This window comes from Paenibacillus phytorum (genome assembly GCF_013141715.1).
GTDB lineage: Bacteria > Bacillota > Bacilli > Paenibacillales > NBRC-103111 > Paenibacillus_E > Paenibacillus_E phytorum.
In genome coordinates, this window is record NZ_WHOA01000009.1 from 57,672 (window position 1) to 110,811 (window position 53,140).

Consider the following 53,140-nt stretch of genomic DNA (forward strand, 5'->3'; position numbering starts at 1 on the left):
TGAATAATGCGCGAGTCATGCAGCGAGCATTGACCTCTCTGTAATTCGAAATGAACAGCTGTTGATGTATCCATGTTTTTAATTTGCGTATTAAACAGATTCTGGGACCCATCTACACTTTCATACTCAGAGAAACCGTTGTTATGTGTACCGGGAATAACTTGCATGCAGCCATTTTCCTTCGAACTATTATCGATGGCCAGCCAAACCGTAATGATTTTATCAAATGAACTAACCCGGCCATTCCAATAAGCCGAATCCTCATGCCATGGCGTTGCCCTGCCAATAAAGGGGTCTTTGCAAATAAAATGGCTTGACCATAGACCGATGTTCGGTCCGATAATAGGCTCCACGAGATCCAGAACTTCATCAGACAGGAGGAATTTGAGCAGGCGTTCTTCACGGAAATGAGGTGTGTCCAGCTCGTCGGACAGTTTACTTCCTTTTTGCTTCAGTTGATCTTCAAATATATCCGTCAATTCAGCTAACTTCTCTGGTGAAAACAGCTGTTTTTCATAAAGTAAGTACCCGTTCTTCTTATAAAATTCGACTTCTTCATTTGTTAATTTACTCAACCAAAGCCCTCCTAAATGTGTGTTCTTATCGACAAGTTAACTATAACGCACATGTAGGATAGCAGGCTTATCGTTTACTCAGAAAAAGTTAGCGTATCTTAAGGTAATGCAAGAAAAACCGGAGCTTCTAATCGATCACAAGAAAAAAAGCCACTCTTGGAAGAGTGACTTTGTATCCTAAATGATAAGTAACAAGATAATGATAACCATCAATTACCTGCGAGCGAGCTTGGTCAAGCGTCCATCCGAAATCCACTCGGCCACGTACACATCCCCACGCGAATCAACACAGATACCATGCGGAGAACTGAATTTGTTTGCGCGATAGTAAGCTTTATCTAGATTAGGCCATCCCTCTTGCGATTTAGCTTGACGATCCTCACCCAAGTGCGCAATTAATCTATCATGTTTATCGAACACCGTTACACGGCTGAATAAGTCTGGAAAATACATTTCATCCTTGTAGAAATAGAAGCTGCATGGCATATCCATATCATGGTCAAAAGCGCGTTTGAATTGCCCATCGAGTGTAAACACTTGGATCCGATGATTGCCTCGATCCGCAACATAAAGTTCCGGTTCTCCGCGTCTCAAATCAACGGAAATGCCATGTGGACAAGCGAATTGCCCAACTTCTGAGCCCTTCCCTCCCCATGAGCGAATATAGTCACCAAGTGCATTATATTGATGTACCCAGCTTTGACCATAACCATCTGAAATATAAATATCGCCATTCGGCGCCACAGCTACATCTGTAGGCACAAATTTGCGTTCAGCATCATAAATCTCAGGAAGATCAGGCGTGCCGATCGTTAACAGATGTTCGCCGGTTAATGTTGTTTTAACCATAATTCCTTTGTCCGTGTCGGTCACATAAAGGAATTCGCCACCTGCTTCTTTGTGCAGATAAAAACCGTGCGCACCTCCTTCGAATTCTTCGCCCCATGCATTCAAATATTGCCCGTTACGGTCAAATACCACAACGGAGGGCTTTCCGGTATGGAACAAATAAAAATGACCCGCTTCATCAACTTCAATTCCATGTGTGTAACCTAGTGTGACATTTCCGGGCACTTTGGCCCAATTGGGAATAACTTCATAGTTATGTGACGTATTACCTGCTTGAAGGGCACTCAGAGATAGCGCTTCCAATATATCCACATCCTTTTCTACTTATTTCCTTTCATAATAACACTTAATTATTGCTATGTACTAGTTCAAATGTTGAAAGCCAGTTACATTCAGGAGTGGATGCATCCATGTCAATCTGGGCAACCTATTGAGTGCCTTTTCAGCAGAGGAGCGATTCAAACTTAGGATCAACGTTTACATAGTGGTAGGCACTTAAAACAATAAGCGATGGTCTTAATCCATACATGAACACACCAAAGGAGGAACTATCCATGCCAAACAAAATTCATCTTGAAGCCGCAGCACTGAAATTCGCAGAAGATACTGCAAAACCGCCATTTCTCTTCGATCTAGGTCCTGTAAAAGGGCGCGAGACTGTTGACAAGGTGCAATCCGAGCCTGTCCATAAAGAAGCTGTCGACATGCAAGATCTTACAATCTCAGGTGGCCCGAGTGGTGAAGTATCCGTGAGAATTCTGCGACCAAAGAAATCACCTCCGACACTCCCTGTTATCCTGTATATTCACGGTGCTGGATGGGTTTTCGGAAATGCACATACGCATGATCGCTTAGTCCGCGAACTTGCAGTTGGTGCTCAGGCAGCCGTCGTATTCCCCAACTATAGCCTTTCGCCTGAGGCCAAGTATCCAACAGCACTCGAGGAGATCTACGCCGTCCTCCAATGGATAGCCAGCCATGCAAAGGAGTACGGCTTCGATGCAGAGCGTCTCACTATTGCAGGCGATAGTGTTGGCGGCAATATGGCCGCAGCTATTACGTTGGTCGCCAAGGAACGCAAGGGCCCGACCATCCATAAGCAGCTGCTGTTCTACCCTGTAACCGATGCATCCTTCGATATGGATTCCTATGAGCAGTTCGCTACGGGATACTTCCTACGTCGTGATGCGATGCAGTGGTTCTGGGATCAGTACACGTCCGATCCCCGCGAACGAGCGGAGGTGACGGCATCTCCGCTGCGAGCTACGCTCGAGCAGCTCAGCTGCCTCCCGCCCGCGCTGATCATCACGGGCGAGGCCGACGTGCTGCGCGATGAGGGCGAAGCCTACGCGAACAAGCTTCGCGAAGCCGGCGTGCCCGTCACGTCCGTGCGCTTCCAAGGCATCATCCACGACTTCGTGATGCTGAATGCCTTGGCCGACACGGCTGCCGCGCGCGGTGCCATGATGCTCGCCAAAGCTTGGCTGCGAGAATCATAACTATAGCCTGCGGTGCAAGCAGGCCAACGCGAAGAAACAGAGGCACAATCCACCTGTGGATGTGTCTCTGTTTCTTTTTCATAGAGGAGTATCGTTTTGCATAGATCCTCGAAACCATTTTTCCTCATATATATTGGTATAATTAATGTTCTACATCCCCCATTTGTTGGTACATGCATTGTTTTTGCTCCACCATATGTTGGTAAAAGCAATATTTACTACCACATATGTTGGTACAAGCTATGTTTTACTCCTACACATGTTGCTACAAGCAATGTTTTACTCCCTCACATGGGTTCGCAAAGCAATGTTGTATTCTGTACAACATTAAGCAAGCTAATTCACGATATCACTACGATTGTTGTAGAGAATACAACATTTTCTCCCAAAAGCAGCTCAAAAGCTTAAAATACGGTTAGATTGTTGCACAAAATACAACATCCAACAGCTTGGTGAGAAGAAATCACCGAAATTGTTGTACAGCGTACAACTTTCATCCTATTCGCTGCGAAAAACAGACGCACAGGCTTCCCTTAATGCCGGACCTGCTCCATCCATTCCGTAGCTACATCAACCGCTTGTTTAAAGCACTCTCGCCCGCGGCTAATCAGCGCTTGCTTCGCTTTATCGTATTCTCCTTCCAGCATCCATGCTGCATTTTGATCCTTGATCATACTAAAAGCATCCCAAGCAGAGCGCAACGAGGAGAAGTATTTTCGATCACTCGCCTCTTTCAACTTACTTTCTAGCTCTTTCATACATGTTTGTAAAAGTACTTCTTGTGCCACTTTTTTCTGGTACCAATCGTTTATTTTTTCTGGATCCCTAGCTTCAATCAACGAAACCATGATCGCTCTCATGCCCGTCGCACATTCCATCCATACATCCAAATCTTTCTGCAAGACATGAGAGTGCTGGATTGAAGGCAATTTAAATTGTGAAACTACCGAGCGCAAGGAAAGGCTGCTCATTGTCGCTTCTTGAATACTTTCATTCATTCCCAAGATATTCTGAAGCTGAACATCAGCAGCAGCCAAAACTTCTTCGCTCCCAGCCGCTACTTGTTGAATCATTGCTGACGTTTGATTAATCGAGTTAGCTATAGACAATGTATTGCTGGTAACACCTTCTAAGCGACTATCTACTCCCTGCATGTCCCCCAAAAGTTGACCAAGAAATGACTCCATCACTTCATACTTACTAACCGCTCCTTGCAAAGTGTGCGCTCCTGTACCAACCGTGTCCTGCATCTGGTGAATCGAACCTCGCAATCCATCTGCACTAGAAGTAACCATTTGGATTAGTTCCTGTATGTTAACCGTTTCCTGCTTTGTCTGAATGGCCATTTTCGATATCTCTTGAGCAACGACTGCAAATCCCTTTCCCTGTTCTCCTGCACGCGCCGCTTCAATATTCGCATTTAGCGCTAACAATTGAGTTTGTTTAGAGATATGTTCGATTAGAATGGTCATGTCTGCGATTTTCTCAAGTGCTTTATTCAATTCATCCATTTTTACATAGATTTGCGTACTATCCTTGGAGATTAACTGCATTTGTTCCATCGCAACACTCATTTCCACTCTACCGGAGCTCACTTCTCCCAAAAACTGAGTCGATGATTGGACGATGGCACTGTTGCTATCTTTAACTCCCTCGAGAAAGGTGTGAATAGGATGGATTTGATCTGATATGAACTGGGCATGTTCCGAGGCATCCTGCATACCTTCAGCCATTTCCCGCATCGTAGTCGTTATTTCTTCTACCTGCACAGTAATCAGAGTTGACCTCGCGCTCGTATCCTCCATCTTATGATAGAGCCCACTGGACGATTTATCTACGATTCGGATGAGAGATTTCAAACTGCGAATTGTTTTTTTCAACGTACTGATTAATGATTTCTCACCAACAACTGGAGCACAGCTCATACTGAAATCACCCGTAGCCATTTTTAATAAATCCCCATGAACCTTTTCATACGATGATGAATGAAATAGTTTGAACAAAGTGATCCCCCCTTTTTTCACATAAAAAAGCCTATCCCATTACAGAAACTGTAACGGATAGGCTTCGTTGCCGACTAGAACAATAAAGAAAACAATGTTAGATTTTCTACATGATCACATCTTTGTGATGGTTCGATTATATAAAAAATGTTGTTTCGCGTCAATATATGTAACACTACTATTACATCTACTGAAATGCTAATTAAAGCACAGGCTCTAGAGTCACTGATATAACCTGCTGTCTTGCCGTATCCACACTCGTCAGATCAATCAGATACACGGTTTCAGAATGCCCAGAATGATCCAAGTGTTCAACAGTCTGAATCGCTGCATTCAACTGCCGGGCTTCATACACAAGGCGAAGCTTCTTACCTTCACTCGCGCTTAAAATGATTCCCCCCTCCTTACCAACTTCTGGCGGATACAGGGTAATGAAACGCTCAGTAATCGACGTAGGCGGTTCCGTGAATTCATAACTGTCCGTTATCGTTAATTTGCCCTGATGCTTATCCAAATCGAACAATCGCTCCAATTTGTGCAAATGCGGTAGGTGATAAGCTCGCCGCAGATCCAATAGGAATCGATCTCTTCCTTCTTGAATACCCACTTCCACTACCTGCGAACGATACTGCTCTCCTTCACTTTGAAAGCAGCCATTAATGATGGGAACACTATGCCCCGCTGAGCTGTTGCAAAGAATCGAATAACGTTCGTCTCCAAAATATTGTCTTGTATATAAACCAGCACCAAGATCCTCGAACCACCTAACGCCGTCCACTACCCAAACAAAATGTCCGATATCATTATGATTATGAGGCTCATTATTATGTCCGCCCTTCGCTGCAAAGCTAATTAGTTTACCGCCCACCTGACACCGGCTAACCATCCATTCGGCTTCTTGAAGGAACTCTGAACGAAGCGGCAGCCCTTCCCTTTTTTCCAACAGCGCATAGTCCGTCCAAGCAAGATCACGCAGTGCCGTTGCGAAGCGGCCGCAGTGATCATTTGAATTCGAGCGATACGTCAGCGACGGGATGTGGAGTTGTTCAATCCTTTGGCATAGACGGCTAAATAAGCCAGTCTGAATACCGCTCGTACGCACGCAATCGGAGAAATTAGCCACATGATTCTCCTGTAAAAAGCAGAATTGCGGGAACTCCGCAATGCGCCGGGCTTTCTTTTCATCCAGAAGCAGATCGACCCGTCCACCTGTACGCTGCTTCAGCAGCTCCGCAAAATATACGTAATAACCGAAACCGTAGTACCAGTAACCGAGACCTTCGAGACACGCCCCCTCTTCAGTGAACCCTTCAAGGAAGCACTCCATCGCTTCAAAAACGCGATTTAACACAGGCATCAGGATTCTCGAATCCTGAATCATATAAATAGCAGCCATTCCGATGCTTCCTGCACATACAGCCGACCAGTTGTTCGTTGCTGTCTCCCACCCAAACACTCTCTTGAGCTGCATATACGGATTCAGTACTCTTCGCATAACCTCGTGGCGTGCGCGATTAACAATAAGTGGATCGAGTCGATCCTTGAACAGATGACAAATCTCACTCAATGCATGGGCCGTCTCGGAAGCGAACAAATCAACATGCCTTGCCGCCTCATCTTCCGCCACGGGATCATGAACGTTCAGGTGTGCAGGCAAGCACCAGGTATATTCATCACATATGGCCCAGATGATGTCCTCGAGTGCAGGAATGAATGCAGCATTATCTTCTATTAATGCAGCGATTGCCAAAGATGCAAGCCGACGTCGACGATCGAAGTAGTGCTTCTCGAACTCTCTTCTCGAACCATTTACTTGAAATAATCGAAATGCGCTGAAGGGCAGCGCCTCGATGGGCTGCTTGAGGAATTGGTCAGCCAACTGCCGGATTTCTATCCGGTGGGCAGACAGCAGCGGATTGTCCATACCTGAGCGAATATCCACGGATCGCGTTCTGACTTCTTCAAAAAGGGAAGCATGATCCGTCTCCGCAGCTTGCAGCGCTTCCAACAATAATCGACTATTCAAGTGAACACCTCTTTTGGGTTAGTTATCTTTAAACCCACTATAATGAATAAGGTGTTCATCGTCTAGTTCATGAATTTACTTTTTCGGGTAAAATATTAACCTTTTTCGGGCTCCAAACCGAACTAGGAAGCTCTCGACGCAGGACAGGCGCTACTTCAGTCGCAAATCGTTCAACTTGTTCACGCTGTTCGGCTTCAGTTAGCCCATCCACACTGATACTAACGACTTGATGCCCAAAGGCCTCATGGTAATTTAGAATTTTCTCAATGACCGTTTCAGGGCTCCCTATGAGCGCAGAACCATTCTTGATATTGTCCTCCAAATTCTTGAATGGAGATTGGTTATGCTGCGCTGAGGCTGTTGCATGCAGAGCATCATAATAAGGACGATAACGCTTGATCGCTTCTTCAGGCGTATTCGCCAGATACAAACTGCCGAAACCTGATCCAACAACGGCCTTATTGGGATCATGACCATAATAGTCTAGCCGTTCGCGGTAGTGGTCGATCAGCGCCTTGTATTTAGCTTGGGGATGAAAGGTATTTGATGAAAAGATCGGCTCTCCATGTTTCGCAGCCAACTCCGTGGATCGTGTACTTGATGCACTGCCGTGCCACACTGGGATTGGCTTCTGGAAAGGTCTTGGTTCGGTAGTGACATTATGAAGTGCTGGTCTATACCGCCCTTCCCAAGTAACATTTTCCTCATGCCATAAGCGCTTCAGGAGCTCATATCGCTCAGCAAGAGATTCCCATTGTTCATCCTCCGTTATTCCAAATAGCGGATAGTGGCGAGGATCATTCCCTTTTCCAATGATCATTTCCAAACGCCCGCCAGAGAGATGATCAAGTGTGGCATAGTCTTCGGCCACACGAACAGGATCTAACACACTTAGAACCGTTACCGTGGTTAATAAACGTATACGTGAAGTTCGAGCTGCAATGGCTGCTAAAACGACAGGTGGTGAAGAAGACTGGAACGGCGCGCCATGCCGCTCACCGACCCCATAAGCCTCAAAGCCAAGCTCTTCTGCCAGTAATGCCTGCTTAATCACATTCTGAAATTTCTGCTGAACCGTTAATGTTTCTCCAGTCACAGCGTTAGGAAGATTCATCATCAGACTAAATAAAGCGAATTTCATCTTACTTCCCCCTCTTTTAATCTGATAATACACATATTATTAATCGGATTTATAATATGGATAAATTTTAACATCTCACGATTTCAGCGTCTAATAGGTTCTTTCTATTCAAACTTTCAATCATTCTATACAAAGACGATCTGTTAATTGAAGAAATTTGCAATTTCTCACAATTTCGTATATATTCTTATATTGCTGACTAAAAAATATTATATATTTCGGATGATTTTACAAAATTAGTATTATCTGAATATTGAAATGAAGAGGTGCACGACAATGACAATTAAAAAAACTGCAGCAGGACTCATTTTACTAACCGTGATGTTGACAGGAGCAGCTTGTTCCTCCAATCAACCGAAATCATCGCCAAGTCCCGCAGCTACAACGACCACGACGGCTGCTCCGCAAGCAACTGCCGAAAGCCAAGATGCCGTTAATATGAAAGGCTATATAGCTGCTAGAATCGCTCAAGAGAAAGTGGAATTCCTCTTTGCGGAAGCTAAATCCGCTGATGGCGCGTTTATCCTCAACCCTAAAGCTGCAGACGGCAAAGAAAAAGCTGTGAAATTTCTTTCCAGCTACTTCGATACTGCAATGGTAGATAAACTAACTACGCATTACCTAACCGATCAAAAAGCGGATAATGCTATCGTAACAAACCAGAAATCTTTCTTCACTTCAAACCTTCTTGCAACGAAAAAAGAAGATATTACGTTTGACGCGTCGAATACGAAGGATCAAGTTAAGTTCACTACCAAAGACGGTGTAACGTATACGACGAAAAAAGTGAACGACAAGTTCGTTGTCGCAGCGGTTCAATAAGAATAACATAGCTGACCCAGGCTCATGATTAGGTGAGCACCAAAAAGTACCTTCAGGGAAGTTTCGAACCCTGACGGTACTTTTTTGGTTCCACGCTATGTCTACCCATCTCGATATCCGGGCTAGCTGTGAATACATGCTTAACCGGGCCATCGATTTGAATCCACACCATGATACCTTCTACAGGCGACGGCTGTAATTTACCTTCATTCCAATAATCCTCTGAATTATTCGTGAGATTAATGAAGCTGATGAGCTTATGTGACTCATTAATGAGGAACCGAACCCAGTCAACGAACAAGATATTGTCAGCCGCGTCAAAGCCTATATCTACGCCCATTACTCCGAGCCTCTGAGCTTAGCCCTATTAGCTGAGAAACTAGGCATTTCTTCCGGATATTTAAGCCAAATCTTCCATAAAACCGTGCAGGAATCCTATATCAAATTTCTGACACGTGTTCGAATGGAGCAAGCTGCCAAGCTGCTGAAAGCCGTTCCTCTGGAAAAAGTATACGATGTTTCTGACAAAGTCGGCTACGTCAGCGTCAAGCATTTCTCGCATGTATTTAAACAGCACTATAACATGCCGCCCGGTGAATTTCAGGAAAAATACATGAGTGCTCAACGAGGGAATTGAACGCCGCTCGTTATTGCATCAATTTCTTCCAACTCATCCAAGCTAAGCTTTTCACCGATGACAGGCAGCGCTTCCGTAATATGCTGCGGCTTGGAAACCCCCAAAATCGCAGATGTGATTCCTTGTTTACTCAGAACCCAATTCAGTGCAAGCTGAGCGAGTGTCCAGCCTCTGCGCTCTGCAACTGGCATTAACTGCTCCACGATGTGGAAATTACGTTCCTGTTCTAACAGTGTCTGGAGCCGCTTCTCCGGCTGCGCCGCGTGTTCCAGCTGGCGGCTGTCCGCCATAACTATACTTTCCTGTCAGAAGCCCGCGTCCCAATGGGCTGTATACAATAACGCCTACCCCTTCGGACACTGCAAACGGAACTAACTCCTGTTCGATACCACGAGCGATAATGCTGTATTCAGGCTGTACGCTCTCGAAGCGTTCAAGTCGGAGCTGTGCAGAGATGCCATGAGCCTTGGCAATTTGCCAAGCAGCGTAATTTGATGCTCCGATGTATCGCACTTTCCCCTGCCGAACGAGATCGTCTAACGCGCGGAGCGTTTCTTCTAGCGGTGTCTCTTCATCGAATCGATGCACTTGATATAAATCAATATAGTCAGTTTGCAACCGTTTCAGACTGTTTTCCACCGCGCGCTGAATGTGATATCTGCTTTGACCCGCATCATTAGGTCCAAGTCCGACTCGTCCATGTACTTTGGTCGCGAGCACGATTTGGTGTCTGCGCGCGCCAAGTAAATTGCCAAGAATCGTCTCTGATTCACCGGTTTCAAGCGGGTTTCCTTTATCCATGCCCGAGCCGTAAACATCAGCTGTATCGATCAGCGTAATACCTGATTCAAGCGCTGTATCCAGCACATCAGCAGACGCTTTTTGATCTATCCATCGACCGAAAGCCATCGTGCCCAGACTCACTTCCGATACTTTCAAACCCGTTCTTCCTAACCTTCTTTGTCCAATACTCATATCAACATCTCCTTTTTCCTACATCGATTACAAAGACAAAAAAGACTCCCTACTCGTTTCAAATGAATGAGGTGGAAGTCTCCTGTTGTCCGGTTGACTTGAATATATGGGGATCATATCACTTGATCTTCAAATTGGTCAACTTGATATTCCAATCGCAAACACAGATAGCTCACTTCACCCACTTGTATAATCGGATTAAACCTGCTAACATGACTGCAACAGTTCATAAAGCCTATTGGTCCACCAAAGGCTCCCTTGCCGCCAGCGTTAATCACCTGGCATGCATGTGGAGTCTTCTTTTATTTCCATATTTAGTAAGGGGTGTACAGGATGAAAAAGAATACACGTCAAATTCACTTAAACCTATTCCTTGCCAGCATGGGACATCATGAAGCCGCTTGGCGGCATCCAGATTCTAACCTGAACGGCGTCTATGACTTCGCTCACTACCTGGAACATGCACGTAAAGCCGAGGCCGCGAAGCTAGATTCCCTATTCCTTGCTGACCGCTATGCAACCTCTCCAACAGCGGTCCAATATGGTGCATTAGGCGGATTAGAGCCGCATACACTGCTTTCCGCGCTTGCCGTTGTGACGAAACAAATCGGATTAATTGCCACTGTATCCACAAGTTTTAACGAACCCTATAACGTGGCTCGCCGCTTTGCATCACTGGATCACCTAAGCAAAGGCCGAGCAGGATGGAACATCATCACATCTGGTACGGATAGTGAAGCACAGAACTTTAATCGGGATCGCATAGCCCAACACCAAGAACGCTATGAACGTGCCAAGGAATTTGTGGAAGTCACGACAAAGCTTTGGGACAGTTGGGAGGATGATGCGTTAATTCAAGATCAGAAGACTGGCATTTATGCCGACAAAGACAAAGTCCATGAGTTGAATCATAAAGGAAAGTACTTCTCGGTTCGCGGCCCTCTGAATACAGCACGATCACCGCAAGGCCGTCCAATTCTTGTGCAAGCAGGATCCTCCGAAGACGGCAGGGATTTTGCTGCAGAGTGGGCTGAGGCTATCTTTACGGCACAACAAACACTAGAGGATGCACAGGCATTCTATTCTGATGTTAAGAAGCGTGTCCTTCTGTACGGACGAGATCCAGCGTACGTGAAGATTTTGCCCGGCATCTGCCCCATTATCGGTAAAACTGAAAGCGAGGCCAAGGAGAAAGAAGCCGAACTCCACGAACTGACGAATCCAACGTACAGCCTTCTCCAACTGTCGAATCGCATCGGGTTCGACCTTACTGCCTATCCTCTGGACGGACCTCTACCGGATCTTCCCGATTCTAGCGAAATTGCCGGTCACCAAAGCCGTACTCATTTGATCAAAGAGCTGGCTGACAGAGAGAAGTTGACGATCAGACAGCTGCTGCTCAGACTAGCGGGAGGACGCGGGCATAAGAAGATTGCAGGTACACCGATGCAAATTGCTGACGAACTGGAAGCATGGTTTGTAGGTCATGCAGCCGATGGCTTCAATATCATGCCGCAGCTAATGAACGGCGGGTTGGATGATTTTCTCGAGCAAGTCGTACCAGAGCTGCAGCGGAGAGGATTGTTCCGTACTGCCTATACAGGTACTACGCTTCGTGATCATTATGACCTGCCTGTGCCAGTTAATTCATTTGCAAAAGCGAAACTATACCAATAAAGACACCTATTTGTAGACGATGGCCGTCACCATCCTGAATGATTTTATTGAGATTTCACGGCGATCTTCCGAATTTGCTTGGTGATCTCTTCGCCTCTTTTCAAGGCTAATTCAAGTGGCAAAGCTTCCTTTTTACTAGGATTGGTATGACCTACGTGTTCTTTCCATGCCGAGCCTAATAACTGTTGACGCTGCAGGATCAATTGAAATAATTGCGAATTATCGGGTTGTTCTACGAAATCTGGCATCTGTTCCAAAGCAATATGAAATAAATGACTTAAAAGCGTTTTAGCCATCACCCAATGACCCTCTGAGTTGGGATGAATACCGTCACCGGAACGATAGCCAGGGTTGATTTCGCGTTCTTGTTCTCTATGGTGAAGTAGTGGGTCGTAGATATTCACGACTTCATCAGCAGTTGAATCCAGCGTAAGCAGCCAATTCGCATAGTATCTAATGACATCATTGTAACGTGCATATGGCTCCTTGTAGCTGTAGTCTTTCTGGCCAACGGGCAAAATTATATTAGCGTTCATAGATTCAGGATCAAAGGGCGGAGGCGTCATGACGATGGCTTTTGCCCCGCTTTGATGGATCATCCGAATGGCTGTAAGTATGCCATTTTGATATGCTTGAAACCGTTCTGTAGAAAATGGCGCATAGATGCCATCATTCATGCCATATCCCACAACAACCCAATCCGGTTTGCTTTCTTGTAGTGCCCTTGCTAATCGATCATGGATACAGGGACGTGGAAATGGATGATCGGTCTCGGTTAATCCAGAAGCAGTCTCACTGCTTATGCCAAGGTTAATGAGTGTGAGAGGAATGTCTGGCCTAAACTGTTCAAAATAAGCATCCACATAAGCAATAAACGTCCCTTCATCTGTAATACTGTCCCCAAGAAAAACAATTCTTTTACCACCAGTCAACAGTGATTCCTTTCCTGCGATTGGAGTCATCTCAACTCTCCTTTTCATCATATATCATGCATGATAATTGTCGAAGAGGATTTCCACAATACCTCTTTTTCAGTATCCTAAAGACATACATACTGCAATCAAACGTTAAAGCAATCCCCGTGATAAAATTCGACTAGTTACTACCTGCTTTCATAAAGTGATCATTCGTCCTTTTGCGGGAATTACTAATATGCTTGGACATGGCATCGGAAGCGCCTTTGGGATCTCGCTGCTTTAATTTCTGTAAGATAGCATTATGTTCCGACCATTCCTCATTCGTGGTATTTATATCTAAATTTAATTGGATGTAGGTTAAATATCTTTGAATCTGTTCAATATAACCCCTGACTAAATTCTGCAAATTGGTATTCTCACAATAGGCAAGAATAGTACCATGTAAAGACATATTCATTTCCTTAATTGTCCCCAAACCATTAGTAGATCTCGGTGATTGCTGAGTTTGAAGAGCATCCATGGTTTCTTGCAACTGCTCCAGTATATCTTCTGGTATAAGAAGCGCGGACTTTTCAACGGCAAGTGGTTCAAGCTGCAGTCTGATTTCAAATAATTCGTCCAACTCTTTGACACTCATCATGTTAACAAACATGCCTTTAAAAGGAATAACATTCAGATACCCTTCCGATTGCAATCTGGATAGGGCCTCACGAATCGGAATGTTGCTTACTTCTAAAGCGCGCGCTAATTGATCGATGTTAATCTTTTCCCCGGACTTCAATTTATGAGTTAAAATATCTTCTTTGACAATCCGATAAATTTCTTCGGTTAAATTAACCCGATTAATTTTACTCCCCATATGATACCCTCACCTTTTTTACACTTAACATATCATGTATGATCGAGGGTTATCAAATAATAAATATCGAGCCCTCTCTAGACAACAAGAAGGGCTCGATATCTCAGATACCTATGGAGTAACTCTTAGAATCTGCTCACCATCATCTTGATCATCCTGGTCATCATCTTCATGATCATTTTGATTCTCGGATTTCTTACTTGTTTTAAATGTAACTTCAACCCCATAGCTCGTTCCCGCTGAGTTGGTCGCGTAAGCTCTGGCGTAATACGTCGTATTTGGTTTCAATTTCTTTATTTTCTCACTAAACTCGCCTAATCCAGAGCCCATGGTAACTTTGGTTGATCCGGAACCGGTTATTGTAGGCGTTGGTGCTGTTGAATACACAATTCCTCGCGATGTGACAGTTGTACCTCCATCAGCCGTTACTTTTCCGGCAATTGTTGCACTTGTATTCTTGACCTTAGTGACCCCAGTCGTTGTTACGGCAGCAGTTGACGGTGCCTTTGCAACCGTAAAGCTTAATTTATCCAGCAGCATATAGCTGCCTGATTTTTTCACGACTTTGATCGTGTGCACGCTGTTTGAAAGACCAGAAATACTGTACACCGTTTGTTGGACTAACCGCGTCGCATTATACGTGTTCACAGTTTGTTTGAAAACATCATCCACGTAAACGTCGATTTCACCCTGTGAAGCATCTTTTTCCGTAATAACTGCAATTCCGGTTCCTTTAAATGTGTATTTGAATGAATCGTTGTTCGTTTCTGTAAAATGCACGTCATTCTGATAATCGCCACTGAAGACGAATGTCAGATTCGTAGTTCCTACCGGCTGCGCTGCAAGGTATGCCTTCTTAATCGTTAATGTATTGCCTACTAATGTGTAATCGGTGCCTGGCACGAGGGTAGTTCGGCCATTGTCTATTCGATCAAGTACATACTCGCCAAGTGACAACGTTGTACTCACATCCGCTTGTGCAGCTATCTTTTTGTCAAAACTTCCTGTATCAGGACTCATCAGATCGCCTACAAGTATCGTTAATTTATCCAGCAGCATATAGGATCCCGATTTCTTCACAACTTTAAGCGTATGAGACCCATTTGGCAATCCTGCAATGCTGTACACCGTTTGCTGTGCTAATCGACTGGCATGATAAGTACTCACGGTTTCCTTGAATACATCATCCACATAAATATCGATATCGCCCTGTGAAGTATCCTTCTCGGTGATCAACTCAATGCCCGTTCCCTTGAAGACATATTCAAAATAATCATTGTTATTCTCGGTGTAATGAACATCGTTCTGATAATCCCCGAATACGCGATTATTGCTATATCCCCATGATCCAGAATAATGAATGGCAGCATTCGTATCATTGATGCTAGCCATGGCACCGTGGGATGCTGGAGCTGTTTGTACGGTCATCTCCGACGTTACCGACGGAGTCAACTGGATCGACGTCATAGATGGTACTACTTGAACCGATTGTGCTGACACCTGTCTATACACACTTCCAGTAACTGTACTGCCCGCAGCTGATGGAGTCACGCTCAATTTATCCAACAGCATATAAGACCCTGATTTCTTCACTGCCTTGATGGTATGAGGACCGTCCGGCAGTCCCGTGATACTGTATACGCTTTGTTGGACTAACCGGCTATCATGAAATGTACCCACCGTTTGTTGGAATACGTTATCTACATAAATATCGATATCGCCCTGCGAAACATCCTTCTCCGTAATCAATTCAATGCCCGTTCCAGTGAAGGCATACTCAAAGTAATCGTTGTCGGCCTCGGAGTAATGAACATCATCGTTATAATCTCCAAGTCCCCGATTGTTGCTATACCCCCAAGAGCCTGTGTAAACAATTCCCGGATCGTTATCGTTAACAGAAACCGGCGTAATGGCCGGCGAGCTATCGATGACTGAAATGGCGAGCGTCTGGGTGGCTCCCCCATTGAAGGAGAAGGTCAGATCCGTCCAACCAATGGGTTGAGCCGCAAGGTATTCCTTCTTGATCGTTACGACGCTCCCCGATAACGTGTAGTCAGTGCCCGCAAGCAATGTGGTTCCACCGTTGGTTATGCCGCTGAAGGTATAGCTGCCTGGCGTCAGCGTAATCGTTACATCTGCCTGGGCCGTTATCTTTTTATCAAAGCTTCCCGCAGCAGGATTAATCAGATCAGCGATGAGAACTCGCAATTTATCGATGAGCATGTAAGAACCTGATTTTTTCACAACCTTAATCGTATGAGCACCGTTGGGTAATCCTGCAATCCCATAGACAGGTTGTTGGGCTAAACGACTCGAATGATACGTGCTAATCGTTTGTTTAAATACACCATCCACGTATACATCTATATCGCCTTGAGATGAATCCATTTCTGTAATCACTTCAATGCCCGTTCCGTTAAAAGCATATTCAAAGTATTCGTTATTCCTCTCGGTGAAATGTACATCATTCAAATAATCGCCAAGCCCTCGATTCGTACTTCGCTGCCAAGCGGCTGAATACGTAATCCCCGAGTCGTCGTTATTGATGGCAATTGAACCGCCCTGAGAGGTGTTACTTACAACAATGGCAAGCGTTTGCGGATTTCCGGCGCTGAAGGAAATAAGCAGGTTCGTTGTCCCGAGCGGTTGTGTGGCTAGGTACTCCTTCTTGATCGTTAACGTATTGCCAGATACCGTATAGTCGGTGCCTAATTCTAGTGGTGTTCCGCCACTCGTTATAGAGCTCAACTGATTACCGTCTAGTAGCATTGTAGTCGTAACATCCGCCTGCAATGCTACCTTCTTATCATAATTTCTAGTTGACGGAAGGATCGTGCTGTTCTTAGGAGACGTGTCGCTCACTGCAATGTCCAGAATCGGTCTAGCTCCGGCGCTGAAAGTGAAAGTAAGCTGCGTATTTCCGACTGGTTGAGCAGCCAGGTAAGCTTTCTTGATCGTGACCGAGTTGCCTGAAACCGTATAGTCGGTGCCAAGCATCAAGTCTACACCATCATTCGATATACCACTTAGTGTGTTTCCATTCAACGTCATCGTTGTCGTTACATCGGTCTGAGCGGTTAAATTTTTATCAAAGCTTCCGGTAGAAGGGCTGATTATGCTGTTCTGTGCTAATGAATCAATCACCGTGATGGCAAGATTCTGAGTAGCGCCCAATCCCCTGTTGCTATTTCGCTGCCAATCACCTGTGTAAGAAATTCCCGTATCATCATCATTGATGGAGGAAACGCCTCCTTGCGATGTAACCTTCAACAAACGAGAAGCATGTGGAGCTAAATCCCCCGAACTGAAGCTGGAGTTAAACACACCTAGTTCGCTATGACTCCATAAATCACGTACGGAGGCTGCACCGCTTAAACCGATATCGCTCCAATTGACGTTGACTGTCGCGTTCGAGCTTCCCAGGTTAAACAGTCCAACGGTATAGGTTCCATCACCGTTGTTCGCATACCAGACCTGCTGCTCGGATGCGAGGGATACGGGATGTGCCGGCTTACCGGCCTGATTGACGGCGATGGCCTCATCGTTCGTCAACAGCTTAATGCCGAACTCGTCCAGGTTGGTTAAGTCATTGCCTGTATATAGCTGTGCCGACGAGATGGCCCAGAAAGTCATCGCTGTCTGCCTCTCATCCGGTGTAATGCCATCCATCGCGCCGTTACCGATATTCAAGGAATCGAAATTATTCCATCCGCCCGGACCTGCATGACGCCACCACTCTCCAGCTCGCGGAAATAGTCTTGCGATATTAGCCCAATTGGTCAATCCCGCTGTTCCACAATAACATTCAATATCCCAATCAACACGCCATCCGTTCGCGTACTTCTTCCAGGTGTCCGCGTAGTTAATATCCAGCGCCCACGATAGCTCGAACCAAATGTTGTGCGGGGCAAGTGCCTGGGACCAGGCTTTGACATCACCGCGAGCATCAATGGACGTGTCATTATGTCCGGAGCCCGGCGTTACGCTATCGAACTTAACAAAATCAACACCCCAGGAAGCAATCTGATCGGCAATGGAGTTGATATAGCTCTGCGCACAAGGCTTCGAGAAGTCAATTTTATAACCTATATTCCAATAATCCGATGTCGTTAATGGAAGTACCACGATGTCTTGTGCATGACAGGAGGTACCATAGATTGGCAAGTTAGCATCATAGGCTGCCGGTGACATCCCCGGTATAAAATAGAGGCCAAACTTTTGCCCATTGTTATGTACATGATTGATAACCTCACTAAGACCATTCGGATACAAAGTGGTGCTTGGTTGTGGGCGTCCGTATTCATCCATACTCCCATTCCAGGCTGCATCCACGTTGATATAATTGTAGCCATGGGGCTGCAGAATCGCATGCATAGCATCAGATTGAGCCATAATCTGTGCGGCTGTAATCCAATTTCCGCTGTGATACACTTGCATACTGTAGCTGCTCCAGCCCATGTATGGTTTTTGCGCTAATCCATTATCGGCTGCTTGTACGGGTTGCCCTTTCGGAATAAAGACAGCAAACAAAGTGATAAAGAATATAAAAACCAGAAGCCACAATCTAGTTTTCTTAATCATATATCCCACATCATACATCCCCTTTAGCGTTAAAATTCGTAAAAAAAGCCAGGTGCTTTATTTCTAGAACAAACACCTGGCCTCTTTTTCATCGATCGTTATTTTTTTATTGCTGCAGTATCGTAAGCCTTTTGCAGAATTTCAAGGTATCTGCCCACTTTCAAGTTATCGAGACCTTTCACATAGGCATCCCAATCTTTGGTCAAGTCCTTATTTCCTGTAATAAATTGAAGCGCGCTTTGCTCAATATAGTTCTTGATGTTGGTTTGAAGAATGCTTGCTTCGTCTGTAAGTGCTGGATCAATCCAGATCGCCCACATTGGGAATAGTTCCTTCGGTTCATGTCCTTGATACAAAAGCGTCGCATCGTACAGTCTGCGTTCGTAATTCGCTGAGTCGTAAACATCCGTTCCTTGTACGAAGCTATCTCTATATTCCTTTGGTTGGTAAAAGTGTCCCATACCACTCCATCCAGCATTACGAGGAGGCTGACCATCCACAGATGGAATCGTTGCTATTTGAGGTGTAACTCCCTTGCCAAGAGCCACTTCGCCATCTTTCGGTTTTCTCCAGTCGATGCCTTCCATACCCGATGCTGCGTTCGTTTGTCCTTCTGTCGTATACATATAATCAACCATTTTGATCAATGCGATTTGTGATTCTTTGCTGGCCTTATTCGTAAGAACGAATTTCGCACCTGGAATTAAGCCGCCTCCATCATGCGTTGCGAATGAACCATGCGGTCCTGTGAGCGGTGGCACAGGGTTATAATCAGCTGAATTTTTGTTTCCTTTATCAATGTTAATGAAGATGGCTGGATGCATGCCTGCGCCTGCACCTAGAATTTGTCCGCCAGCGTTCTCGCCAATTTTCTTAAAGGCTTCGGCATTTTGCGTAAAAGCACCTGGATCGATCAAGCCCTCGTCGTACAAGGATTTAATATAAGCAAGTCCTTCTTTCCATTCCGGCTTATTGGCCGCAGTATCCACTTTACCGTTCACTAAGTTCAAGTAATTACGGTCGTCATTATAAATGAAGCCGTTCATCAGGAACGGAATGACACGCACTCCGAAATCCTCAATCGATCCGCTAAGCGGAACTTCGTCTGCTTTACCGTTGCCGTTCGGATCGTTCTTTTTGAAAGCTTGAAGCACTTTCTTGAAATCCTCGGTTGTTTTCGGCATTTCGAGGTTTAATTTCTTCAACCAGCTTGTATTGATCCACATTTTGTTCGGGTAGGAACAGTGGAAACATTGCGTATAGGAGCCAAGTCCGTATATTTTTCCATCTGGCGCTGTGACGAAGCTTTTGAGTGTTGGATCCTTTTCCATCGCCTTTTTAATATTAGGAGCATACTGATCAATCAAATCATTCAATGGAAGCAGAACGCCCTGCTTACCGAACTTGAGAAGATCGGCTTGTGAGAATTGGTCGATATAGGCGGTTAACATATACGCCTCTGGATAATCACCGCTCGCTAAAGAGATTTGCCGTTTTTCCTTTGCCCCATCATAAGGGATGATTTCGAACTTAAACTTCGCATTAAATTTGCTTTCCAAATGCTTCGTGAACAGGTTCGTCTTCAAATCCATGTCGTTAGCCTGTTGAGCAAAGATGCTTATTTCTACGGGCTTAGCCGATTGTGTTGCACTTGGCGATGCTGTTCCAGTTGAAGGTGTTGACGATGCCGAAGTCTCCTCTTTACTCGAACATGCGGCAAGAACCATACTGAACATCAAGATGAAAACCAAGCTACTAACCGATCTTCTTTTCAAATGTATCCGCTCCCTTTTTTGAATTTACTAGTTTACTTATCGTTTATTCCTTAGCGCTTTGTTTTAGTCAATCACCCCTTTCAATTCTTCAATCGGACAGGTTATCCCTCTTTCCACTTACCCTTTTACAGAACCTACCAGCATCCCCTGAACAAAGTAGCGCTGTACAAACGGGTAGATGACGAGTACTGGAAGCGTTGCCACGACAATTAGTGAATATTTCAAAAGCTCTGCCAACTGCTGTCTTTCTACCTGTTTCAAGGCATCTGTGGCATTTGAGCTGTTGTTAAGAATGATAATACTGCGCAAAATGAGCTGAAGCGGAAAAAGATTGGCGGTTTTGAGATAAATAAGAGCATCGAAGTAAGAGTTCCATTGACCCACAGCGTACATTAAGAACAGAACAGCTATGATCGGTTTCGATAACGGAACCACGACACTCCACATGAACCTGAGATCGCTGCATCCATCTATTTCACTCGAATCAATTAATTCATCCGGAATCGAGGATTGGAAGAACGTTCTTGCAATGATCACTTGCCATACCCATATTGCGTTAGGAATCAATAAAGCCCATCTGGTATCGATTAGCCCCATCTGCTTCACAACCAAGTAAGTAGGAATCAATCCACCACTAAATAACAACGTGAATGTAATTAGCATCATAAGCATATTTCTTCCGAATAAAGTTTTACGTGATAATGGATAAGCAATCATGATTGTAAGCATTACACTGATGATCGTTCCGGCAGCCGTATAAAAAAGAGAATTGGCGTAGCCTGTAACAATTTTCGGATTTTCGATGAGAGTTGCATATCCCTTGAGGGAAAATTCTACCGGCCAGAGCCACACACGACCTGAAGTTACCGCTGACGGACTGCTGAAAGAGCTGCTAAAAATATAAATAAGCGGATATAAGACGATAACTAAAAGGAGGCTCAGTATCACGTAGATGCTAATCAAAAATAGTTTATCGCCAACCGATTCTCTGATCGTCGTTTTCATCGTATTCATCGTTTGGTTCCTCCATTGTTTACCAGATACTCGTATTCGATAATCGCTTTGCTACCATATTGACACCAACAAGCAGAATTAAATTGATAACAGAATTAAACAATCCAACCGCAGTAGCAAAACTATAGTTCGCGTTCAATAAACCAATTTGATACACATAGGTGGCAATCACTTCGGAATTTATCTTGTTCAGCGGATTTTGCAGCAGATAGATCTTTTCGAAGCCAAGCGACATGACACTCCCTACATTCAAAATGAAAACAATCGTGATGGTTGGCATGATGCCGGGTAAGTCGATATGACGGATTTTCTGAAACCGTGAAGCGCCATCTACCTTGGCTGCCTCATAAAGCGAAGGATCGACTCCTGCTAGCGCAGCCAAAAAGATAACTGCCGAATAGCCTGCCGTCTGCCAAATATCCGACCACACATAAATCGAGCGAAACATGCCGGGTTCCCCGAGAAAATTGATAGATCCCAGTCCGAAATGATTCATCGCCACATTAACGAAGCCTAGCCGTGGTGCTAGAAAAAGCATGATAATGGATACCATAACGACGGTGGATATAAAATAAGGAGCAAACGAAACCAATTGAACAAACCGCTTAAATTTGCCGTTGCGTATTTCATTAAGTGCCAACGCCAACAAAATTGGAATTGGAAACCCGACGATTAACAAGTATCCGCTAATGAGGAGTGTATTTTTAATTAACGTCCAGAAAATCGGATTATCAAAAAACAACTTAAAATGTTTGAATCCCACCCATGGGCTTCCCCATATCCCTTTAGTGACGTTGTAATCCTTAAAAGCTAGGACGGCATTCAACATCGGATAGTATTTAAAAATAAGGAAAAACAAGGCTGGCGGAATGACGATAAGATACAATTGCCAATGTTTTCTAAAACTCTTTGTCGCTGCTGTGAGGAGGCCTCCACGTTCTATTGATGCCACTCGGCTGCGTTCGATTTCAATTCCTTTTTCCAAAATGCTCCCCCCTAAATTCCTCATGAAGTCGTGATAGCGCTTTCTATATGGCTGATTATAGGGTGCTATTGTGGCCCTCGTATAGGTACAATTGCGTCGTTTTGCGAACAAATAACCCGAATTCAGCGGGCATTTTTCCTATTCGAACGGCCATTTTTCCCGCTACAGCCATATAAGACAGAAAAAATCCTAACCGCCTAAGCGATTAGGATTTTCATTCTTCTGCGGACTGTCTGAACGAGCTTGGCGATACGCCCATAACTCGCTTGAACGCCCTTCGGAAAGAATGTGAACTGTTATAGCCAACATGCGAAGCGATTTCATCCACATTATATTGGTTTCTTTTTAAAAGAATCGCTGCGTGGTCCATTCTCACTTTTTCCAAATGATCGGATAAATTCGTCCCCGTTACCTCTTTAAATAATTGGGAGATGTATTTTTCTGGACGCTCTACAATCTCAGCTATCCGGTATAGGTTTAGATCGGGATCTGAATACTTTTCAGCGATATATTCATTAATTTGCTTCACTGTTTTAATGTGTGCATCGTTCTTTTTACTCGTAATGAGACCGCACATGGCTGAGATAATCTCATTAATTTCACGCGAAATCAGCTCAATGGCTTCAGTGGCCTGGATGCTAATGATCCGATTTTTGATTTTTTCGAACATAGGGGATTCCATGAGAGCCTTCTGGTCAAGTAATTTAAGCAGCGTTCCTTTCACTTCTCCGATGAACTGATGCTTCATCTCCACAGAAAGCTCTCGATTTTCCGTATTTTGCTCGATCATCGACTTGACGATCCGCTCGGCTTCATCCACATCGCCTGCCCTAATCGTACTAATTAATCGCAGCTCCACATCGATTGGATAATAATACGTGTTACTCTCTACTCGTGTATCACTATACCAAACGATTCCTTTTCTATTCATATATACGGCGTATTCTAATGTCTGTCTGGCTTGTTCATAGGAACGGCTGATCTCCATGACAGAGGAAAAGGGATCGCTTAGTGCTGCAGTAATGGTAATTCGATAATCGGTAAAAGCCAGATTGGCGAGATTAGCCACGAGCTGCTCGATATCTTCCTTGCCAACTTCTTCACCTTCATCTTTTTCCCCTGACGTAAATAGGGTTACGATGCGATCTGAACCCAAATCCGTCATATGAACATGCAGGTGGCTGCCTGAATCAATTAAAATCTGTTTCAGAATGAGTCTGGCCGCATTCAGTTCGTTGAGAATTTCGACGCTTTCCATGCCGGAGTATCCATTGATTTGCAGAATACCCGTATAACCGGCATTCATATTTAGCCCAGTGTCAGCCTGCGCGGCAGCAGAGATCAATTCATCCCTCGATTGAAACTCACCCGCAATTAACCTTTTATAAAAGGCATCGCGAATTAATGGCAGCTGCCGATTAAGCTCAGACTCAAGGCGCTTGTTGTTGGTAATGATATTGGATATATTGCCCTGCAAGAAATCATATTCATTGCGCTCTGTCGTTGCTTCCTTGCCAAACTGCTCTTTCATCACACTAAGCAGCCTATTGATCGGGGCTGTATTTCGATAAGACAGCATAAAACCAACAAAAAGCCCGATCAGAAGAGCAACACCGGTCACCGACCAAGTGATGTACTTGATTTTATTCGCATTCTCCATTAAAACGTGCTTTGGAATGCCCGTGCTGTATACCCAACCCGTTGATTTGGATTGAATCCTTATCACGAGATCATCTGCATAGAATTGACTGACTTTCCCTTTATCGAAGCGGCTATCAGCGGATAATTGATCCATTTCCTTTTGACTGATCCCCTGCAAGCTAATGGTATGTCCTTCTGCATCGCTAATATGCGTCCAACCACCGTTCGGATCTCTTAAACCAGACAATACACTGTTGATGGTTTGTTCATCAATAATGGTGACAACCGTTGCCGGTGAAGAATCACTAAAGCTGTCTAATGGGAGCGATTGCATAAAGGTGATGACTGAGGTTTGCGTTCCGTTATTCACAAACGGGCTCAGCGGCATGATTTCGCTTCTATGCGTTTTCTCTAATACTGTTTTTTTCCATTCGTCCAAGGAAAGATTGCTATAATGCGAAGTCTGGTAATAATGCTCAGGGCGAAAATAAGCATTGCCTGGCGTCACAACGACGTTAAAATTAGTCAAATAAATATAGAATTGTTTCAAAAAATCATTCGTTTGGCTGTAGGCCTTAATATCTCTCGTTATTTTCCAGACCCCATACACATTTGCTTTATCGTCCACCAATTTTTCGTTCAAAAGGACACTCAAGTCTTGGTTTAAAGCTAATTGTCTCGTAAAACTTTCAACTTCGGCCATTCTGCGTTCCAAAATCTCTTGGCTCTTTTGAAGCTGTGTCACATTATTCTCAATGGAAATCGATTGCGTGACCGTGATCGAAGTACGATATGACATATAGCCCGCTATGCTGGGGATGATCAAAATAACGATATAAGAGATCAGAAACCTTCGAAATAATCTGGAATACTTGGGCACTGGCAATTCTCCCTTCCATTTTGGAGGTTTCGGAATACGTTCTTTAACAAGTTAGCACGATTCTTCAACAAAAAAAACCCCTAGTCGGGTCTTTTCTGATTTTCGCAGATGACTTATACCCCCTGATTGCAGTCCATGCGAAACAGTACATTATCTATATGATAGCGCTTACTACAAGACTGATTATATAGATAAAGGGCATTATCGCATAGGTACAATTGGGTCGTAGACCATACAAATTTCCTTATTCCTTATGAGTCACGATCAACTGCTTGTCAATTCTATAGACATAATCTGGTGTTAGAACGAGCGGAACGCTTTGTTCACGGTAGCGCAGAAATGTTTGACCCGCTGAGAATGCCTGAATAGTGGCTTCCATCAACTCACCGTTCTCCCAGACGATATCAACTTCTATATTTCCTTTGGCCCGCAGTCCTGAAACTTTACCTGTATGCCATTTCTTTGGCAGGGCGGGAAGTAAATTAATTTCTCCAGCATGACTTTGCAGTAGCATTTCCGCTATCGCCGCTGTCCCTCCAAAATTTCCGTCTACGACAAATATGTGTTTCTCCGCTCCGGCAATCCCCGGTTTGGAAAAAGTTAATAAGTTATCGAAGCTCAATTGACCGATTAAGTGGGTTAAATGCTTATAGGCATGTTCGCCGTCTTCTAATCTGGCGAAGCTCGCTGCAAAAGAGGCAACCGTGAACTCAACATCCTCCAACGCCTCGCGAGACATGCGATTTTCTAATGTGATTCTTGCAGCGGCGCTCAGTTCCGGTGTTCCTCTTAGGGTGATTTGGTTACCTGGATACAAGCTGATTAAATGAGATAGGTGGCGATGATCGGGCTGTGCTTCTTTATAATCTTCCAGCCATTCCTGTAATTGTCCCCGGTTGCCAATACGAAGGGGTGGCAGCTTAGCGATGGCTTGCTTCAGCTTGGTTTGCATATCGAAATCCACTTGCAGCGTATCGGCAGCTTCCAAACAAAAGACGAATAAATCACGAACCAACACTTGATCGAGTGTTGAGCCCATCGACAATTGGTGGACGTTGTCTTCGATATAGAAGCTATTTTCCGGTGAGTTAGAAGGCCCTGTTACAAGCCACCCATATTGTGGATGCAGCGTCATGTAGTCGAGGAAAAAGGCGGCGGCTTCTTTCATCACAGGATAAGCTCGCTGCGCTAAGAACTCCCGATCTAAGCTGAATTCATAGTGTTCTCGCAGTTGGCTTGCAATCCATAATCCGCCTGTAACGTTCAGTCCCCACGAAGTTTCCCAACCTGGAGCCGTAAATCCCCATGCATTTGAGAATACATGAGCCACCCAACCCTGGCATCCATAAAAGTCCTGCGCTGCCGTTCGGCCAGCTTGCGATAACATCTCCAAATAATTCATTAAAGGGATATGACATTCTGTTAAATTGCTAACTTCCGTTGGAAAGTAATTCATTTGAGTGTTGATGTCGAGGTGATAATCGCAGCTCCATTGCATACGGTTGGCTTCGCCATCATTCCAAATGCCTTGTAAATTTAGAGGCAAAGGAGAATCCGCACGTGAACCAGAAATCATCAAATAGCGGCCATATTGATAAAATAAGGCGAATAATTGCGGATCATTATCGTGTCCGTTCTGCAAAAGACGGATTCTTTCGTCTGTAGGTAGGCGGGACGCGTCTGAATGACCCAAGTCAAGATTCACTCGGCCATACAAGCGATGATAATCGGATATGTGATTTTCTTTAAGCTTTGCATAGCCAAGCGCTATGGCTTGTGCTAGTTGGCGCTCAGATTCATTAAGCCATGAGTCATCATTTTTCCCATAATCGGTATTAGCGGTAAAGTAGATGCAGGCTTCATCTGCGTTTCTTACGACGATTTGATTATCCTCTACAACAATGGTTCCGCCCTGTGCCACCACTTTGACCATACCTTGACAGAAAACTCCGCACTTACCGTCACTATGCATCGTTTCCGTCGCTTGCCCTTCAAAAGTAATCGTAGCGTCCTCGGCAAACCGTTGCGTAAAATTGTCAGTCAGACCTTCTATTCCTAATGTGAATGAAATGCTCCCTTTGTGTTCACTCCAAAAGCGCGAAGCCACAATATCATCCGCATGCGAAGCAAATATTTCCCGGGTAAAGTTATTCCCATTTACGCTGTAAGAAGTATGAAAGATAGCGTTTTTAAGGTTTAGTACACGCTGGAGATCATCACCTTGATGCTCCATATTCAAGATTAGATTACACATCTGCAAATTCGTACCGAAATTTTGCTTTTTAGGTTGCAGTGCCTTCTGAGCTAGCTCTTCCCCGCGTTTGTAATCTCCTGCAAAGAAATGCTGCCGCATCTGATCAAGATCAGCTTTGCCCTTTGATTGGCTTTCGATCCTCTCCGTTTTTCCAGACCAATAAGTGACTTCCGTCATACTCCAGGTTTCCTTCTCGATCCCGCCATAGATGACGGAGCCTATTCTCCCGTTGCCTATTGGCAGCCCTTGTGACCACTCCAGCGCAGCGCTGGTATACCATAGCTTCAAATCACTCATGCAGAATTAGCCTCCTCAACTTCATTACACATTATATATCGTGTATGATCTGAATCTTATCATTTACGATATATCGTGTAAAGATATGTTAGCTCCACGTGAAAAAGCAGTCCAGTGTTAAAAAAAACTGGACTGCTCTCTGTTCATTGGATTTATTTTGGCTAGATTACAACTGATTTTCTCCCGTGCTTTGAAAGAATTCAATGATTTCGCCATCAGGCCCTTTGCAGAAGGCTATCCGAATAGGTGTTGCTGGACTTTGACTTACGACCACATCTTTGGGCTCGACCGTGATCTCTGCGCCAGCCGCGCGTGCTGCTTCCACGGCCGCAGCGACATCATCTGTTCTAAACGCCATATGGATAATGGCACCTTCCGGCTTATCTCCTGGTACACCACCGGCAAACACTTCCAGATAATCGCCGTCTCCCGTATCAAGAAGAACAGCTCTCCCGTCCCCTTCTCCCCAACTTAATCTTTCCGTAAAGCCAAATCCTTCTGTGTAAAATTTCACCGTTGCTTCGAAGTTGCTTGCTCGAATGGCAACATGATGAAAACCGCTTCCGCCTAATTTGTTAATTTTCCCCATATAATCTACCACCTTTCATTATTTATTTATACGATACGGACAACGAATGATTTAGTCAAATTGTGGCAATATTAACTTTGCCTAAAAAAACAATAGATCGGAGATGTATGCCATGTCTGACCAACAATCCGAACAACAAAGTGCAGAAATAGAAGCCCATAATGCGGTAGCTGATGCATTAAGTGAACTGAATCAAGCACAATCGATTAGTAATCATCGCAGAAGGGCTGTTCAGCAAGCACACGAACAACTTGACCAAGCACATGCACAATTAGCAGAAGCACGGACAGAACAAACTGGTAGTGCTGATGAAGATAGCCTCACGTAAATAAGGAATATCCTCATCTACAATTTACATGAAAAGGCTGTCCTCAAAAATGATAAATTCATTAGAGGGGCAGCTTCTTCATGGATACATGGATACATGCATCCATCTACCAATGGTAGGCTTCCTTTAATGGGAACGTAGTGACGCTATTTACGTGAAATATGCTCTAAACACGAAAATGAGGAACGTAGAGACGCTATTCCGTTGTTTTTAGCTTCGAATTGCACAAAATTCAACAAATAGCGTTATCTCGTTCCGCAAGTTGGTTATTTTCCTCAAAAATGCCAAAATAGCGTCCCCTCGTTCCCCCCAATTCAATTTTCTGCTCATATCACCAACTTTAGTTGATTGTCGTTCCGTTAAGAACAACCCTGCCCCAAAAGGACCTCCCCTTATTGGCGGAAGTCCTCTCTCCTATCATTTTTTACGATCATAACTTTGCAGCTTTTTGAGAAAGTTATCCGCGGAAATATAGGGCATGCCAACATTCAACCTAGTTATTTCTCTACTATCCCCCGAATTAATCCCTTCTTTTGTCGTGATAAAATAACGGAAACCTACTTCTTTCGCGTCATCCATAACGGTCTGATTATACTCCCCAAAAGGGAAACATAGCATGGAGAGCTTATTGTCTAGCTGCGTTTTTAACATGGCTTCGGCCATCCAAAGATCCTCGTGGACTCTTTTTCTCCATTCCTCCTCCGTCTCCAACCGCTTTTCCTGTTCCAGAAAAAGACGATTCGTCAGAGCAGGTACGGCACTTCCCCCGTCACCCCTCTTTTTCTGGTGAAGGTTATATGAATGAGAATAGAAACTGAATCCATCGTGTTTCATCTCCTGTGTTTGCTTCCAAGTCAAAAAGGGCAGAGATGGATAATCAGAATCCAGATAACTTACAACAACAAAGTTAGTTGCCGGAAACCCTTGCTTTTTCAGTAAAGGGTACGCCATCTCATAAAAAGATCGATAGCCATCATCGAATGTAATCACGACAGCGTTCGGGGGAATTGACTTTCGATGCTCTAGAAAACAGCTATAATCTTCGATCGGGATCACATTATAATGATTTTCTTTTAATATCTGAAGGTGCTGATTAAATTTAGCCGGGGAAATCGTCACAAATGACTCGTTTTCATCCAGATGGTGGTAGGTAAGAAAAATGGCTTGATTGGTATAATGAATAACCTTCGTATCAACTTCCGATCTAATGATTGCGCTTTCATAAATACTGGAGCAAACCTGATTAAGATTGTCATCCTGATTCCCCAGATTCCCCCAAGGTGCTAAAGCTAGCATTAAGTAGAAGATCCATGCATTCATTATCCTTGACTCCTCCCCCTTTTTAATTAGAAAAATAAAGACAACCAGCCCGCACTTTGTCATTAGATAAATAATACATATCATTTTCTGTGCAAACTTATGCTTCCATAAACAAAAATAGCCACCTCAACAGGTGGCTATTCTTACTTTACATTTATTATAAGATACGTGCCGTAAACATCGATCTAGCAACTCTAGTGCCGTTCGTCCTGATTTCCATATCAATCTTGCAAAATCTGCGGCTCATCTCCACGATCGAGGGTACGATTTCGATGACGTCATCGATTTGCAGCGGGATTAGAAAATAGCTGGAAGAACTGTCCAGAATGAGATCACCTTTCTTGTGCTCTTGAACCGTGCGGTAAGCCGCACGAATCATAATCGTTGTCAGTACACCCTCGGAGACTAATCCTTCAAAATTCGTCATTTGCGGTGTAACCGTTCCTTGGAAATACAGCTTGCCTTCCTCATCTCGAAGCTCGTCGATCCCCGAATAGATCTGCACCTCGAACGTTTCTGCGTTCTGAGGCTGTCTTTGCATATGCTGCATCGCTTTCATAACATCCTTACGGCTTATGACACCGATCATCTTGCGATCGGTATCTATGACGGGCAGCAGCTCAATACCTTCCCACACCATCGTATGTCCAGCTGATGCTACCGACGTTTTCAAGTTAATCATCAACGGATTAGGAGTCATCAAGGTGCCAATGAGCTGATTCGGCTTCGCGCCCATGATATCCTTGGTCGTGATCATGCCAATCGGCACTTGATTATCATCGATGACTGGATACCGTGTATGCGTCGTTTCCTCAACCAGCTTTTGCATGTCTTTGACCGTGTTAGCAGCGAACAGCGAATAAATAGGGCTGTCTTTGCGCACGATGTCATCGACGATCATAATCTTCTTCTTAATGAGGCGATCTTCCATGGCACGGTTAATCATCGTAGCAACCGTGAATGTATCGAATGAGCTGCCGATAATAGGCAGCTGCAGTTCATCAGCAAGCTCTTTTACTTCTGGCGTGGTATCAAATCCACCGGTAATCAATACGCCAGCGCCCTGACTTAGTGCACACATGTGTGCTTGTACACGATTGCCCACAATAAGCAAATTGCCTGCTTCAATATACTTCAGCATGGCCTCTAGCTGCATCGCGCCAATCACGAATTTGTTCAGGGACTTATGTATACCCGAAGATCCCCCCAGCACAACGCCTTCCACCACATTCACGATTTCCGCGAACGTTAATTTATCAATGACAGGTTCTTCTTTCTTCTCCATGCGAATCGTGCCGATCCGCCGTTTGGTGCTCACCAGACCGATATTTTCCGCTTCCTTGATGGCACGATAAGCCGTTCCCTCACTCACATCCAGGTCTTGAGCGATTTGCCGAACGGACAGTTTGGTGCCTACAGCCAAAGATTCAATATATTTCGTAATTTGTTCATGCTTCGTATGAAGCTCCGAATGGCCCGTGCTCATGGTTCACACCTCGCTGAACTGTTCTATAACATTGAAATAATTATAGTATATCCAAATAGAAAAAGACAGAAGCCTCCTAAAGGCCCTGTCTCAAATTACTTCAATTACAAATATCGATACCCTTGTTCGGTTAAAAAAGCTTCAAAATCAGGTGAAACCGTCATCTGGGTAAAAAGAACATTTGCTTGGTCAAACTTCATCTGCTGGAATGTCTCATCCCCAAGCTTTTCTTTGATCTTTGCCATCTCTTCAACTTGAATCTGTTGAAATAGTTCTGCCGTTACTTTGCGCCCGTCATCCAAAATTCCGAGTGGGTGATGGATCCACTGCCAAAGCTGCGCACGTGATATTTCCGCAGTGGCCACGTCTTCCATCAAGTTGTTGATCGGTACAGCACCGAAACCACGCAGCCAAGCTTCCAAATACTGAATGCCGACGCTGACGTTCGTCCGTATCCCGTTCTCAGTTATCGGCCCCAGTGGCACTTCTAACAATTGTTCAGCGGTAATTTTGGTATCAGAAAGCTGCTTGTCAATTTGATTAGCTGACGGCATATACGCATCGAATATTGCTTTTGCCACAGGGACTAATCCGGGATGAGCCACCCATGTGCCATCGTGACCATTTCTTACCTCGCGCAGCTTATCTGCTTTTACTTTCGCCATCGCTTCTTCATTCGCCTCCGGATCATTCCTCACCGGAATTTGTGCAGCCATGCCTCCGATGCAAGGCGCATTCCGCTTATGACAAGTTTGGATGGCGAGCAGCGAATAAGCTTTCATGAACGGCGATTCCATCGTAACGAGCGCTCGATCGGGAACGATGACATGCGGCTGCTTCTGCAGCTTTTTAATATAACTGAAGATATAATCCCAACGCCCGCAATTCAGGCCTACGCTGTGCTCGCGAAGTTCATACAATATTTCGTCCATTTCAAAGGCAGCGACGATCGTCTCGATAAGCACCGTGGCTTTAATCGTACCTTGCGGAATGCCAAGCTCCTGCTGAGCAAATAGGAACACTTCATTCCAAAGACGCGCCTCGATATGGCTCTCAAGTTTAGGCAAGTAAAAATAAGGTCCGCTTCCTTGCTGAATCTGTGTCTTTGCATTGTGGAAAAAGAATAGGCCAAAATCAAATAACGAACCTGAAACAGGGTGCCCATCAACCTGCATATGTTTCTCTTCCAAGTGCCAACCGCGAGGACGAACTTTGAGTACTGCCGTCTGAGTTTGAAGATTGTAACTTTTCCCTTCCTGACTGGTGAAAGCGATCGTTCGACGAACAGCATCGTACAAATTCACTTGACCTTCGATCGTATTGTTCCACGTTGGCGAGTTAGCGTCCTCGAAGTCTGCCATGTAGACGTAAGCGCCAGAATTGAACGCGTTAATGACCATCTTACGGTCGCCAGCTGGACCTGTTATCTCAACGCGTCTGTCTTGCAAATCCGCAGGGATCGGCGCAATGGTCCAATCGCTGCTGCGTATCCTTGCAGTTACTGGTAAAAAGCCCGGCAGCTCACCTGCATCAATACGACTCTGCCTCAGGTTGCGCTCCTGCAAAAGCTCTAGGCGTTTTGCTCCAAATGTACGCTCAAGATGTGCTACGAATGCTAATGCTTCCGGCGTGAGAATCTTCTGCCCCTCCGAAGAAGTCGGTTCGATTTCAATTCCCCTTAGCATGGTTTGATCGATCAATATCCTCATCTCCTTGCATTGCTATTAAGAAGCAAATTGTTCCTCTTCTGTGGAGCCGGAAAGCGCAGTAGTGGAAGTAGTACCACCCGTAATAACTTGTGAAACTTCATCGAAATAGCCCGTTCCTACTTCACGCTGATGGCGTGTCGCTTCATAACCGCGAGTTTCGCTAGCGAATTCCGTTTGTTGGAACTGAGAGTAAGCAGCCATGCCACGATCTCTATAATCGTGAGCGAGTTCAAACATGCTGTGATTCAAAGCATGGAAGCCTGCCAATGTCACGAACTGGAACTTATAACCGAGCTTACCTAGCTCTTGTTGAAATTTCGCAATCGTAGGTTCATCTAATTTCTTCTTCCAGTTAAATGAGGGAGAGCAGTTATATGCAAGCAGTTTGCCAGGAAATTTCTCATGAATCGCTTCGGCAAAACGTCTTGCTTCCTCCAAGTTTGGCTCCGAGGTTTCACACCAGACCATATCCGCATAAGGTGCATAAGCCAGACCGCGTGAGATCGCTTGATCCAAGCCTGCATGTACATAAAAGAATCCTTCGGGTGAGCGTTCGCCAGTAAGGAACGGTCGATCATTCTCGTCAATGTCGCTCGTCAGAAGACTTGCTGCATTCGCATCAGTTCGAGCGATTAGCACCGTCTCCACGCCCATCACATCGGCTGCCAGCCTTGCTGCGATAAGATTTTTTACGGCTTGCTGCGTTGGCAGCAGCACTTTGCCGCCCAAATGGCCGCATTTCTTTTCGGAGGAGAGCTGATCCTCGAAATGGACAGCAGCGGCTCCTGCCTCAATCATGCCCTTCATCAGCTCGAACACATTAAGCGGTCCTCCGAAACCAGCTTCCGCGTCTGCCACAATGGGGAGAAAGAAGTCAATGCTTCCCTTGCCTTCCGCATGCTGGATCTGATCGGCACGCTGTTAGCTGGGTAAAGACTTTGATCGGGATACATATGACCGGATAAGTTCGCATCGGCGGCAACTTGCCAACCGCTCAAATAAATCGCTTTAAGTCCTGCTTTCGCTTGCTGCACAGCTTGATTTCCCGTTAGAGCGCCTAGTGCAGGTACAAAGTCTTCTTCGTTAACTCGTTTCCAGAATTTGCGAGCTCCTTGCTCAGCCAGTGTCTGTTCAATAATTACGGAGCCACGAAGGCGAAGCACATCCTCAACCGAATAAGGCCGAGACACCCCTTCGAATCGTTTGGAATTCCAGCTTGCTTGCAGTTGTTCACTTTGACTTTGTTTACTCATGATCCTATGCACTCCTTTATTGGGTTTTGTTTTTTAAAAGGATACGTCTAGAAATCCGCTGCCGCCGCAAATCGGACAAGTGTTGGGCCAGAGTACACGATCCTGACCAAAATGGATGGACGACCCCTCTTTGTGAAAGTGCTCATCTGTGCTTCTCATTTCCTCTAAATCTCCATTACCTTGGCATGTTGGACAATCCATTGTTGTTTCCTCCTCCAATGTATTAATACAGTTTTATTTTTGTTATATAATATATAACATACTGCAGAATAATGTTCAATACAGTTTTATAAAATTAATTATTTATATTAATTTACTATAACAATAAAAAGCCTACCGAAACCTCGGTAGGCTTTCATTTCATTATATAAGTTGCGCAGTCCGCCAATTATCCCACTTCCACATCATTATCAAAGGCATAGTACAGTGTCAAAGACAATGGAGACAATGGGTACAGAGCAGTTTCACCGCATTCATCGTGTTCCTTATGAACTTCTTGTTTTGCAACAGACCGCTGAAAATCATAAGCGCGAAGGTTCGTGAATTTCCTTCTTTCAAACTCCATCGATGATGCCAAACTACTCATAACCATCTCTCCCTTCAACATATGAACCATTGTACCAATACAGATCGTGTTTATATATTATATTGTATAACTAAACAAAACATTTATGCAATAACAATTTTAAAATATTTTAAATGTTATATAACAAAAAGAAACAGAGTGGATGAATCCACTCTGTTTTCCTGACATTACTTACAATAGCAGAAAATATAACCCCAAGATAAACACTTCATGATCACTAACAAAAATCAAATTAGAGGCGTAAATCCAGTAGAAATGAATAGAGGGACATTGAACCAAGACAATTCCATCCAGGTGCGCAACCCCCTCCGAATTTCCATACTATTTACAGTAAATTTTCAACCTTAATCTCACTAATTTCATGGATAATGAAATCCGCTTTTGACAAATCCTGATGGCCCGAGTTCTCATTGACATAGCCAAAACAAGTCATGCCCGCAGCTTTGGCGGCAGTAACACCATGTTTAGCATCCTCAACAACAACACAATTTTTAGGATCAACACCTAGCAAGGAGGCTGCTTCCAAGTATACATCAGGAGCCGGTTTGCCTTGATTGACTTCCTCGCCACTCACCACGCAATCAAAATAACTAGCAAGATCGAACTTTTTCAACACTTCCTCAATAAAAACCCTAGGTGACGAAGATGCGATTCCAATTGGAAGTTGATTGTTTTTTAGAGAAGTAAGCAGCTCTCTAATTCCCTCAATAGGTTCGATTTGAATCCCTTGTAAAAGCGTTATTTTAGAGGAAAGTTGATGTTCGATGATCTCGGCAACCGTCTGCTGGAGCTGATGTTCTTCTTTAATAACCTTCCACATCTCAGGGTTCGTCATCCCCACGAATTTCTCCAACTCTTCCTTCGTGATCGCCTTACCGAAATGTTTCATCGTTTGTACGTCTACATCAAAATGGATCGGTTCGCTATCAATGATAACGCCGTCCATGTCGAAAATGAATGCTTTTAGCATCTGTTGTGTCTCCTTTGTTATTAGATTCCCTCAATTTACATATTAATTGAATCTTTCGTTATAATCGAATGTCATTGCTCAGTTGAGGTTGCAGGATGAATGAATCCCTATTCTCGGTTGAATGATGTTGTAAAAAATGCAACAATTGCTGCTTGAATCTCACCTCAAACACTTCATTGTTGCATCATGTACAACAAAATGGTCCTATTCAGACCATTTTGTAACAAATGAGTTCAAAATGTTGTACAAGCTGCAACTTCAAGTTGCAAAATAGCCTTTTGGCGTGTTAATTGTTGTAGAAAAGGCAATATTGGTATCCACTATAGCCCATCTGCCCTCACGAGAGCTGAATGACTACTCTCTCCCCAAGCTCTCCCGATATGCCTTAGGGCTAAAACCCGTCATTTTCTTGAAAATGCGGCTGAAATGCTCGGGGTTGAGGTATCCGATTTTCTCCGAGATATCAGAAATTTTGATCCCTAGTTCGAGCAGCTGCTTCGCCTCTTCGATACGCAGCTTTGTCAAATAGTGGATGAAATTGCAGCCAACTTCTTTGACGAACTGCTTGCTCAAGTAGCTTTCGCTCACGCCCACCATTTCACTGATGAGCGACTGATTAATTTCCTCACGATAATGCAAATCGAGGAATTTCTTTGCATTAGCAATTGAAGGACTAAAACGCGCTGCGTTCACAAGGCTTTTCCCGTGAATAGCTGAATGAGCACGCTGTAATAGCTGTCTGACATACTGCTGTGTTTCCTCCAGTGTCTCCATCTGTTTGATTTCATCAAATGGATTGTGAGAAGTAGGCTGTATCTCCTCCAAGCGTATGCCTTTAGCATAAAGAACAGCGCCGAGCTCCCATAACATATCGACGAAGAAAGCTCGCACTCTGTCAGGCAACTCCTGCCTCGCATCATACATTCGCTTCTCCAATTGCTCATACTCACGAACCCACTGTCTTTCGTCAGGTTGCTTCAGCGCTTGAAGCAGTGTAAGCCTTCCAGCCTTCAATTCATCCCACAACTCGTGGCCCCCTGTGTCTTTCACACCGGATTCATGGGATGCCGATTCCCGATAAAACAGCTTCCCCAAACCGGCAAAATAACTTTTCGCTGCCAACTGCTTGGCCTGCTGGTATAAGCGAGGCCACTGCCTACAGCCATTTGCCAAATCGCTTATGCCTACCGAAATAGAGGCGTTCACATATTGCAGCAGACGAGTCTGAATCATCGTCAGTGCGCTATGAATGTGGGCACGAATCGCCGATTCGCTTCGATCGTGCGGGAACGCGCACAATAAGACGTATTCGCCTGCTTCCCGTCGAACAATTTCATGCAAAATGGACATTTCATGAAGTACCGTTTGGATCGTTTGTTGGATGAAACTATGCAGCTTAGTCGTGTCGATACCTTGTGCTATTTGAATGATAATCGCCATCTCGTTCGTTTCATTTAACACACCATCCGCTGATAACAGCCATTCTTCGAACGACTCTACGTCTTCCTTTGGATCGAAGTCTAGAAGCTTCTGTAATAACGCATCCTTATCCGATTGTTGGACTAGCTGCTTGTCTGCATGTTCAATCGCCTCTGTCTTCGATACGCCACCTAATCGGACTAACTCCTCTACGGCTTTAGCGATAACCGGAACAATATGCTCCTCATCCATATCCACCTTGACGATGTAGTCAAGAGCGCCGAGAAGGAAAGCTTCCCTTACATAGCTGTAATCGCTATAGGCGCTAAGGATAATTGGAATCGGACGCTTCGTTAATGCTGGATCATTCAATGCCTTTAATAACTCGATGCCGTTCATTCGCGGCATTTGGATATCGACTAGCAGCAAGTCGATGTCGCAACGGGCCTTAAGCAGCGCGAGACCTTCGACACCGTCACCCGCTTCGCACACAATTTCAATATGGAGAGCTTGCCAATCGATCAAATGATGCAAGGCCAAACGAACTAACGGTTCATCATCAACGATCATCATCTTGTACATGATAGTTACCCCTCATATAGAAATTCGTCTGAAGTCTATCGTAATAAAAAGTATATATTACAGAACATTACTGAGCAATTGTCGTTTGTGTTTTAGACCTAACATAGCATAGTACATTTGGAAGCGCATTCACATGATTTATTTTGAATAAAAGATGATATTTTTGGTTGAGTTTAAAAAATGGGGAAAAGAAATTAAGCCAGGAAAAACTTACTCCTGGCTTAGTATCAAAACATTTCAATCAATTAAGGAAGTTGTTGCAGCTGGAACTTCTCGTTATGGTAATTGATTACGATAGGTCTTCCGATTATCCGTAAAAACGGAGGATAGTAAAACTACCATCCTCCTGAAGTATTCGTATTGCAAATGGGTTGCTTTTCTTTTTCTTAATGATTTCCTGACTGATCATGAGGTACTGTGACGGTTACAGAAGTAACCGTTTTGTTGCCCGCTTTGTCGGTTGCCGTGTAGGTTATGGTATAGACGCGTCCTTTTTCTGCACGTAAACTAAATGAAGTGGCCGCAGTACCGATATTAGCCCCAATGTCACCTTGTCCGCTATCCGGTTGATCGACCGTAATGGAGGTTAACACCACTGATGTAACGCCTGATGCAGCATCGTTCGAATTCAGCGTGGCATTAATCGTCACCATTTTATGATTCGCCGGCCATATCGACGTTTTATCTAATTGAACGGTTAATATCGGAGCCGTTTTGTCAATCTTGAACTCGATGGTTTTGATCGGTTCTACATTGCCTGCTAGATCCGTGCTCCGATAACCGATCGTATAGTTCCCTTCACCAAAGGCAGGAATAGAACCGGTATAGGTGATCCAACCTCCGTTATTCACTTGGTACTCTGTTTTCGCCACGCCATATACATTGTCACTTACAGAGAAGCTTACCGTTACATCTGACGTATACCATCCGTTGCTGCCATTAGGCGCAGCCGGGCTTAAAGATGCGACACTTACGGGCGCAATCTTATCGATATTGCTTACAACAATGCTAGTTACATTGGATACGTTACCCACCGCATCCGTTCCTCTTGCATACACGGTTTCATTTACCGAAAGGACGACAGGTCCAGTGTACGCTGCCCATGTGCCGCTTGCGCCCACTTTGTATTCTTTCACCTTAGCGTCAGTTGGATAGCTGATCGTTACTGTGACACTTGTGTTGGTCGGTGCTGTAATATCTGCAGTTAACGTTGCATCTGCTAGTGGTGGAATTACGTTCGTTACCTGAATGCTCGCTGCCGAGGAGGCCGCCTTCGTTTCTATCCCTTTATCATCGGACAGCGTTGCACTAGATACAGAAATCATTCCTGTCGTCGGTTGCAGGACCTCCTTCGCTTTGAAAGTCAGCTCCAGAACCTGCGCGTTGCCTGTAACCGCGTGCCCAGCCCCTTCACTCGCTACGATAAATCGAAGCTTGCCGGCCGTTTTCGAAACAGTCTCAACGAGAATGACGCCAGTGATCAATGACTTAGCCGATATGAACTCCATGATGGTCGGATCGTAGTCAACTTCGATATCTTGTGCATATACGCTTTGGGTTACATTACTTAACCCTAGTTGTACCTTGAATTCCTTACCCGACTGGACACTGCTAACCGTGGATAACGTAGTTGCCGCGTTTTGCAAAACGTCCCCTTGCTGAACTGTAATTTTGCTTACTGCATTAAAGCTGCCGTTGACCGTGGTCACGGTAACGTCCGCTGTTCCGGCCTTCAACCCGGTAACGATTGTCTTGCCGTCCTTGACTTCCACTTTGACAACGGTTCCATCGCTGCTCGACCAGCTTACATCCTTGTTCGTTGCATTAATCGGAAGCACAGTTGCAACCAACTCTGTGGTTTGCCCCTCTTTCAGGGTAGCCTGCGTCTTATCTAATTGAACGCCAGTCACCGCTACCTCAGTCACGCTAGGTACACGAAATACATTGATCTCCGCAGCTGAAGCAAAACTGCCCACAGCCTCAATCGCTTCCAATCTCACATAAGATGCCGTTGTCTTCGCAAATACAATGCTTTTCTCACTGTCGTCACGAATCCAGGTGCCGCTGGCAGTCTGTGTGAAATTGTCCCCGTCGGTGCTTACGTACACGTTATATTTGGTGATCGTACCATTCCCCGCACCCGATCTCGGCGTGTATTTGATTTGATTCACCTCATAGCTGCCGCCAAGATTCAGCGTAATCGACTCCGGTAAATGCGCAGGAGACCATTTCGTATGCCAAATCGTGGAAGAATCTCCATCGAGCGCGTTCACTGGGTCATCGCCCGGCTGGAAGCTCGACGCAGTTGCCGTCATGCTTGACTGCGGAATAAGCACATTAGGTTCAAATACTGTAACCTTGCTGGTTGCGGATAAATGGCTGCCGTCTTTCGTCGTCGCTGTAATGGTGGCCGTACCAGAATTAATTGCGGTTACTCTTCCTGTCTGGTCAACGGAAACGACCTCAGGTTTGTCGGAACTCCACTCCAGCGTCTTATTGAATGCATTGGCTGGTTCCACACGTGCATTGATTTGCGCAGTATTTCCTTTATTTACAGTTACTTCTTGTTCATTCATACTTATTTTGGTTACAAGGACTCCTTCGACAGGCACGATAGGTCCTTTGTCATCGATTCGAATGTTGTCTACGACCAGAGTACCCGTTAATTCGGCCTGATTGTTATCAAAGTTTTTGATAATCGCTAGGTAAGCGTCTTTTGCTCCATCTGTTGGGAACGTTAAATCTAATGTGCCTCTTCCTGCATTTAATTTCTGGGAAGCAAGATCACGCACCGTGCCATTCTCATTGACGCGCACAGCGACCGTGTACATATCTTGCATATCCGCATTATAATCCATCGTCAAATGGAACAGATTATCTTTCTTCAGTTGGAGCGTCTGCGGCAGTGTCCGCAACCATTCACCCGTCCCTTCCTCATTTGTTTTGAGTGAATATTTATCATCCAACACATACGATTTCACTTGATTGCCGTTCGTCTCCACCAGATGCGTCCGGACTGGTCCAAGCTTCGAATAGACAAATGGTCCCCATCCTTCATCGACGTTCTCAAAGTCCTCGAAAAATACGGAGTCTCCCTTCTCTGTCTTGGTCGGATTTTCCCAAACCCTCACATCGTCAAACGATACGGTTGCATTACCTTCTGCCACATTAAGGGCTAGTGTCGCCTTATCGCTTGCCGCATCGAACGATACTTTCAACCTTTGGAAGTTCGTATTGATATACTTGTGCTGCTGCGCCAAAAACTTATGATTCGTTTCTTCCAAACTGTTAACTACCTCTTGATCGCCCTGCTTCACGCCTATTGTCGCTTTGCGTGTTCCGTCTACCTTAACCCAAACGGATGCAGTATACGTTTTACCAGGCGTAAGTCCAGTAATGACTTGCTCAATCTTAGCGTCATTCGGACCTTTCACCTGCATCATATCTTCAGCGTTGCTGTTTTTTGCAAATACGATATGATCTGTATTCGGTGCTGTCGACGACTTTTTCCATACGTTGAACTTCTGGCTGTCAAAGCCTGCGTCCTTGACCGGACTGCCGTCTCCCCAGACCGTCTCAGCTTCCACTGGAGCCTGATCCTTGTAAAGCGCATATCCGATGCCTTTCTCCGCCGTCAATGTCACTTGACCGCCCGTCACCGGTACACTACCTACAAGCTCGCGTCCCAAATCCGTCAGCTTGTATAGTTGCGCAGTCTGCACACTGCTCCATGATACCGGTACCGTCCAAGTCGTTGAGCCGCCCTTCGGGTTCCAGTGATAAATTTTATCTTCCTTAACCGGATCCCATGGAATGAATACCGTGCTGTCGCTAATCTCGCTGCTATCTGTCATGATCGCCATATCATGGCCGTCTTTGGACAAATGAATGTTCCCGTCTTGACCACGCGCCACAGAAACATTACTTTCAAAATCGATGCGATCATTCGTCATTTTCATAATTGGGAAGTATTGCATGTATTTCGTTGGTAAATTGTGATCAAAGAACGCTTCCGTCGTTTTGTTATAGCTGTAAAATAAAGGATTGTTTTGCCAGTATCCAACGCCAACCTGCTTATTGCCTTTCAATAGAGGATTACTCATGAATCCATCCATCACATTGTTGCGAATAAAACGAATAATCGAGCTATTATTACCTTGGTTTGGATAGCCTGGATCCGTACCCCAATGAACCCATGCAGCCTGCTCATGAAGCGGTCCAGCAAACTCGGTCCCCAGCATCCAGCCGTTGCCGTTCACATATTCTGCGAGCTTCTTCGCATTCCAATCGACGCCAGCATATACGTCTACATAAACAAAGTCGAGGTTATTTCCCGTGTCGCTTTTCAGCATATCAAGACGTCGCTTCAATTCTCCTGACTCAACATCTTTCGTCTTATCCACATAATACGCCTGATCGAGCCAACCCCATCCTTTGCTTAGGGGATTCACCATGTTTTCCATTTTCGTTTGGAAAGCGTCAAGCATGTATTCTGTCGCGTTGATATGAACGCCGCCCTTGATGTTGTACTTCTTGCCTTCGCTAAGTATAAAGTTAAAGTCTTCTTTGCCCCCTTGGCGAATACCGATATGGCCTCCATAATCCGGATGGGAATCATCATGTCCTTCGGCTTGATAGCCTTTGTGCAGAACAATCTGTCCGAAGCCGTCGGTCAAATGTGAAATTTTCTTCGCGTTATCAAACGTTCGCAAGAATGGAGATGAGGTTGTGGAACCGATGTTCATCGCTATGTACGAAATGTTATCGCGAATCATTTCGCTGCGGTAAGGAGCCTCAGCATGGTTGCGATACGCGATTGCGCCATCCTGCCAGTCGACCGCGCTGTCATTGTTCGCATCCGGCGTAATAATGATCTTAGCCCATGGCAATGGCTCCGCTGCTATTTCCGGCTTCGTACTTCCGTGATAGGTCCATGCGCCGTTCGACATCGCTGCTTTCCTCGTGCCTGTCGTATCGTTAGCCACTTTCACACGAACCTTATCGTTCCCATTCACGACGTTATTGACAATAGTCGCAGCGAGCATATCTGAGTTGAGGAACGCATACGTACGACTTCCGCTGACATCCGTCGCTCCGCTTTTGAGATCGTTATATTCCTCGTTAATGATGTTCCAACCGCCTGTCACAGATACGGCAGTCTCTTGTGCCTTAGGCTGTGTGGCTAGGACGGACACAAGGTCGTGATTCGGAAACTCGATCGTTTTTACTTTCTCTGCGCCTTTTTCCACGATGTTCGTCACATTGAAGTTCAGCACGTTGTTTTTCAGCTCGAGTTCCATTTCCAGATCTACATTGATTTCTGGAATTTGCAGCGTATAGGCGGCTGTTTCTCCTTTACTTGCTGTTGCTGCCTTCTTGACGTAGGCCGTTGCAGTCGGATAATAGGATTTTCCGTTGATTTTTAATTCATTGATCCCATCTAATTGACCATTCATCTCTGCGCCGGTGCTTTTCCACACATACTTTTTCACGCGTGGGAATTCCTTATCAATTTCAACGGTCATTTGGTCTGATGCGATCGTATCGATGAGCGTAATCGGCTTAGGAACAGGATTATTTACCTTCACCTCTGTCAATTTCACATCGTCGATGAAGAAGGTTTTGTTATCAAACCAGCTGCGAATTCCGATTTGTCCAGCATTTGTCAGCAAACTTGGTAAGGTGGTGTTAAAAACACTGACACCATCGATCCACAGCTGCACGCTGTCATTCTCATAACGAAGCTTAAACGTATACTGTTTATTGGCTTCAAATGTTGAGCCGCTTGAATTGATATTGCCGTATGACTCCACCCCATTTTTCAGAACATCCCAGCCCCAACTGCTCGTATCGTATTGAATGACACTATAGTTGTTTTTATCCGCATAACGGAGCACTAATCCGAATCGGGTAGGCACTTGGTTGAACTTCAGCTTGACTTCATATTCGCCATTCGCATATTTAGGCGATTCCAGATCAGCGAGAATGACAGCACCTTGTGTTACCGCTTTTACAGTGCCATTATCCGGAGTAAAAGCAGTTGTTCCTTTGGCAGCGGTCCATCCGCTAATATTGCCATCGTTGTAGTCCTTAGAATAAACGCCATTTTCTAAAGTTTGGGTTGTTATCGAATTTGTTGAAAAAACGCTTGCTTGATCTTGTGTTTGATCTATTGCGAATATGGTTGCTGCTGGGATGCAAGTTTGCAATCCCATGAACACGGTTAACATCATACCGGTCTGTTTGAGGTGTTTTTTCAAATGACATCTTCCTCCTGATTTTTATTGAGTTTACTCCAGAATTTTCTTGGCCAGCATCGCGAAATCATTGATTTCGATGGAGCTCATCCCATATTCATTAATGACCGTGGGATTGACCAATACGTTGTGTTATTTCAGAATCTTTGTCACTACTGCTGCTAGGTCACTAATGTCTACTTTGTTGTCATGGTTAAGATCCGCTTTGTTGTACTGATTCCAATCTGGGGATGCAGAAGTTTTTCCATAAGCCGAAGCCACAATTGCTAAGTCGCCAATAGATATTCTGCTGTCTCCGTTCAAGTCGCCAGGAATAGTTGGAGCGATCAAGGCTACCGTAACATCAACAGACGCCTGCTTACCGCTAAATTCAGCAATAATTGTTGTATGGCCCGAACTAAGCGCTTGGATTGTACCCGTGGCGTCAATTGCAGCAACTTCCTGACTGCTGCTGCGGTACGTTACGCCATCGGTAACTGGCGTGAAATCGTTCTCGCCGTATTTCGCATTTACAATCGCGTGAACCGTATCGCCAACCTTCAACTCGCTCGGTATATGCGTCAACTCGATCGTTTGAAGCGGATTCTGTGTAAACGTCAGCGTCTTCGCGAGTCCCGCCGAGTTAACTTCATTTGCAGCAACACGTACCAGTACGGTTTTGTCGCCTTTGAATACAGGTATTTTGGCCGCATTGTACTTTGTATAGTTCGCCCCGCCGTCTATCGAATATTCCATGCTTTCGTCGACACCAGCAATCACATTGTTCGTATCGTCTGCAGTTACATTCGGTGCGGCTATAGCCGGTGTATACTCAAATGCATCGATAGCTCCAATTCTATCCACTGCCGATGGGCTTTTCGTACCTTTGACAACGATTTTGATCGTATGTTCTCCGGCTGGCAAACCTATCTTGCTGTAGACGGCAACCTGTTTGGCTGTACTGGGCGCATAACAATCAATATCCGCTTGATCCAACACTTCATCCAAATACACATCAATCTTACCCATGTTCGTCTGCTTCATGCTTATTAATTTGATCGCTGTTCCCTTAAACGTAAATTGTGCGGAGCTGCCTGCTGTATTGCTGTATTTCTCAGAACCGCCGTAATCTTGAGATGTGCTATAAGTCGACCATGTGCCGGTATACACGATGGATGGATCCTTTTCGTCGACTTTTATGGTCTGTACGGTCCCAGTCTCATTCGTCACGACCACTTGGGCCTTCGTTTGGAAGCTTCCGTCTGCTGTCGTCGCCGTAATCTCGGCGCTACCCGTTTTGAGACCTGTTACCATCGCTTTGCCGCCGACAACTTCAACTTTGGCTACCAACGGATCGCTGCTTGCCCAGCTGACGTTTTTGTTCGTCGCATTCGCGGGTTGAACCGTAGCCGTAAGCTGTGTCGTCTCTCCCACTTTGAGCGCAACATCCATCTTATCCAGCTGTACGCCGGTTACAGCCCCATCTGCAATAGGTGATGTAACCTTGGCGTTAGCCCAATCCGCATGATCGGAACCGTTGCCGTTTCCACCATTCGTTACGACTAGCTTAAGGACATTCACGCCTGTCATATCAAGACTTACTGCCTTTGTTGCACTGTTTCCAGTCATGACGCCGCTATCGTATATTTTATTGCCATCCGCCCAAACTTGGAAAATGACGCTTCCACGGCTGCTCTCTACTTCGTCATCAACACCGATATCCGATGTAAACAAATTGCCTTTCCCGTTTAAATAATAGGAGATCTCGGATGCTGCATGGATGCCAAGTCCTTTTGGATAGACAACCCCATTCAGCGTAATTGGATTACCGTCGCCTGCCGATGACTCTCCGTTACTCATGTTGCGTTCCACGGGTCCCCATCCATTCGTTGCACTCATCCAGGTAGCGTCGCCTAAATAAACTTCGCCTGAAGGCACGATTGGCGGAGAGGTTACATTCACTTTAGCGTCAACACTGCCAGTCAAATCTCCGTAAGCATAAGTTACTTTGCCTGAGAGCTCATACATGCTAGTTGCCATCGTTGCAGACGGTGTAACGCCCCATTTCGTATCAACGGATTGGCCTGGTGCTACTTGCTGAATAACATTTGGAGTATCAGCTTCGACTGCCCATCCGCTCGGAGCCTGTAAAGAGATATTCGCGTTTGAAATGGCGTTCGGTCCATCATTTTTAAAAGTTGTCGTTACTTCAAATCTTTTCCCCGGAGAAATGTACTCAGGAGCCGTAACAGCCAGTTGTGTCGCAGGCATCGACGACGTGATTGCGTACTTTTGTCCCGCTTCGGTATTGAACGTTATCGTATCTCCGTTAACCGTATAGTTCACCGGCGTATTGTCCGCTGCCTTAAGCACTGTAAATTGTCCGGCATGGGTGAATGTCTTATCCTTAACTTTGGCGACATTTCCTTCCAAGGAAGTGATCGTCGCATTCCTCAATATTGTCCCATTCCAGCTCATATCCACTTCAAAATCGCCTCTTGCCTTCAAGCCCTTGACATCTCCCTTGGCCCATGCCGAAGGAAGAGCCGGTAACAAGTCAATACTTCCAGTATGACTTTGCAAAAGCATCTCTGCGATTCCGGATGTCGCCCCAAAGTTACCATCAATCTGGAATGGCGGGCCAACATTGAATAAATTCGGGTACATGCTGTCGTCAAGCTGTCCTTGGAGAATCTTCTCAGCATGATCACCGTCAAGCATACGAGCCCACATATTCAGTTTGTTCGCTCTGCTCCAACCTTCCGCTTCATCTCCACGCTGAGTAAGGGTCACTTTTGCCGCATGAAATAGATCAGGAGTTGTTACCTTATTGATCAGATTGCCCGGGTATAAACCTACCAGATGTGAGATATGGCGATGAGCATCGTTCGGATCGTCGATATCCTCTTTCCATTCCTGTACTTGACCGTATTGCCCAATTTTCGGCATAGACAGCTTGCTTCGTTTATCCATAAGCTCATTGCGGAAAGCTTCATCCATACCAAGAACGTTGCTCGCATCAATGCAATTCGTGAACAATTGCCAAACCAGCTCTTGATCATAAGAATCCCCTATGCTTAATGAACCATGTTCCGGTGAAACACCCGGCGTAGATACCAGTGTTCCGTCCGTATCCGTAACGAGCGTTTTTGTCCAAAATTCAGCCGCTTCCTTCATAATCGGATAAAGCTTATTTCGTAAGTATTCCGTATCACCCGTAAATAAATATTTCTCCCAAAGCTGCTGGGAAAGGAACGCACCAGCGGCCGGCTGCCATCCCCAGTTGCTAATATCCCAACCTGGTGCCGTATAGCCAAAAACGCTAGTGAACGTATGAATTGTCCATCCGGAACCAGTTACACCGTGATGCTTCTGAGCTGTGACCCGGCCTGGAGCACGCAAAGATTCGATAAAATCAACATAAGGAATCGCCGTTTCACTCAAATTGGTAACTTCAGAAGGCCAATAATTCATTTCAAGATTGATATTCGTATGGTAATCGGCTCCCCATGGCGGGGTCTTGGAATTATTCCAAACGCCTTGTAAGTTGGCAGGCAGCGATCCCGGACGCGAAGAAGCAATGAGCAAGTAGCGGCCATATTGGAAAAATAGTGATTCAAGCGCACTGGTACGAGTCGTTCTGTAGTTGGCCAGAAGTTGGTCAGTCGGTACCGTGGCCTGCTGGTCATTCAGATTAAGCGATACTCGCTTAAACAGTGACTGATAATCAGCCAAATGGTTCGCCCGCAGAACATCATACGTTTTGGCGGAAGCTGCTGCTAAGTTATCAGTCACGGTTAGGTGTGGATCCGTTCCGACATAATCCGGATAATGATTGGTATAATCCGTAGCTGCAGACATGAGGATAGTTACAGAGCTAGCGCCTGCTACCGTCAGCTTTCCATTGCCGGCCGTAACCGTTCCGTCATCACTCTTAACTTGGAACTGCGATTCATAGGCCATATTATTATCATCAAGCTTACCGCTGAGAGTCAGCGTATTGCCGTTAGCCACGATGGAAGGAGCCGTCTGCGGGCTTGTGAGCCTTACATCAAAGTTCAACTGATTCGGCTGACTGCTGGAAAGACGCATCGCCATCACTTTATCCGGATAACTCATAAAATATTCGCGTGTATAATCGACCCCATCCTGCTTGTAAGTAACACGCGCGATCCCATCCTCCAGATCAAGTTCGCGCCGATAGTCGGTAACCGTCACAGAAGAGGGAAGCGCAAAATCGAAATACATATCGCCGAAATTTTGAAAATAGCCAAATTGCGGATAATCGTTTAATGTCCCTGTCAAATATTGCTCGGCAATCGAAGTGGCTCCGCCTACATCGCCGCTGGCTAGCTTCTGGCGAACATCCTCTAAATGATCGGCCGCACCATCTCTGTTGCCGTCCCTTCCGCCTCCAACCCTAGAACGCGGACCGCCTGTCCAAAGCGTCTTCTCGTTGAACTGGATATGCTCTTGATCTACACCTCCATACACCATTCCGCCCATAAATCCGTTTCCAATCGGCAGCGCTTGTGTCTGCCAATCCGTTGCTGGTTGACGATACCATAGGGCCAGATTATGAGCCGGGGGCTGTGCAGATCCTGTGTATGTGATCGCGGTTGCCGCATGCGCCATTCCGAGTGGCAATAGGGTTGGAATGCCGATGAAACCTGAGGAAATGCAAGCTGCTACCATTACGCTTAATAAAGTTTTCTTCTTGTGAGGCATCATCAATAATTTGCGCACAACGATCACCCTTTCATCCTTTGTTTCAAATCGCACACAAGAAATACAAATCGTGCAAGAAAAATCGACATAAAGTTACAAATTGTATCGTTGCGGACATAACAAAACAAGTGAATCATTCTATTTATACACGCATTCAAGTGAATAGCTACATTTTCCCCTTTCTTTTTAAAATGCTTTATATATCAACAATACCCCATATGAAAACGCATTCAAATGATCTATTTTGGGTTCTTATTGATCTTTTTTAAACTAACATCACCTAAATAGAGTAATGCTCAGAAAAAGTTGTCCCAAAGTCATTTGATCTGCAAAGCAACTTTTCCTTGCTTTGGTCGTAAAAAAGAGGCTACGCAAAAATTTAGTGCAGCCCCTTGCTTATTAAGCTTTTTGACATACCATTTGTGCAATACGCTGTGTTCTTCTCGATATTGGGCTCGATCACCCTACAATAAGTGCATAAACGATACCCGGTCCGTGAACGCCGATCGTCAAGTCGTTCTCGATGTCAGCAGAGCGGCTCGGACCGGAGATAAAATGAATACCGGCTGGCAGTTCTTCACGGTTCATTCTATCTAAAGGAGTCAGTATTTCTCCCAGCCGTGTCTGGATCCGTTCGGTAGGGATGATCGCCATCAGTACGGTCGGTAAGAGGCTCACGGAACGGCCTTTCCTTTCGGAAGACAGTACAACGATGGAGCCTGTATGCACGACTGCGCCATCTACGTAGACGACGCCTATATCAGCTTCTGCAGCTCGTGCCTCCCAATCTTCTTCGTTACTTGTGTTCCACACTTGAAGGGCACCCACCCAACAACCGCGCCTACCCATTCTCTTTCGCCGGCTACCTTCAACATATATTCGGTATCCTCATAGGAATTCATGGCTTGAACGATGACTGTTTTGTTAATACTAGCCTCTCGAATCAATGGCGTAAGTTCATCCGCTTCAATCGTACGGCATATCGATCCGTAAGCCGGATCCACCCAAGGGTAAGCTACCTTTTCCAAATTCCAAAAATGCTGATGGGCGTCAATTATCATGGGTGCAAGCTCCTTTGTACGAACTTATCTCACTCGATACTCATTAAAATATTTAGGCAATATAGTTGTCGAAGCCCCAGGCATTTGAGGAAGTACATAATGCCCATTTACTACAGTCGCAGGCTCTTCAAAAATGTGACGGATCCAAGGAATATATTCCAGCATTATGGCATTTTGTGTAGACGCTACAAGATGCTGATGAATTTGACCCATATCACCAACATGCGGACAAATCGGAATATCGTAAGAAGCAGCTAAGCCAGCCACCTGCAGCCATTCTGTAATACCACCTACACGGGTTACGTCAACTTGACAATATTCGATTGCACCTTGATGTATATAGTCTCTGAATGCATATTTGTTATAAACATGCTCACCTAAAGCAATAGGAACGTTTAACTCGTCAGCAAGCCTTTTGTGACCCATAATATCATCAGGATTGAGCGGCTCCTCCAACCAGAACAGATCGAATTCTTCTAGCTTTTTACCCCAAGTCATAGCGGTGTTGATATTCCACTGCTGATTGACGTCGATCATGAAGATCACATCGTCACCGATCGCTTTCCTTACCGCCTTGCAGCGATCATAATCTTCACGCGGATCCGGCTTGCCGACTTTGATTTTGACACCTGTAAAACCTGATTCTACAATCTCTGTTACATCCTTCAGCAAACGGTCCTTCGACCAGTTCAACCAGCCGCCATTCGTATTATAGGCTTTAATCGGTGTTGATTTGGCTCCGCCAAGATACTGCCATAGCGGCTTATTGGATGCTTTCGCCATGATATCCCATATCGCTATATCCACAGCTGCAAGCGCCATGTGCGTTACGCCCGATCGGCCGATCCAGTGCATTTTGCCAAAACGCATATCATTCCATAGTTCTCTTACCATAAACGGATCTTTCCCAACCAAAAGTGGCGCATAGTATTTATCAATTGTATCAACGATCATATCATCGCCATGGGCACAAGTACCCGTGTATCCGTATCCGACAAAGCCTTCGTCTGTAAAGATGCGAACCCCGGCTAATCCCCAGTGTGTAGCAACGTTAATAGCATCTGTAATCGGTGGTGTAATCGGTACATGCAATACAAAACTTTCTACTTTAGTAATCTTCATTTTTGTACATCTCCTTAGTTTTTATGAATGTATTGTATATTTAGTAACCAAGCGACGCTCCGCCATCAACGGGAAGAGCTACACCGGTTATAAAACCAGATTGAGGGTTGGCCAAGAAGAGCGCGGCTTGGGCAACTTCTTCCGAAGTAGCCGGCCGACCCAGCGCATGCATATCATTCAAGGACTGAATAGTTGCTACTGGATCATCCTGTTCTTGAATCCATTGTTGCAAGAGTGGCGTAGAGACACCGGCTGGGCAGATACAATTTACACGAATCCCATCCGTCGCGTAGTCCAATGCTAGAGATTTCGTCATTGCGATAACTCCGCCTTTGGTTGCTGCATAAACGGGATTCATCTTTTGCCCAACTAAACCGTTTAAAGAAGCCATATTAACGATTGCTCCGCGCGTTTCCCTTAATTCGGGGAGCGAATGCTTGATCATAAGGAAAACACTCTTCAAATTAATGTTGATCAGGCGATCCCACTCGTCCAGTTCAATATCCTCTAGATACTTAGGCAAAATGACGGCTGCGTTATTCACGATTACATCCAGTTGACCAAATACACGTAAGGTCTCTTGGATAAGCGCTCGAACATCCTCTTCCTTCGAAACATCGGTCTTCACTACTGCAGCGTATAGTCCGGCTGACGTTAACTCAACTGCCAATCGGGCGGCTTCCTTCACATTCCAGTCCGCGATCACAACCTTCGCGCCTTGTGCTGCGAATAAACGTACAATCGCTTCGCCAATTCCTGATCCACCACCCGTCACGATGGCCGTTTTTCCAGTCAGAAGCATCTTGGTTGGCCTCCATTCCTTTTTATAAAGAGTTATTATTTTTATGATAAATCATTTATCGTGTATGATTATTGTCAAAAAAATTAAATAAAAAAGCTTCTAGTACGCACGTGCGAGTTACTCAAATGCTGCAGCAAAGCTTGTTCCGCTTCCTCAACATTCCTTGCAGCCAAACAACTTACAACCAGCATGTGTTCATTCCATTCCTCTTCAATCACTTGCTGATCCATTCCTTTTTGAATAACCGATAGATATCTCTGAATTCTCTGTATATACATCGCGATCAAGTTCTTCAAGGAATGGTTTGCACAGAAATCCAGTATTAAACCATGCAAGCTTTGGTTCATCTCAGCTATCAAATTGATTTTCTCTTCCATTTCCATCGGCTTTCTGTTAGACCATCTTTTCATGTCTGCTTTCAAATCAACCAACAATGAATCAGGTATATTGGGGGCTGCTTTTCTAATTGCCAAGCATTCTAATTCCATTCTGATTTCAAAGATTTCATCCAACTCTTGCAGAGACATCTCCGTTGCATACATGCCTTTGAATGGCACCATATTCACCAAGCCCTCAGCAGTCAATCTAGATAGTGCTTCACGAATAGGGATATTGCTGACCTCAAGTTCACGGGCTAATTGATCGATATTGATTTTATCCCCTGGAGCAATATGGTGATTGAGGATTTGTTCTTTCAATAAAGCATAAATTTCATCTGTCAGAACGTACCGGTTTAAACTTTTTTTCAAAAACTTCAGCTCCACCCCGCATTCGAATCGTACACGATTTATGATATCAGTTAAATGACTACTGCACAACATATTTTGTATTTATACATTGGAATTAATGTAACATTCAATGTACCACCGACAAGGCCGGTAATGGGGGAAAAGAGGCGTTTTGTTTTCATTTTCAGCTTCTTATCTACTATGGATTGGCGTATATTCAATGGACTGTTAGGTACAGGATACCCTGCACCTAACATAATAAACACACACTCCCTTTATTGTGTTCTTGGACCACAGTTCAACGGGTTCAAAAGTTTGCGGTTCACTCTTGAGCGAGCAGGTCTATCGGATCACCTTGACTATCCTTCAGTTGCACTTAGTTGCTGACGTATTGAATAGAACAACAGCATTTTTTCCGATATTTTGTAACTTTTACCAGTACGTTCCAGTATGAGTCAACAAACGTATAAGAACCAGTCAATAATTCCTTGCTGCTGTGCGGACGCCCTATCCCAAAGTCCAATTATCTCATTTGCCCCTGCACGAAGAAGCGGTCCGTATCGCCAACTTCGGAAACGTTAAACACACCGCAATAATAAAAAAAGAGCTAGCAAAAATACCGCTAACTCTCGTATTGATCAATGAATGGCCTAATTACAATCTTTCAATCAACCAATAAAATGCCAGAACAAAAATAAGGCAAGACGTTGAAATCATCATTTTACGATACCACGGGAACCTTCGCAGCCAAATCAAAAGGGGCAGTAGTAGGCATAAGACCATCAGTTGGCCCGCTTCTACACCTAAATTGAAC

The 53,140-nt window shown here is 44.9% G+C and carries 34 protein-coding genes and 3 pseudogenes (1 of these 37 running past the window's edge); 5 read left to right on the forward strand and 32 right to left on the reverse strand.

Annotated features, from left to right (window positions below; genetic code table 11):
• On the reverse strand, positions 1-575 hold the 5' portion of the coding sequence (locus tag GC098_RS02175) for a phytanoyl-CoA dioxygenase family protein (RefSeq protein ID WP_171640542.1). The gene continues 157 nt to the left of window position 1, outside the view; the window shows 575 of its 732 coding nt (coding positions 1-575); its start codon is at positions 573-575; its stop codon lies off the left edge, out of view.
• Between the two features lie 213 nt (positions 576-788).
• Positions 789-1,736 carry an NHL repeat-containing protein gene (locus GC098_RS02180; RefSeq protein WP_216625121.1) on the reverse strand — a complete coding sequence of 316 codons (948 nt, stop codon included), beginning with the start codon at positions 1,734-1,736 and terminating at the stop codon, positions 789-791.
• A gap of 242 nt (positions 1,737-1,978) precedes the next feature.
• Between GC098_RS02180 and GC098_RS02185 the strand changes: the two genes are divergently transcribed.
• Positions 1,979-2,923 carry an alpha/beta hydrolase gene (locus GC098_RS02185; protein ID WP_171640546.1) on the forward strand — a complete coding sequence of 315 codons (945 nt, stop codon included), beginning with the start codon at positions 1,979-1,981 and terminating at the stop codon, positions 2,921-2,923.
• Positions 2,924-3,456: 533 nt separating this feature from the next.
• Here GC098_RS02185 and GC098_RS02190 read toward each other — a convergent pair.
• From GC098_RS02190 to GC098_RS02200, 3 genes are all read right to left on the reverse strand, one after another.
• Positions 3,457-4,926, reverse strand: a complete 1,470-nt coding sequence (locus tag GC098_RS02190) for a methyl-accepting chemotaxis protein (RefSeq protein ID WP_171640548.1) — start codon at positions 4,924-4,926, stop codon at positions 3,457-3,459.
• Positions 4,927-5,128: 202 nt separating this feature from the next.
• On the reverse strand, positions 5,129-6,952 hold the full coding sequence (locus GC098_RS02195; RefSeq protein WP_171640550.1) for a heparinase II/III family protein: 1,824 nt from the start codon (positions 6,950-6,952) through the stop codon (positions 5,129-5,131).
• Between the two features lie 67 nt (positions 6,953-7,019).
• Positions 7,020-8,093 (reverse strand): LLM class flavin-dependent oxidoreductase, encoded by a 1,074-nt coding sequence (locus tag GC098_RS02200; protein ID WP_171640552.1) that lies wholly within the window; start codon positions 8,091-8,093, stop codon positions 7,020-7,022.
• A gap of 276 nt (positions 8,094-8,369) precedes the next feature.
• Here GC098_RS02200 and GC098_RS02205 point away from each other — a divergent pair, with 276 nt between their 5' ends.
• Positions 8,370-8,915 carry a hypothetical protein gene (locus GC098_RS02205; RefSeq protein WP_171640554.1) on the forward strand — a complete coding sequence of 182 codons (546 nt, stop codon included), beginning with the start codon at positions 8,370-8,372 and terminating at the stop codon, positions 8,913-8,915.
• 52 nt (positions 8,916-8,967) lie between these two features.
• Here GC098_RS02205 and GC098_RS02210 read toward each other — a convergent pair whose 3' ends face one another.
• Positions 8,968-9,255 carry a glycoside hydrolase family 66 protein gene (locus GC098_RS02210; protein ID WP_171640556.1) on the reverse strand — a complete coding sequence of 96 codons (288 nt, stop codon included), beginning with the start codon at positions 9,253-9,255 and terminating at the stop codon, positions 8,968-8,970.
• A 12-nt stretch (positions 9,256-9,267) separates the two neighbouring features.
• On the opposite strand from GC098_RS02210, the gene GC098_RS02215 reads away from it, so the two are divergent.
• On the forward strand, positions 9,268-9,552 hold the full coding sequence (locus GC098_RS02215) for a helix-turn-helix transcriptional regulator (RefSeq protein ID WP_216625123.1): 285 nt from the start codon (positions 9,268-9,270) through the stop codon (positions 9,550-9,552).
• Here the strand turns inward: GC098_RS02215 and GC098_RS02220 are convergent.
• Positions 9,537-10,527 (reverse strand): annotated as a pseudogene (locus GC098_RS02220) (aldo/keto reductase). The gene GC098_RS02215 and the pseudogene GC098_RS02220 overlap by 16 nt on opposite strands.
• Before the next feature lie 333 nt (positions 10,528-10,860).
• Between GC098_RS02220 and GC098_RS02225 the strand changes: the two are divergent.
• On the forward strand, positions 10,861-12,204 hold the full coding sequence (locus GC098_RS02225) for an LLM class flavin-dependent oxidoreductase (protein WP_171640558.1): 1,344 nt from the start codon (positions 10,861-10,863) through the stop codon (positions 12,202-12,204).
• Between the two features lie 44 nt (positions 12,205-12,248).
• On the opposite strand, the gene GC098_RS02230 is transcribed toward GC098_RS02225, so the two are convergent.
• The 9 genes from GC098_RS02230 to GC098_RS02280 all read right to left on the reverse strand — a co-directional run bounded on the left by GC098_RS02230 (position 12,249) and on the right by GC098_RS02280 (position 27,996).
• A complete protein-coding gene (locus GC098_RS02230; RefSeq protein ID WP_171640560.1) occupies positions 12,249-13,166 on the reverse strand; it encodes an SGNH/GDSL hydrolase family protein in 918 nt (305 codons plus the stop codon).
• A 133-nt stretch (positions 13,167-13,299) separates the two neighbouring features.
• Entirely contained in the window at positions 13,300-13,980 is a 681-nt protein-coding gene (locus GC098_RS02235; RefSeq protein WP_171640562.1) for a GntR family transcriptional regulator, read from the reverse strand.
• 111 nt (positions 13,981-14,091) lie between these two features.
• Complete coding sequence (locus GC098_RS39755) at positions 14,092-18,561, reverse strand: X2-like carbohydrate binding domain-containing protein (RefSeq protein WP_246358376.1); 4,470 nt, start codon at positions 18,559-18,561, stop codon at positions 14,092-14,094.
• 98 nt (positions 18,562-18,659) lie between these two features.
• Complete coding sequence (locus GC098_RS02255; RefSeq protein ID WP_376773811.1) at positions 18,660-20,288, reverse strand: extracellular solute-binding protein; 1,629 nt, start codon at positions 20,286-20,288, stop codon at positions 18,660-18,662.
• Between the two features lie 165 nt (positions 20,289-20,453).
• Complete coding sequence (locus tag GC098_RS02260; protein WP_171640564.1) at positions 20,454-21,350, reverse strand: carbohydrate ABC transporter permease; 897 nt, start codon at positions 21,348-21,350, stop codon at positions 20,454-20,456.
• 19 nt (positions 21,351-21,369) lie between these two features.
• Positions 21,370-22,335 carry an ABC transporter permease gene (locus tag GC098_RS02265; RefSeq protein ID WP_376773802.1) on the reverse strand — a complete coding sequence of 322 codons (966 nt, stop codon included), beginning with the start codon at positions 22,333-22,335 and terminating at the stop codon, positions 21,370-21,372.
• Positions 22,336-22,549: 214 nt separating this feature from the next.
• Positions 22,550-24,856, reverse strand: a complete 2,307-nt coding sequence (locus GC098_RS02270) for a helix-turn-helix domain-containing protein (RefSeq protein ID WP_171640568.1) — start codon at positions 24,854-24,856, stop codon at positions 22,550-22,552.
• Positions 24,857-25,100: 244 nt separating this feature from the next.
• Entirely contained in the window at positions 25,101-27,407 is a 2,307-nt protein-coding gene (locus tag GC098_RS02275) for a glycoside hydrolase family 95 protein (protein ID WP_171640569.1), read from the reverse strand.
• Between the two features lie 166 nt (positions 27,408-27,573).
• Positions 27,574-27,996, reverse strand: coding sequence for a VOC family protein (locus tag GC098_RS02280; RefSeq protein WP_171640570.1), 423 nt, complete (start codon positions 27,994-27,996; stop codon positions 27,574-27,576).
• Between the two features lie 112 nt (positions 27,997-28,108).
• Here GC098_RS02280 and GC098_RS02285 point away from each other — a divergent pair, with 112 nt between their 5' ends.
• Entirely contained in the window at positions 28,109-28,324 is a 216-nt protein-coding gene (locus GC098_RS02285) for a hypothetical protein (protein ID WP_171640573.1), read from the forward strand.
• A gap of 417 nt (positions 28,325-28,741) precedes the next feature.
• On the opposite strand, the gene GC098_RS02290 is transcribed toward GC098_RS02285, so the two are convergent.
• The 16 genes and pseudogenes from GC098_RS02290 to GC098_RS41990 form a co-directional block, all read right to left on the reverse strand.
• Positions 28,742-29,644: a polysaccharide deacetylase family protein gene (locus GC098_RS02290; protein WP_171640575.1), complete on the reverse strand. Its 903-nt coding sequence runs from the start codon at positions 29,642-29,644 to the stop codon at positions 28,742-28,744.
• 157 nt (positions 29,645-29,801) lie between these two features.
• Positions 29,802-31,130, reverse strand: coding sequence for a DRTGG domain-containing protein (locus tag GC098_RS02295; protein WP_171640577.1), 1,329 nt, complete (start codon positions 31,128-31,130; stop codon positions 29,802-29,804).
• A 104-nt stretch (positions 31,131-31,234) separates the two neighbouring features.
• Positions 31,235-32,815 carry a malate synthase A gene (gene aceB / locus GC098_RS02300; protein ID WP_216625125.1) on the reverse strand — a complete coding sequence of 527 codons (1,581 nt, stop codon included), beginning with the start codon at positions 32,813-32,815 and terminating at the stop codon, positions 31,235-31,237.
• Between the two features lie 39 nt (positions 32,816-32,854).
• A pseudogene (gene aceA / locus GC098_RS02305) lies at positions 32,855-34,092 on the reverse strand (isocitrate lyase).
• A 33-nt stretch (positions 34,093-34,125) separates the two neighbouring features.
• The gene (locus GC098_RS02310) at positions 34,126-34,293 is read right to left on the reverse strand and encodes a hypothetical protein (RefSeq protein ID WP_156411099.1); all 168 of its coding nucleotides are present in this window, start codon (positions 34,291-34,293) and stop codon (positions 34,126-34,128) included.
• A gap of 187 nt (positions 34,294-34,480) precedes the next feature.
• Positions 34,481-34,678 carry a hypothetical protein gene (locus tag GC098_RS02315; RefSeq protein ID WP_171640581.1) on the reverse strand — a complete coding sequence of 66 codons (198 nt, stop codon included), beginning with the start codon at positions 34,676-34,678 and terminating at the stop codon, positions 34,481-34,483.
• Between the two features lie 325 nt (positions 34,679-35,003).
• Positions 35,004-35,648, reverse strand: a complete 645-nt coding sequence (locus tag GC098_RS02320) for an HAD family hydrolase (protein ID WP_171640583.1) — start codon at positions 35,646-35,648, stop codon at positions 35,004-35,006.
• A gap of 354 nt (positions 35,649-36,002) precedes the next feature.
• Entirely contained in the window at positions 36,003-37,649 is a 1,647-nt protein-coding gene (locus GC098_RS02325; RefSeq protein ID WP_171640585.1) for a helix-turn-helix domain-containing protein, read from the reverse strand.
• Between the two features lie 386 nt (positions 37,650-38,035).
• Positions 38,036-43,909, reverse strand: a complete 5,874-nt coding sequence (locus GC098_RS02330) for an endo-alpha-N-acetylgalactosaminidase family protein (protein WP_171640587.1) — start codon at positions 43,907-43,909, stop codon at positions 38,036-38,038.
• A gap of 129 nt (positions 43,910-44,038) precedes the next feature.
• Positions 44,039-48,631: a DUF4073 domain-containing protein gene (locus GC098_RS02335; RefSeq protein ID WP_171640589.1), complete on the reverse strand. Its 4,593-nt coding sequence runs from the start codon at positions 48,629-48,631 to the stop codon at positions 44,039-44,041.
• 441 nt (positions 48,632-49,072) lie between these two features.
• Positions 49,073-49,432: pseudogene (locus GC098_RS02340) on the reverse strand (LutC/YkgG family protein); the annotation flags it as partial.
• The gene (locus GC098_RS02345; RefSeq protein ID WP_171640592.1) at positions 49,369-49,674 is read right to left on the reverse strand and encodes an amidohydrolase family protein; all 306 of its coding nucleotides are present in this window, start codon (positions 49,672-49,674) and stop codon (positions 49,369-49,371) included. The pseudogene GC098_RS02340 and the gene GC098_RS02345, both read right to left, overlap by 64 nt.
• A gap of 24 nt (positions 49,675-49,698) precedes the next feature.
• Positions 49,699-50,796, reverse strand: a complete 1,098-nt coding sequence (locus tag GC098_RS02350; RefSeq protein WP_171640594.1) for a mandelate racemase/muconate lactonizing enzyme family protein — start codon at positions 50,794-50,796, stop codon at positions 49,699-49,701.
• Between the two features lie 40 nt (positions 50,797-50,836).
• Positions 50,837-51,598: an SDR family NAD(P)-dependent oxidoreductase gene (locus tag GC098_RS02355; protein ID WP_171640596.1), complete on the reverse strand. Its 762-nt coding sequence runs from the start codon at positions 51,596-51,598 to the stop codon at positions 50,837-50,839.
• 83 nt (positions 51,599-51,681) lie between these two features.
• Positions 51,682-52,347: a GntR family transcriptional regulator gene (locus GC098_RS02360; protein ID WP_171640598.1), complete on the reverse strand. Its 666-nt coding sequence runs from the start codon at positions 52,345-52,347 to the stop codon at positions 51,682-51,684.
• A 633-nt stretch (positions 52,348-52,980) separates the two neighbouring features.
• On the reverse strand, positions 52,981-53,140 hold a 160-nt coding region (locus GC098_RS41990; RefSeq protein WP_512699007.1), incomplete at its 5' end, for a HupE/UreJ family protein.

Coding starts and splice junctions, on each gene's coding strand:
- GC098_RS02185 (WP_171640546.1), top strand. CDS start 1,979: ATGCCAAACAAAATTCATCTTGAAGCCGCAGCACTGAAATTCGCAGAA.
- GC098_RS02200 (WP_171640552.1), bottom strand. CDS start 8,093: ATGAAATTCGCTTTATTTAGTCTGATGATGAATCTTCCTAACGCTGTG.
- GC098_RS02205 (WP_171640554.1), top strand. CDS start 8,370: ATGACAATTAAAAAAACTGCAGCAGGACTCATTTTACTAACCGTGATG.
- GC098_RS02210 (WP_171640556.1), bottom strand. CDS start 9,255: ATGGGCGTAGATATAGGCTTTGACGCGGCTGACAATATCTTGTTCGTT.
- GC098_RS02225 (WP_171640558.1), top strand. CDS start 10,861: ATGAAAAAGAATACACGTCAAATTCACTTAAACCTATTCCTTGCCAGC.
- GC098_RS02230 (WP_171640560.1), bottom strand. CDS start 13,166: ATGACTCCAATCGCAGGAAAGGAATCACTGTTGACTGGTGGTAAAAGA.
- GC098_RS02235 (WP_171640562.1), bottom strand. CDS start 13,980: ATGGGGAGTAAAATTAATCGGGTTAATTTAACCGAAGAAATTTATCGG.
- GC098_RS39755 (WP_246358376.1), bottom strand. CDS start 18,561: ATGATTAAGAAAACTAGATTGTGGCTTCTGGTTTTTATATTCTTTATC.
- GC098_RS02255 (WP_376773811.1), bottom strand. CDS start 20,288: ATGGTTCTTGCCGCATGTTCGAGTAAAGAGGAGACTTCGGCATCGTCA.
- GC098_RS02260 (WP_171640564.1), bottom strand. CDS start 21,350: ATGAATACGATGAAAACGACGATCAGAGAATCGGTTGGCGATAAACTA.
- GC098_RS02275 (WP_171640569.1), bottom strand. CDS start 27,407: ATGAGTGATTTGAAGCTATGGTATACCAGCGCTGCGCTGGAGTGGTCA.
- GC098_RS02280 (WP_171640570.1), bottom strand. CDS start 27,996: ATGGGGAAAATTAACAAATTAGGCGGAAGCGGTTTTCATCATGTTGCC.
- GC098_RS02285 (WP_171640573.1), top strand. CDS start 28,109: ATGTCTGACCAACAATCCGAACAACAAAGTGCAGAAATAGAAGCCCAT.
- GC098_RS02290 (WP_171640575.1), bottom strand. CDS start 29,644: ATGAATGCATGGATCTTCTACTTAATGCTAGCTTTAGCACCTTGGGGG.
- GC098_RS02295 (WP_171640577.1), bottom strand. CDS start 31,130: ATGAGCACGGGCCATTCGGAGCTTCATACGAAGCATGAACAAATTACG.
- aceB (WP_216625125.1), bottom strand. CDS start 32,815: ATGCTAAGGGGAATTGAAATCGAACCGACTTCTTCGGAGGGGCAGAAG.
- GC098_RS02310 (WP_156411099.1), bottom strand. CDS start 34,293: ATGGATTGTCCAACATGCCAAGGTAATGGAGATTTAGAGGAAATGAGA.
- GC098_RS02315 (WP_171640581.1), bottom strand. CDS start 34,678: ATGAGTAGTTTGGCATCATCGATGGAGTTTGAAAGAAGGAAATTCACG.
- GC098_RS02320 (WP_171640583.1), bottom strand. CDS start 35,648: ATGCTAAAAGCATTCATTTTCGACATGGACGGCGTTATCATTGATAGC.
- GC098_RS02325 (WP_171640585.1), bottom strand. CDS start 37,649: ATGTACAAGATGATGATCGTTGATGATGAACCGTTAGTTCGTTTGGCC.
- GC098_RS02345 (WP_171640592.1), bottom strand. CDS start 49,674: ATGATAATTGACGCCCATCAGCATTTTTGGAATTTGGAAAAGGTAGCT.
- GC098_RS02350 (WP_171640594.1), bottom strand. CDS start 50,796: ATGAAGATTACTAAAGTAGAAAGTTTTGTATTGCATGTACCGATTACA.
- GC098_RS02355 (WP_171640596.1), bottom strand. CDS start 51,598: ATGCTTCTGACTGGAAAAACGGCCATCGTGACGGGTGGTGGATCAGGA.